This window comes from Proteus mirabilis ATCC 29906 (assembly GCF_000160755.1).
Classification (GTDB): domain Bacteria; phylum Pseudomonadota; class Gammaproteobacteria; order Enterobacterales; family Enterobacteriaceae; genus Proteus; species Proteus mirabilis.
Map to the genome: position 1 here is coordinate 57672 of NZ_GG668577.1, position 57671 is coordinate 115342.

Below are 57671 nucleotides of genomic sequence, written 5' to 3' on the forward strand. Positions count from 1 at the left end.
CGATCAAGATCTCTCAAATCATCAGTTAACCATTAACGTAATTGAAGGAAAGATAAAATCAATCTTTATTGATAATATGACTTCCCCCATGGTTGATATTCTATTTCCTTCATATCAAGATAAACGACTTAATTTACGTGAGTTAGAGCATGGGCTTGAACAACTTAATCGATTAACAACATCACTATATAGATTAGATATTCAACCTAGTGACAGGATAGGATACTCGACTATTTTTATTTATAAGGAAAACGAAACGCATCCTTTCAGAAATCAACTTACTATTGATAATTCAGGTTCAAAAGCAACAGGTGAAATGTTACTGACGAATACCACAGCAATAGATTCGTTATTTGGATTTGGAGAGCAGTGGGAGCTCTCCTTAAATAGTAATACAGATTTATTACATTCACATTATTATAGAGGCTATACAGCGAGTATAAACATTCCCTATGGCTATTGGTTTTATCAATATCAGTTATCTTATAACCGTTCTTCTCATTTTATTAAAAGTTATAGTAATCAATATATCTATAAAAGTATAAATACTAATCAGCAAGTTGATATTAGTCGTTTACTTTATCGGGATAGTAAGAAGAAGATAATATTAAAAGGCATATTAAAGCATAAAAAAGTAAGAACGGAATTAGCCAAACAGCCGATATTAATCAATAGCCCAACATTAACATCACTATCATTAGCGCCTCAATATCATTTTAATCTGACATCAGGTTATTTATCTATTAATCCATCAGCAGAAATTGGGTTGTCTTTTTTTGGGGCATCACCTGATTATATTGCTGAAAACTCACCCCGAAGCCACTATAGAAAATTGAGTCTAAATATACATTATCAATATTTATTTCCTTACTCTGTCTCCTATATTACGTCTTTTTATGGTCAATATACATCTGATAATCTTTATAGTGTGGAAAAAATAACCATAGATGGATTAAATGCGGTTCGTGGTACTAAACAAAATAAGCTTAGTGCCAATAGAGGACTTTATTGGCGTAATGAAATTAATACACCATGGATAAATTCATTTTTAGGTCAATGGCGTTTTATTACGGCTGTTGATTATGGCGTTATCTATTCTGATCAATATGAAACAAAGCAGCAGTCTTTATTAGCTGGCGCTATGGGGCTTTCATTTTATCGTTCCCCTTTTTCTTCACAACTATTGATAAACAAACCATTCATTTATCCAAAGTGGTCAAATGCTAACCAATGGTCTTTATCTTGGTCAATTTCTTTTGCTCTTTAAATAAGGAATTTTTTATGCATAAAAAGGATATTTCGCGAAAACAGCGTTTAATAAGCTATTGTGTTATTTATTTAACCGCTATTTACCCATTGCATCCTGCTTGGGGCTCTGTCATTACTTCATCTGATAAAACGATAACAATAAACCAGCAAAATAATATTCCTATTATTAATATTGCAACACCTAATGACAGTGGTGTTTCTCATAATAGATTTAATGTCTTTAATGTTAATAAACAGGGGGCAGTACTTAATAATTCGCAAGTTGATGCCAATAGTCAATTAGCAAAAAAAATATCTGCTAATAAAAATTTAAAAGGTAATACGGCTAATTTAATTATTAATGAAGTTGTCGGTAATAGTCGTTCACAGTTATTAGGTAAATTAGAAGTTGCAGGACAACAAGCGGATGTTTTAATTGCTAATCCTAATGGAATTAGTTGTGATGGTTGCTCATTTATTAATACTCCATCAATTACTCTCACGACGGGAAAGCCTCAATTTAGCCCTCAAGGTACCTATTCGGCACTAGAAGTAAAAAAAGGCAGTATTGTTATTGGTAAGCAAGGTATGAATGCCGATTTGCAAAATTATGCCGATATTATTAGTCGTAGTATTGAAATAAATGGAAAGATAAATGCTAAAAATCTCTCTTTAATGCAAGGGAATAACCATATTGATTTCGGCAAAGGGACAGTAAATAGCATTAATGGAGAAGGTGTAAAACCGACCGTCGCTATTGATACAAAAGCATTGGGTGGAATGTATGCCAATCAAATACGCTTAGTTAGCACAGAAAAAGGGGTCGGTGTTAATTTAACTGATATTCAAACAAAACAAAATAGTATCAATTTAACAGTTGATGGCAAAATTACCTTTAATGGCAATATTCAATCTGAGCAAGATATTAATGTTAGTAGCAAAGCGCTACAAATGAATAGTAATGCCAGCTTAAAAGCGCAAAGAGATATTACATTAGCAACTAATACGCTAACGAATCATAGTGATATTATCGCAGAAAAGGATATGCGTTTATTCGTAGATAAATTCACTAATAAAGGTGAAAAAGCGCTTATTCAAGCAAAAGATAATTTATGGATACAAAAAAATGCACAGGGTGAACCAAGTAGTTTAATTGAAAATCAATCAGCCACCATAAAAACAGAAAAGGGTGATTTGATTATTAGAACCAAGAAATTGGTTAATGAATCTATTACTCCTTTATTTAAAGAAATAAAGCAAGAGCCTGATTCTACATCGTCTATAAATATAGGTACTCATTTTCTTCATCCTTACAATAGTCCTACGAATAATTTCCTTATAATTATTTTACTTGCTGAATTAAAAGAACTCTCTGATAAAAAGTGGTTTGATATATTAGATTTAAAAAATAATGGAGGTGTTAATGTAGAACGCTCATTATTTGAAAAGAATAAAAAGTATGTTCCTAGTGTTATTTATTCTGGTAAAAATTTATATATACAATCTAACGAGTTTTTTAATACCCAATCTGATATTTTTGCAACTAATGATCTTATCGCAACGGGAAACAATGCAAAAGTATACTATTATCGGTTTGGACACCTTAATAAATGGGATCTTTATTCTCATGATAATGCTCATATTTTTTATCGAGATGATGTAAATAAATATAATATTGATGAAACTAAATTTCAAAAAATAGTTCATTTTATTCCCTTTACTAAAATTGGAAGTCATTATGAATTTATTGTAGATAGTGCTTCTGAATATATGATAAAAGCAGGTAATAATTTAGTTTTAGATTTTAAAGATAGTATAGCGTTAGAACGTAAATTTCCATTTTTAGAAAAAGAAATTAAAAAGTATAGAAGAATATCTGATTTTGAAAGTACTATATTAGCTAAAAATATACTATTAAATGCTAATAATTTAAATATCTCATTAAATTTAAAATCAAGTAACTCTTTATCTGTTATTGCTAATAAAAATATAAATATAAGTAATTCAAATTTATTATCTGGTGATATTATAAATTTAACAGCAATTGATAATGTTAATTCTGAAAATATAGATGTAACGGCAAAGCATTTTTCCATCATAACTAAGAATGGAGATATTAATTATTCATTTAGCCCTATAGCCTCTTATACTCTGAATAGCATTAAGGCACCATTTATTGATGTGTCTGAAAAAATAGACTTTTATTCAGGTAAAAACATTTACATTTCAAATGTAATAATTAATGAATCAAATGAAAAAAGTTTATCAGCATTAGAGAATATTAAAATAAAACGCGATGAGTCTTTATTTTTCAACCTAATGCCAAATTTTAGAGATGAACAATATATTTCAGCGTTTTTATTTAATATGGGGCTTTGGAAAAGTAAGAATAATATAAGCTTGATGGCTGGTAAAGATATTGTTAGTCAGGGAATAAAATATTATAGTAACAAAGAAATAACTTTTAATGCAGGACAAGATATTTTTCTTGCCTCCAAATTAATAAAAGAAGCCGCTCCTTTTTTCAGTGATATTTATTACCCCCAACTACAATCTAAATTATTTTCAGATAATAACCTTATTTTAAATGCCGCGCGTGATATTGATTTAAGTTCAACAGTATTAAATTCAAAAGATAAAATCATTGTATTAGCGGGTAGAAATATAAAACTGGGTGCAAATGCTTATTCCGCCATCAAAGATCCCCACGAAGATGCGCAAGACATTCAATATGCCACCACATCCATTATGGGAAATAAAGGTATTTCTATTGCATCATCAGGCTCACTCACAACAGAAGGAAGTTCACTTAAATCAGAGGGGGATATTGCTATTTCCAGTGGTGGCAATATCCAATTGGGATCAGTAAGAACACATTTTCGTAAAGAGTCGGACTCAGAGTTAGAAGAACTTCGTAAACAAGTCAGTACTGAAATTAATAGCGGTAATCATCTAACACTATTATCTGAGGGCAGTATTTTATTTCAGGCCTCTCAATTGGCTGCTAATAAAAAGATGGATATTGCTGCTAAAGGTGGATTTCTTTATGCACAGGCAATGGAAGAATCCAGTTACTATGAAGAAGAAAAGAAAAAATGTAATTGGTGGACACTGTGTGCGACTAAAAAGAAATATACCAAAACATTTAATAACACAACGAATAAAGTTACCGAGTTTATTGCTAATGACGATATTAATTTAATTGCTAAAGATGATATCACTTTAGAAGCAAGCAAATTAGAGACAGCAAAGAATGCCAAATTAACCAGTAAAACAGGAGGCATTAATTTTAAAGCGGTGAAAGATACTGCTTTTAAACAAGTTATTACTCGTTCAAAAGATATATATATCACTCAACGTAATCAGGGATACACCAAGGGAACATGGCTATTACCTGAACTCTATATTGGCGGAAAGCTGACTATCGATGCGCCAAAAGGCATATCTGCAGATATTAAAGCCAAAAAAGAGCAATCTTTAGAGCAGGCATTAACTGCCTTAAGTAACACACCAGAATATGCTTGGCTTAATGCGCTCCAACGTCAAGAAAATATTAATTGGAATTTAGTGAAAGACACTTATTCCAGTTGGGATGATAAAACCCAGCAGTTAAATCCAGTTGTTGGTGCGGTTATTGCCATCGCGGTAGGGGTTGCAACTTATGGTACGGCAACAGCTGCCTCAATAGGAGGAATGGCAAGTAATGCCACTATTGCTGCAGGAGCCTCTGCGGGGGTTGCGTCAACGGCATCAGTTGCGGCACAAGCCGGTTTTGCTTCTTTAGTTTCGCAAGCTGCGGTCTCTTTAGCTGAAAATCAAGGCAATATTTCTAAAACATTTGGCGCCTTAAGTCGCAGTGATACGGTGAAATCCATTGTCACCAGTATGACCGTTGCAGGCGCCTTGCAAGGTCTTGACCAATTTATGGGTTGGGATCAAGCAATACAGGGGGGAACATTACCGACAACAGGCAAGTTGCTTGCGACGGATAATGCCACATGGACTCAAGTTGCTCAACGCGTTGCCTCACAGTCAGTAGTGAGTTCTACACTGGGCACAGCCATTCAAGGTGGCAGTTTTATTGATAATTTTAAAACTGCGCTATTAAGCCATATCGGCAGTCAATTTCACGCTGAAGGTGCCAATCTCATTGGTGATAACGGTGCGATATTAGGGCATGCAGGAAAGGTTTTAAGCCATTCTGTTGTTGCAGGAGTGAGTGCTGAAATTGCAGGAGGCAGTGTAACAGGTGCAGTAGCCGGCGCCTTGGCAGCAGAAATAGCGGCAATATCGCTACAAAGTAAATTATTTGAGCCTAGTTATTTAAATGAAACTGACAGACAAGTTGCATTAATTCAAGAGGCACTACATGGCAATGAAGGAAAAACACAGCTCACTAAATTAATTGGTGCACTGACAGGCGCTATTGTGACTCGTAAGCCTGAGGGCGTATTTTCTGCGGCTAATTCTGCGGAGTTAGTTTATCGACATAATTACAGCGAACATATGCTTTCAAAGCTAGCACTAGAAAATAATAAGGACATAATTGCAGCGTCAAAAGGTGATGTTGCAGCAGCAGAAAGAGTTGTAAATCGACAAAATGCAGGGATGATTGCGATTGCTCTTGGTTTAGGAGGAAGTGCGAGCATTATTGGTGGTCACACTGTTATTGCAGCAACACCAGAACTTATTGCTATTACGCAAGCTGCATTTAGTACATGTAAAGCTAATTGGGTTTATTGTGCTAATCAGCTAGGTATTAATATCGCTGGGATATCAGCTCCAGAAGCTGCAATCGCTGGTGTCACCGTTGGTACTGGTTATAAAGTATTAGCTAGTTCAGAAGAAAGTGCTAAAGCTTTCTCTAGCATGTTAGCTAATAGTTCAAAGTCTTTAATGACTTCAGGAAAATTAAATATAACTGCTATAAAACCGATAGTAGAACAAGAAAAATTATTAATAACTACCAACAAAAAAGCTATTGAAATAATCAATAACGGGGAGTTTATAATATATTCAGGAGTAACTACGAATGGATATAAAGTATCTAATGGAGCCAAAACCGTAGTTTTTAAAAATGAATTAGAACATCCTATTGTTCAATCTAGGATTAATATTAAAGTGGGAGATGTTGAATCAGGTTGGTTGCATGTACAAAAACGTCATTTTTCAGGAGCGCAAAATGCTAGCCAATTTACGCTTAGTGAACAGGAAATTAAAGATATATTATTAAGTCCTGCTGTCATTAAGATTCCTATTAATAAAACGAGAGAATCATATAATAAAAACACCAATAGTATTGATATTTTGTATGAAAGAGTGATTCAGCTTGATAAAAATATAGGAATTGATAAATTTAGTAAACAGCCAACTAACATAATTACTATGCTCACAGATAAAAATGGAAATTTAATAACTACTACCCCTGGGGAAATAAAGTGATGACAAATGAAGCTTTTTTAAAATTTAAGGATTCAGAAAATAAAATTATCATTCCGTACCTCAAAAAAGTATTTCCATCATTGAAATCAGCATGTTGTTTATATCATATGATAGAACAATTAGAGGATGTTTATACTTACTTAATTAATAGCAAGGATGTTATTTTTATTGAAGTGTCGAGGTTAAATAATTCTATTAACCATACGGATATTTTATCAATTAAAGATTATGCTATTATGAAAAAGGGGAAACAATATCATCGTTATATGAAAGAGATTATTGCTTTATCAAATAGTGAGATAATTAAATGATAGTTTATGGATGGAATATTAGATTAATAAATTATATATAACAATACAATTATAACGTTAAAAATCCATTGTATTGGCAAAGTATTAATTGCATCAATAAAAAAAGCTTTTACACGTTGTATTAGTCGAAAAACCATCACTTAATATAATTTTTAAAATATCAATTAAGTGATGGTGTTATTTTTACTGAAAATCCATCATGCTAATAATTAACATAATGTGGCGATAATCACCTGATCGGCATTAAATAACGCTGTTACGGTATCATTAATATGTAGCTTTTGTTGTGTAACATGCTGGTTAGAACAAGTCGCACACACTTCTAGTCCACCTTCTAACGTTACCACTAATTCACTATTTTCATTGCCCGTTTCAATTTGGGTTAGGGTGCCTGATAGCGCATTGTCATATTGTTGTGCTACAGAGGCGCCTTTTTCTATATTGACCCATGGCGCTTTAATTAAAACGAGTACTTCTTTGCCTTCTTTAAGATTTAGACGATCGGCGCTTTTTTCAGTTAACGCCGCGCGAATAACCGTTTTTTGATCAGCAAGCTGAACATTAACATGTTGTTGTACTTGTAAGTGATCGCGTTCAATAATGGTGCCAAAAAATTGGTTTCTGGCACTGGTCTGTAACGAAAAACGTGAAATAGCCGCTAAAAGGCTGTCTAAAGGTAATGAATCGTCTTTTAATACATCAAAGGCTTTTTGTTGAATTTGTCCTAGTAGATCATAAAGTTGTAGTAAGCGTTCACAATAATGAGTCAGTGTAGCGCCTCCACCCCCTTTACCGCCAGTTGCTCTATCAACCAGGAGTTCGTCAGCCAGTTGATTCATTTCATTGATGGCGTCCCAAGCACTTTTATAACTAATGCCCGCCATTTTCGCCCCTTGGCTAATTGAGCCTGTTGCTTTAATTTGTTTTAACAGCGCAACACGGCGTGGATCAGCAAAGAGCTTATCTTGAAGTTTCAGTGTCAGTAATATTTCTGCTTGCATAATGATAGGCTTCTTCTGGTTTGTCTGTTTATCGCATTTTTTGTGCCGACACAAAACGATAATTCTCTAGAATAGATACAACTATAGCGTTATTATTCGTTATTCGTGAAGAAATGCCAACTCTGGCTTTCCGAATATACCATGATAAAGAGGTTATCATGTTTGAATTATTGAAAAGTTTAGGGTTCGCTCTCTTGATGGTACCTGTTGTGATGGTACTTATCATGGGCATTATTTATGGTTTAGGCGAGATTTTTAACTTAATTTCACCTAGTCAGTCAAAGGCTGATAAAAAAGCATAATTACCCCTCTATTTAGAACAGCCCTTTATTGTGAAGGGCTGTTTTTAATACTCCTAAAATACTCCTCAAATACTCGTCATACTTCAAGTTGTAGCGTTGTTGACTGCGTTCATTCGCACTAGTCACATACTGATGTATGCTCCTAGCGACTCATTCACTTGTCGCCTAGCTACACCTTGAATTATTTAGAGTATTTATCTTTTATCTATTTAACTTCAAGTTGTCGCGGTATTGACTGAATTTCTATCTCCATTGCTATCTCTACTTTTGTCTCCGTATTCCTTGAATTATTTAGAGTATTTATCTTTTAGCTATTTAACTTCAAGCTATCGCGGTATTGACTGCGTTTATTTGCACTAGTCACATACTGATGTATGCTCCTAGCGACTCATTCACTTGTCGCCTAGCTACACCTTGAATTATTTAGAGTATTTATCTTTTATCTATTTAACTTCAAGTTGTCGCGTTGTTGACTGAATTTCTATCTCCATTGCTATTTCTACTTTTGTCTCCCTATACCTTGAATTATTTAGAGTATTTAGCTGTTAGCTATTTAACTTCAAGTTGTAGCGTTGTTGACTGAATTTCTATCTCCATTGCTATCGCCATTTTTGTCTCCCTATTTATCGCTATATTTATTGATATATAACCAATTTTAATCAACTTATCCTTTCATTTTACGTTATATCTTGATATATACAGCGTGGTTATTGTCCTATTTAAGTGGAACTCAACATGAAAAAATTATCAGGTAAGTTACTGGCTGGTGCGATTATCTCTTTTGCTTTAGTGAGCCAAAGCATGGCATCGGAAAAAATAACGGTATTTGCGGCGGCTTCTCTCACTAATGCGCTTAATGAAATTTCGGCACAATATAAACAGGAAAAACAAGCGGATGTCGTTGCTTCTTATGCATCCTCTTCAACACTTGCTCGCCAAATTGAGCAAGGAGCACCTGCAAATCTATTTATTTCTGCCGATCAGCAGTGGATGGATTATGTTATTAATAAGAATTTAATGGTGACTGATTCACGACATACATTATTAGGTAACGACTTAGTGTTAATTGCTCCTAAAGATAGCAAATTAAACAATGTTGTTATTAATAAGGATACTAAATGGAAATCCTTACTTAATGGTGGAAAATTAGCTGTGGGTGATCCAGATCATGTACCTGTTGGTATCTATGCTAAAGAGTCATTAGAATATTTAGGTGCATGGGATGTGGTGAGTCCGGAAATGGCACGCACTAATAATGTTCGCAGCGGCATGGCATTAGTTGAACGAGATGAAGCACCATTAGGTATTGTCTATGGCTCTGATGCTGTTGCCAGTGACAAAGTGAAAGTGGTTGGGGTATTCCCAACTGATAGTCACAAACCTGTTGAGTATCCAATGGCAGTTGTAAAAGGACAGGATAATAAAGCTGTTCGTGATTTTTATGACTATCTAAAAACACCTCAAGCCGCAGAAATATTTAAGAAATACGGCTTTAGCCCACTTTAGGAATTATACTTTTGGAGATGTTAAGTGAATACGAATGGCAAGCGATTCTTTTAAGCCTTAAGGTATCGACAATTGCAGTAATAATTAGTCTTCCTTTTGGTATATTGATGGCTTGGCTATTAGTTAGGGTTCGTTTTCCCGGTAAATCATTGCTTGATAGCATTATTCATTTACCTTTAGTTTTACCTCCCGTTGTTGTTGGTTATCTATTATTAATTAGCATGGGGAGACGCGGATTTATTGGTGAATGGCTATATAATTGGTTTGGATTTAGTTTTACCTTCAGTTGGCGAGGGGCGGCACTTGCCTCAGCTGTTGTGGCATTTCCACTGATGGTAAGAGCAATTAGACTAGCACTAGAAGCTGTCGACCAACGTATGGAACAAGCGGCAAGAACATTAGGCGCATCACCATTACGTGTCTTTTTTACTATAACGTTACCATTATCTATGCCCGGCATTATTGCGGGGATCGTATTGGCCTTTGCTCGCTCATTAGGTGAATTTGGCGCCACAATCACTTTCGTCTCCAATATTCCAGGGGAAACCAGAACGATCCCTTTGGCTATGTATACGTTAATTGAAACACCGGGGGCAGAAATGGATGCCGCCCGTTTATGTGTCATTGCAATTATTTTGGCGCTCGTCTCTTTAATGGCTTCAGAGTGGCTAACTCGTTGGGGTCGTAAAAGATTGGGGGGCGTATGCTAGAGATGAATTTTAAACAGACACTGGGCTCTTTGTGTCTGGAAGTGAATACTCAATTACCAACAGAAAGTATCACGGCGGTATTTGGCTTATCTGGCGCAGGTAAAACGTCGCTCATTAATGTGATTGGTGGTTTAACCAAACCTGATTCAGGACATATTGTGTTAAATAATCACACATTGGTGGATATTGAGAAGAAAATTTATCTGCCACCCGAAAAGCGCAAAGTAGGCTATGTATTTCAAGATGCACGACTATTTCCTCATTATACCGTAAAAGGAAATTTACTTTACGGTATGTCACCAACAATGAAAGTACAGTTTGATAGAATTATTTATCTATTAGGTATCGAACATCTACTTTCGCGTTTTCCTATTACGCTATCTGGTGGTGAAAAACAACGTGTGGCTATTGGACGTGCATTATTAACTGCACCCGATATTATGCTAATGGATGAACCATTGGCCTCTCTTGATTTACCCCGCAAGCGTGAATTATTACCCTATTTAGAAAAACTTTCACAAGATGTACAAATACCTATTTTGTATGTGAGTCATAGTCTAGATGAGATTATTCGACTTGCTGATAATGTGATTGTTATGGATGCCGGAAAAATTAAGGCAATGGGTAAGTTAGAAGATGTTTGGGCCAGTAGCGCATTACGCCCTTGGTTACAAAAAGAGACGTTAAGCAGTGTTGCAAATGTTATGGTCGTTGAACATCATAGCCATTATGCGATGACGGCGACCGCCTTTGGTAATCAAGTACTGTGGTTGCCACAAATCGAGGCAAAAATAGGTCGCGATGTGCGCGTTCGTATTGATGCTTCAGATGTATCGTTAACTACCACTCGCCCATCAAATAGTAGTATCCGTAATATATTACATATGAAAGTGGTCGAAATGATCAAACATGATGATCAGGTAGATGTGAAACTGGTTAATGATGGCAATTATTTATGGGCGCGGATCACCCCTTGGGCGAGAGATGAACTCAATATTCAAGAAGGGCAGTGGCTTTATGCGCAAATAAAAAGTATTTCACTAAGTCGCCATCTTTAATTTATTGATTTATAAAAATAAAGCCTCGTCATAGATGAGGCTTTGTTGTTTGAATAGCAAGTATTTAAGACAAAATATATTTATGAATAGTCTCTGCAATACCGGGCTGATTATTATTTTTAGTCACCAGTTTAGCGCGTGCTTTGACCTCATCTGATGCGTTGCCCATAGCAACACCTAAACCAACGTGCTCTAACATACTTAAGTCATTGAAGTTATCACCAAACGCCATAACATCACTCATCTTCATGCCATTGGCTTCAACCCAACGCTGTAAACGGCGACCTTTGCTATTACCTTTCTTGGTGATATCAACTTGATCGACCCAAGACCATTCACACTCTAAGCCGACTTGTTGTTCTACTTGTTCGATTAAAGCACGTAACTCATCGTGATTGGGGGTTGTGGTCGCTATTTTCCAGATAGAATCAACATGATGCATTGCTTGGTAAAAATCATCTACTTTGACTAAATTAGGGCGTTGTGCCAGAGGAAGAGTATCAGCCCAATTAAGTGTACGTTGTACGGCAGCGGTAAGTTGATCATACATCATTGCATCATCTGCATAGACTAAATGATGCACATCGGTTTGTTTAACCAAGTCGAGTACCGCGCGTGTTTCTTCGGGGGTTAAAGGATCAGATTCAAGCACTTTTTTACCGAGGTAGTCGTAAAGATAAGTACCATTACAACAGATAGCGGGTGTATCAAGATCTAGCGCTTGATAGAATGGATGAATAGCAACATGGTGACGACCTGTTACAATGAGTACTTTAACGCCCGCTTTTCTGGCAAGATTAAGAGCAGTTAAAGATCCCGGTAGGATACGTTTTTGGTCATCAAGCAATGTGCCATCAAGATCCAGTGCAATAACGCGATACGACATAATAAGCCCCTTGATAGTATAAAGATGCAATGATGCTGATGTTACACGTTAACCTAGCAAAGATAAACTAGCTTAATCGTGACAGGTATCAGTTGGTTAAGTTATTATTCTTTATAAATCAATAGGTAATCGATTTTAAGGAGAAAGGATGAAACAGGTAGTCTACGTAGCAAGTCCAGAGAGTCATCAAATCCATGCGTATACATTAAATAGCGCGGGAGAGATGCATCTACTGCAGGTTGTTAAGGTTGCAGGACAAGTTCAACCTATGGTGGCTAGTGCAGATGGAAAACATCTTTATGTTGGCATTCGTCCTCATTTTAGTGTGGTGACCTTTGAAATCGCACCTGATGGCCAGTTAGAACAAAAAGCAATAACGGCAATTCCAAGTGCACCAGTTCATCTGTGCTTGGATAAAACAGAACGTTTTTTGTTTGTTCCTTCTTATCACCAAGGTAACTTAGCGGTATTGCCGATTAATCAACAAGGTATTGCTCAAGCGCCGATACAACTTATTGAAGGATTAAATAAACCACATTCTTCTAATATTGATTGGCATAACAAGCAGCTTATTGTTCCCTGTTTAGGTGAAGATCATATTCGTCTATTTAATCTTTCAGAAGAGGGACATTTAAGTGAAGCGCGTAGCGAAGAGTTAACCACAGCAATAAATGCAGGGCCGCGTCATTTAGCGTTCAATCCTAATGGCGAAGTGTTTTATTGCCTTAATGAATTAGATGCAACAATCAATGTTTATCGTCGTATGGGTGATCTTTATCGTTTAATGCAAACCATCGATATGGTGCCAGAAACTTTCAATAGCACACGTTGGGCCGCTGATATCCATATTACCCCAGACGGTCGTTTCCTCTATGCCAGTGAACGTTCGGAAAGCTTGATTAGTGTAATGGCAGTTTCAGAAGCAGGGGATCATCTACAACCTGTAGGTCATTATACAACACAGACACAACCACGCGGTTTTAATCTTGATAATACAGGAAATTATCTCATTTCTTGCGGTCAGAAATCTGATTTTGTCTCTGTTTCTCGTATTGATAGGCAAACCGGCGCATTAACGGAATTAGCTTGTTATCCAGTCGGAAAAGGGGCGATGTGGGTCACTGTAGTCACCAAATAAGTATTGCTTGCTCTCTAGCGGTAGATGATGCCGCTAGAGATATTAAAACAAAATAATTAATTGGTAAGATTAACTGCTTTCTCAATTGCTTGAGTGAGTTTAGTGAGCTTTTCAGGTGATATAATATAAGGAGGCATAATATAAATCAGTTGACCAAAAGGTCGTATCCAAACCCCTTCATCGACAAAGTATTTCTGTAGTTTAGCCATATTGACTGGCTCAACCATTTCTACGACACCAATAGCACCAAGTACCCGCACATCTTTAACGCTTTTTGCTTGCTTTAAGGGTAACAATTCGGTTTTAAGTTGATCTTCAATTTGAGCGACTTGATTAACCCAGTGACCTTGCTCTAATAGTGATAAACTAGCATTCGCCACCGCACAGGCAAGAGGATTCCCCATATAGGTAGGGCCATGCATAAAGCAACCTGCATCACCTTGGCTGATAGTATCGGCAATATGGCGTGTAGTTAACGTGGCGGATAGCGTCATATAACCACCTGTTAATGCTTTACCTACACACATAATATCGGGGGAGATCCCCGCGTGTTCACAAGCAAATAATTTACCGGTTCTGCCAAATCCAGTGGCGATTTCATCGGCAATTAATAACACATTAAATTCATCACATAACGCTCGAGCTTGTGTTAAATACTCTGGGTGGTATATGCGCATACCACCAGCCCCTTGGACGATTGGCTCTAGCATCACAGCGGCAATATGTTGATGATGTTGCGCTAATGTGGTGCGTAAATCGTCTATATCAGTAGCGTCCCACGGTTGATAAAATCCGGTTTTTGGCGCTTCGACAAACAGATGATTCGGCAGGTAGCCTTTGTAGAGACTATGCATCGAATTGTCAGGATCACACACCGACATCGCGCCAAAAGTATCACCATGATAACCGCGTTTTAATGCCACAATGCGCTGGCGTTTTTCACCTTTTGCCTGCCAATATTGCAATGCCATTTTTATCGCCACTTCAACCGCTACAGAGCCTGAATCAGCGAGGAAAATACACTCTAGTGGTGCGGGAGTGATAGCCAATAGTTTTCGACATAGAGCAACCGCTGAGGGATGGGTGATACCACCAAACATCACATGGGACATTGCTGCTAGTTGTTCTGTTACCGCCGTATTGAGTTCAGGGTGGTTATAGCCGTGGATCGCAGCCCACCATGAAGACATACCATCAATTAATTGTTTGCCATTCGCTAAAGTGAGTTCAACCCCTTTTGCACTTACGATTGGATAAGCCGGTAATGGGTTACTCATTGAGGTATAAGGGTGCCAAATATGGCGTAAATCAAAAGCAATATCATCGGGTGTCATTTTACTTTCCAGTTAATCATGTAAACCTAGCGTGATCAATTTTAGTTGACATGATAACCCTATTATTTAAACTGGCAATCACTTTTGAACAGGAGAATGTATTGTGAGTACGTTAAAACGTTGGACATTAAAAGAAGCTAGGGCACTGTTTGATATGCCATTTTTAGATTTGGTTTTTCAAGCGCAACAAGTGCATCGTCAACATTTTGATCCTTCACAAATTCAAGTCAGCACCTTACTGTCGATAAAAACAGGCGCTTGTCCTGAAGATTGTAAATATTGTGCCCAAAGTGCGCGCTATAAAACAGGGTTAGAAAAAGAGCGCTTAATGGAAGTACAACAAGTGATTGAATCAGCCAAAAAAGCAAAAGCAGCTGGTTCAACCCGTTTTTGTATGGGCGCGGCTTGGCGTAATCCACATGAGCGTGATATGCCTTATCTTGAGCAGATGGTCAAAGAAGTGAAAGCGCTAGGTATGGAAACCTGTATGACATTGGGTAAGCTTGATGATTCACAAGCCTCACGCTTAGCACAAGCCGGACTGGATTTTTATAACCATAATCTTGATACATCACCTGAGTTTTACGGCAGCATTATTACCACCCGGACATATCAAGACCGTTTAGATACCTTAGATAAAGTACGTAATGCTGGCATTAAAGTGTGCTCTGGAGGCATTTTAGGTTTAGGGGAAGAGGTCAAAGATAGAGCCGCTATGTTAGTGCAATTAGCTAACTTACCGCAACCGCCGGAAAGTGTACCTATCAATATGTTAGCCAAAATTAAAGGTACGCCACTGGCTGATAATGAAGATGTCGATCCCTTTGATTTTATTCGGACTATTGCTGTTGCTCGTATTATGATGCCTCGCTCTTATGTGCGACTTTCAGCAGGGCGTGAACAAATGAGTGAACAAACGCAAGCATTCTGTTTTATGGCTGGCGCAAACTCCATTTTTTATGGTTGCAAATTATTAACGACCACGAATCCCACTGAAGATAAAGATCACCAATTATTCCGTAAGCTTGGTTTAAATCCTGAAAGATTATCTGTCTCAATGGGCGATCAGCAACAAGAAGACGTGTTGCTACAAGCTGTTGCTGAAAAAGACACCGAACAATTTTATAACGCGGCACTGTAATGAGTTGGCAAAACTATCTAGATAAGCGACTTAATGAGCGTAGAAATACGCCATTATGGCGAAAAAGACAGGTGATCCAGCATAGTAATGGACGCTATTTAACCACACTGTCTGGTGATAAATATGTTAATTTTTCTGGTAACGATTATTTAGGGATAAGCCAACATCCTGATGTTATTCAAGCATGGCAACGTGGTGCGAATGAATATGGTGTAGGGAGTGGGGGATCGGGTCATATTACCGGTTTTACACAGGCCCATCAGCAGTTAGAGCAACAACTCGCTGACTGGTTAGGGTACGATCATGCGCTATTATTTTCTTCAGGTTATAGTGCTAATCAAGGTGTTATTGCGACATTACTTGAAAAAGAAGATGCCATCATTGCCGATAAACTTTGTCATGCTTCATTAATGGAAGCGGCTATCTTATCACCGGCGAGTTTATGGCGCTTTTTGCATAATTCTGCGCCATCTCTATCTCAGCGACTTCATAAAACCTCTGCGAATAAAAGCTTAGTCGTGACAGAAGGGGTTTTTAGCATGGATGGTGATAAAGCGCCATTAGCGGCTATGGCAGAAATAAGTCAACAGCATCAGGCGTGGTTAATGGTTGATGATGCGCATGGTATTGGCGTGTTAGGTAAAGAAGGTAAAGGGAGTTGCCATGAAGCAGGGATTAAACCTGAGTTATTAATAGCGACTTTTGGTAAAGCCTTTGGCATTAGTGGTGCAGCTGTACTGTGTAATAAGGCGACTGCTGAGTTTTTCGAACAATATTCACGTCACTTAATTTATAGTACCTCAATGCCCCCTGCACAAGCCGTTGCTTTACATGCAGCGTTAAAGGTTATTAAACAAGATGATGAAGGACGAGAATATCTTCAACAACTTATTAGCTTTTTCCGTCAAGGTGTCTCATCACTTCCAGTCACATTATTACCTTCACAAACAGCCATTCAACCGTTAATTATTGGTGATGAACTACGCTGTCAACAACTTTCAGACTATTTACAACGTGAAGGTTTCTGGGTAAAAGCGATCTTTCCACCGACTGTACCCCCTCACAGCGCACGTTTACGCATTACTTTAACGACTCGTCACCAAATTTCCGACATTGCGATGTTAATCGAGCTTCTTCATGGTTTCTTCAATCAAAACAGATAAACAGCAGATAGCCCAGTGTTTTAGTAAAGCGGCTAGCCATTATGATCATCATGCCTCTATTCAACGTTATAGTGGTGATAAATTGATGTATTTAGCTCGCCACCAAGCTGGGGATAGGGTGCTAGATGCGGGGTGTGGCACTGGGTATTTCAGTCAAAAATGGCGACAACAAGGGAGGTTTGTTATCGCACTTGATTTATCTCATGCCATGTTACAAGTGGCGAGACAACAACAACGGGCTAATTGTTATTTACAAAGTGATATTGAGCACTGTGCGCTCACCCCCCACAGCATAGATATCGTTTTTAGCAATTTAGCTATGCAGTGGTGTGATGATCTTACCATTGCGGTAAATAGCTTAATGAGTGTCGTCAATCCACAAGGGGCGCTCTATTTTTCTACGTTAGCAACATCAACGTTACAAGAGGTACGAGACGCTTGGCAGTTTCTTGATAACCACCAACATGTTAACCCGTTCCTCTCTTACCAACAGATTGAACAAGCCTGTAGTGGTTTTCAATATCAATTTGTGACTGAAAAGGTGACAGAACAATATGCATCATTGCCTGAGCTTTTTGCCTCATTAAAAGGGGTAGGCGCGAATTTTGTACAAGGAGAACGGCCAAAAGGATTAATGACACGCCAAAAACTGCGTCAATTAGAGCAAGTTTGGCGCAAAACAGACTCTGGTAAATATTTACTTACTTATGAACTCGTTATAGGAAAGATTTCTCATGGCTAAAACATGGTTTTTAACAGGAACAGATACCGAAGTCGGTAAAACCGTCGTAAGTAGTGCATTATTACAATGCGCTACACAACAAGGATATCAAACTGCGGGTTATAAACCTGTCGCATCTGGTAGCGAATGGTTACCTGAAGGTTTACGTAATAGTGATGCATTAACGTTGCAACAGTTTAGTAGCGTCCCTTTGGCTTATCAGCAAGTGAATCCCTATTGCTTTGAAACCCCCACATCACCTCATATTGTGAGCGAAGAAACAAAACAACCTATTGATTTTCAGGTTATGTCGAAGGGGTTATCTTATCTGCAACAACGCGCAGATTGGGTATTAGTTGAAGGTGCTGGGGGATGGTTTACGCCACTATCAGCAAACCAATTCTTTGCAGATTGGGTGATTGAAGAAAAATTACCGGTTATTTTAACGGTGGGTATTAAATTAGGTTGTATTAATCATGCATTATTAACGCAACAAGCTATTTGGCAATCAGGGTTGACTTTAGCGGGCTGGGTAGCAAATGAAGTAGAGCCTGCCGGGCGGTATCAACAGCAGTATTTAGCTACTTTAATGGCGCATATTAAAGCACCACTTTTAGGTAAAATTCCTTATTTAACACAAGACGTTAAACAACATAATTTTACCTCTTATCTTGATCTCTCTTATCTCAAATCACATTGATACATCATCATTGAGTCAATTTTAACAGCTTATTTTCATGTATAAAAAAATAAAAAAATTATTTTTTTGCTAAATATTAGGGTTATTTTTAATAAGAAAAAAAGCTGTAACCTACCGTGGTATAAGCACTTTGTTCAGTTATCCACTATTCCTGTGGATAACCTTGTGTATTACCATAATAAAAATACGCCAAATATAGAGAATACAAGGCATTGCTAAAGATTGGTGTTATTCTCAACTTTTATTTTTTATTGTTTATTATTAATAAGTTAAATAAAATCAATAGTGCGAAAGCGTCAACTTACTCTCAGTGATTTATCCCTAAAATAAGGGGTTGATTTTTTAAAAAACTTTTTGATTAAAATCTGGGGATAACTTAAATCCGTTATTCAGATTATTTTTTGTAAGATAGAGATTGAAGCTGGATTTTTATCCAGTATCATAAGGAGTGTCTGCGAGGAGATAAGAATATGAGCAAAGTTTTTAAACTGCATTCAGAATTTAAACCCGGTGGTGATCAACCTACTGCTATCGCTTCATTATGTGAAGGGTTAGAAGATGGACTTGCTCACCAAACCTTATTAGGGGTAACCGGATCAGGTAAAACCTTCACTATTGCCAATGTGATAGCTAACCTAAATCGTCCTACTATGGTATTAGCGCCAAACAAAACGCTAGCTGCACAGCTTTATAGTGAAATGAAAGAGTTTTTCCCTGAAAATGCGGTGGAATACTTTGTCTCTTATTATGACTACTATCAACCTGAAGCCTATGTGCCAAGCTCCGATACCTTTATTGAAAAAGACGCCTCTGTTAACGAACATATCGAACAAATGCGTCTATCGGCTACAAAGGCTCTCTTAGAGCGTAAAGACGTTATTGTGGTCTCTTCAGTTTCAGCTATTTATGGTTTGGGTGATCCTGATAGCTATTTAAAAATGATGCTACATTTAAGCAATGGCATGATTATTGACCAACGTGCGATTTTACGCCGACTTGCTGATTTGCAATATACCCGCAATGATCAGGCTTTTCAGCGCGGTACTTTCCGAGTCCGTGGTGAAGTGATCGATATCTTTCCTGCTGAATCTGATGACTACGCTTTACGTGTTGAATTATTTGATGAAGAGGTTGAGCGTTTATCGCTATTTGATCCTCTCACAGGGCAAATTCATTACAATGTGCCACGTTTCACCATCTATCCTAAAACCCACTATGTTACGCCGCGCGAACGTATTCTGGATGCGATGGAAAAAATCAAACAGGAGCTAGCTGAAAGACGTAAGGTGCTATTAGCCAATGATAAATTGGTTGAAGAGCAGCGAGTTACCCAGCGCACTCAATTTGATTTAGAAATGATGAATGAATTGGGGTATTGCTCAGGTATTGAAAACTACTCCCGCTATCTTTCTGGCCGTGGGCCTGGTGAGCCACCACCAACGCTATTTGACTATTTGCCTGCTGATGGGTTATTAGTGATTGACGAATCACACGTTACTATTCCGCAAATTGGCGGCATGTATAAAGGCGACCGCTCACGTAAAGAGACGTTAGTGGAATATGGCTTCCGGTTACCTTCTGCGTTGGATAACCGCCCATTGCGTTTTGAAGAGTTTGAAGCATTAGCACCACAAACCATTTATGTTTCAGCAACACCGGGCAAATATGAGCTAGAAAAATCAGGTAATGACATTGTAGAACAGGTGGTTAGACCTACAGGCTTACTTGATCCGGTGGTTGAAGTTCGCCCTGTTGCCACACAGGTTGATGATTTATTATCAGAAATACGTATACGAGCAGCTAAAAATGAACGTGTATTAGTGACAACATTAACAAAACGTATGGCGGAGGATTTGACCGAATATCTTGAAGAGCATGGTGAACGGGTACGTTATTTGCACTCAGATATTGATACCGTCGAGCGGGTTGAAATTATCCGAGATTTACGTCTAGGTGAATTTGATGTGCTGGTGGGGATAAACTTACTTCGTGAAGGGTTAGATATGCCAGAAGTCTCTCTTGTGGCGATTTTAGATGCAGATAAAGAGGGATTCTTACGTTCAGAACGTTCGCTTATTCAGACGATTGGTCGTGCTGCTCGTAACCTTGAAGGTAAAGCTATTTTATATGGCGATAAAATAACAGATTCTATGGCAAAAGCCATTGGTGAGACAGAACGTCGTCGGGAAAAACAGCAACAATTTAACCTTGAACATGGCATTGTGCCAAAAGGCTTAAATAAGAAAATTGGTGATATTCTTAAGATTGGTCAACCGACTCAAGGCCGTAATAAGAAAGGACATAAAGCGGTTGATACTCATGAAGATTATCCATTACTTTCTACGGCTGAATTAGAAAAAGAAATTCAGCGCTTAGAAACGGAAATGTATCAACATGCTAAAGATCTTGAATTTGAAAAAGCGGCTCAAACACGGGATAAATTACAAACTTTGCGTGCGCAATTTATTGCTAATTCTTAATAAGAAAATGTAAGTAGATAGGCTTACAAAGGGCGTTATAGCTTTTATAGCGCTCTTTTTTTGTTCTCTCTTTGTCAATTATTATCTATTTTGTTATTCCCTTCCTGGCAATCAACTGTTTAAATATTACAACTAACAAACAGTCAATGATTTACAAAGATAAAAAAGACATTAAGGATAGTGAATGAGTGGTTATGTGTATGCAGGGTTTCCAAGCTCTGTAGGAGTCATTATTGGTGGTTTTTTCCTCGTGATACTTTTTAAGTGGTTACGATTTGCATTGCAAGACAATAAATTACCCACTGCTACAATGCCAGCAACAACAGAGCCTGAGCCCGTTTTATCGTCTCCAGCAACAGAAAGCCCAGTAAATCAGTTATTACCCAAAGAATGGGGGTTATATGTCGCAGCCCCTTATGCGGTAATGAATGAGTGGGCATATAACGAATATAATCAAGGTAAAGATGATGGTGGGCTATCAGCGGCTTGGGGAGTTAATGATCGGTGGGATTTAATCTACCAATTATTTTGGTTGCTGACTCAAGGTCATACCAATGACTTTTACCAGTTACGTGACCAGATTTTGAATGGCAAAGAAGAAGATATTCAATCATTAAAAAACGATATTTTATTATCTGATTTAACTGAAAATGATAAAAATGAACGTTTATGGCAAATCGATATGATGAACACCAATCGAATGAATATCCAAAATGTAAAATATCTTATTTGGGATCTTTGTCGTTTTAACAAGCTTTGCTTAGAAGGCTGCCAACAAGGTTATATTACCCAGCAAGAAGCACAAACATGGTCATTAATGAGTGCATCAATGCTACGTCGTATTTATGATGGTTGGGAAGATATGTGGCAAAACTTTATTGCTACTCGTTGGTTATGGGCAAGTGGTGATCAAAATTGGGCATCATCACATCAAACATTTTCCGATGTCGTACAAAATATACTCAAAGCAGAAAATACCTTAGCGACAGAAGAAAACTGGGTAATGGAGCTACCCCCATTAGATTTAATGTCTTTTACACGAGCCGTAGCTGGATTAGGTTTTATGAAAAATGATGTGCCTATGACACTGGCTGAAATAGAAGAAATGATCAGCGAACGCATTACTTTAAAAACACTTAATAGCTAATTGTCTATTTGTAAAACAAAATTACACAGTTAAAGTAAGAAAATAATCTAATAAAAACTAATTAACCGCACTGAGATAGATAATGATTTTAGTGCGGTTTTTTGATTGGTATAACGATTAACTCGCTGTACAAGCGGTATTACGTTGACCTAATTGCTGAAGTGTTAATTCAATAGCTTTACTTAATAGGTGCCTATCATGACGGTAAGGAATATCTTTCGCCTCTAATTGCGCTTGAACAATTAATCGTCCTTTCATTGATTCATATTGTGTTTCTGGACTAATAATCACGGCATCAATAGTTTGTAAGCCAATATAGGTTTCCATCATGGCGATTTTATCTGACATCGTCATACTTGCAGCCGCAGGGCTAAGCTCTTTACCTAAATTACCAATATAAATAGTAGTGGCACTGCTACGACGTAATGCTTTAGCTAAATCAGGTAGCAACAATAAAGGCATCAAACTGGTAAAAAAACTGCCCGGGCCAATTAAAATTAAATCAGCTTGCTCAATGGCTTCAATGGCTTCTCGTGTGGTGGTGACGTCTGGATAGAGTTTTAATTGACGAGGCATCCTCGGTAAATTATCTACATTGACCTCGCCATAGATTTCATTTCCTTCATCATCAATGGCCATTAAATCAACCGCTTGTTCTGACATAGGAATAAGATGAGCATTGACTCTAAGTAGGCCGCGGATAAGATTAATTGCTTCTAATGGACGAACGCTTAAGTTATCTAAGGCCTTTAGCATAAGATTACCTAAGTTGTGTCCAGCAAGCTCTCCTGTGCCTGAGAAACGGTATTCAAACATCGCAGAAGCAACGGAAGGCTCTGTGATTAATTGATTAATACAATTGCGCATATCTCCCCACGCGATACCGCCTTCGTCTTTACGAATACGTCCCGTGGAGCCACCATTATCTGTTGTCGTGACAATCCCCGTAAGGCGAGTTCCTAAATAGGAGAGTGCTGAAAGCACACGTCCAAGGCCATGACCTCCACCAAGGGCTACAACACGATCTAAATCACTTAGCGTGCGATTTCGCATAATTGTCTTACTCACTTTTAAAAATTTGCCGCTAATTTATCACAATTATAATTTAAGCCTATGATCACGGCGTGATTTCATCACATTCTTAATCTTGAATGAGTATCGATTGCTGGTTATTTAGACAAATAAAAGGGAAGAGTAAGGGGAGTGTAAATAGAATAAAAATAAAAAAAGTGTTGTAAGTCGTTGTATTATAAATTATATAACGAAAACAATATTCGCTTTTTATCAAATAAACAGGTAAAATCCACACATAAAATATTGGTATAAGAACCTGTTAAAAACAGGTAAAGATTAACTCCTAGCCTTAACATCTAAGTCAACAAGCTTTATCCAAAGGATATGATGTTCTGGCCGTGACTAACTAAGTCACCAGGGTGCACGGTAGAAATGCCCGCATCTCCCGAATTTGGAAAGGTGTTATTATGCAACAACTTGTTGATGCGTTTTCCCGCAAATTTTTCTATTTACGTCTATCAATCACAGACGTGTGTAATTTCCGTTGCACTTACTGCTTACCTAATGGCTACAAGCCAAATGGTCATAAGTCCTTTCTATCACTAGATGAAATCCGCCGACTGACTCACTCTTTTGCTGAATTAGGCACAGAAAAAATCCGTTTAACGGGTGGTGAGCCTACGATGCGTCGAGATTTTACTGATATTATCGCGACTATTAATGAAAACCCAGCCATTAAAAAGATTGCTGTGACAACAAACGGCTATCGTTTAGCCCGTGATGTTGCACAATGGCGTGATGCGGGGCTAAGTGCGATAAATGTCAGTGTTGATAGCTTAGATCCCCGCCAATTTCATGCCATCACCGGGCAAGATAAATTCCATCAAGTGATGGAAGGAATAGACGCTGCTTTTACGGCAGGTTATGACAAAGTGAAAGTCAATGTTGTGCTAATGCGCAACGTAAATGATAAAAACTTGCCTGATTTTCTCCATTGGATCAAAGACAGACCGATACAACTACGCTTTATTGAACTAATGGAAACTGGTGATGGTAGTGATGTTTTTAATCGCTTTCATTTATCTGGTGAAGTGATCCGCCAACGTTTACTTAACGAAGGTTGGCTACAAATTCCTCGCGCCCGTAGTGATGGGCCAGCTCAAGTCTTTACTCATCCTGATTATCAAGGTGAAATTGGTCTTATCATGCCTTATGAAAAAGACTTTTGTGTCACCTGTAACCGTTTACGCGTTTCTGCGATTGGTAATCTTCATCTTTGCTTATTTGGCGAAAATGGTATTCCTTTACGCGATTTATTGGCTGATGATGCGCAACAACAAGCTCTACAACAGCGTATTCAGGGTGGACTTCTTCATAAAAGAGAAACACATTTTCTTCATCAGGGCGATAGTGGTATTACCCCTAATCTTTCTGTGATTGGTGGATAAGTTTTTTCGCTCTGTTATTTAGTTAATTTCAGGAGTTGTGCATGTCTCAACTAACTCATATTAATGCTGCCGGTGAAGCGCATATGGTGGATGTTAGCGCCAAAGCTGAAACCGTACGTGAAGCACGAGCAGAAGCCTTTGTTGAAATGTCAGCAAAAACCTTAGCAATGATAACCGAAGGTCGACACCATAAGGGAGATGTCTTTGCTACCGCACGTATTGCGGGTATTCAAGCAGCCAAAAGAACATGGGAATTAATTCCTTTATGTCACCCATTGCTGTTAACCAAAGTTGAAGTCCATTTAGAAGCCCTTACAGACTCAAATCGTGTGCGTATTGAATCAGTGTGTCGCTTAACGGGTAAAACGGGTGTTGAAATGGAAGCACTCACTGCCGCATCAGTGGCCGCATTGACTATCTATGATATGTGCAAAGCAGTACAAAAAGATATGGTCATAGGATCTGTGCGTTTATTAGAAAAAACCGGTGGTAAATCGGGACACTTTAAGGTGGATGCATGATTAAGGTTCTTTTTTTCGCCCAAGTGCGTGAATTAGTGGGTGTTGATTCACTGGAATTACAAAATGATTATCCAACAGTGGATGATTTACGCCGTGCTTTAATTAACAAAGGCGATCGTTGGGCATTAGCGCTTGAAGATGGCAAATTGTTATCCGCGGTAAATCAATCCTTTGTTCAAGGCACTTATGCCATTAAAGACGGTGATGAAGTGGCTTTTTTCCCACCTGTAACAGGGGGCTAAGATGAGTACATTGACCCGTATATCAGTCCAAAACGAACATTTTAATGTTGGTGATGAATATCAATGGTTGTCAGAGTGTGAAAGTGATGGTGCGGTCGTCACTTTTACAGGAAAAGTGCGTAATCATAATTTAGGTGATGAAGTTAATACGCTAACTCTAGAGCATTATCCTGGTATGACAGAAAAGGCGTTAAATGACATTGTTGAGCAAGCACGAGCGCGTTGGCCTTTACAAAGAGTCAGCGTCATCCACCGTGTTGGCCAATTAAATATTGGTGAAGAGATCGTGTTTGTTGGTGTGACCAGCGCACATCGCCATAGTGCTTTTGAATCCGCAGAATTTATTATGGATTTTTTAAAAACGCGCGCGCCTTTTTGGAAAAAAGAGGGGCTATCAGCTAACCAAGATAGATGGGTTGATGCTCGCCAAAGTGACTATGATTCAGCTAAGCGTTGGGAATAATTCATCAAGCGAAATCAAAGACAACATCACTTTACTTAAATTTATTTTACGGTGACATTCTATACAGTTTATTTCGTGGAAATGTAACATTAGTGTGATAAAATTAATCACTAATGAGTCCATAATGGGCTCTTTACTGAAATAAACGTTATCGTTAAATTCAACGTTATCACTATGATTAAAGGGTAATCATCATGGATCGATTTTCACGTTCAAATGATTCAATCGTACAGCGCACTGGTACAGGTCTACAAACCTTTATGGCGCAAGTGTATGGCTGGATGACAGTAGGTCTGTTACTTACTGCATTTGTTGCTCTGTATGTTGCATCCAGCGCGACTTTAATTGAGATGATCTTCACTAATAAGATCTTTTTCTTTGGTTTGATTATCGCTCAATTAGCATTAGTTTTTATATTATCCGGTATGGTACATAAAATGAGTGGTGCGCTTGCCACAACCCTCTTTATGCTCTATTCCGCATTAACAGGTGTCACTATTTCGAGTGTGTTAATTGTTTATACTTACTCCTCTGTTGCTAGCACTTTCTTTATCTGTGCGGCAATGTTTGGTGCATTAAGTGTTTATGGTTACACCACTAAACGTAGTTTAACTGGGATGGGTAGCTTCCTGTTTATGGGGCTTATCGGTATTATCATTGCTTCTATTGTTAATATCTTTATGCAAAGCAGCATGATGAGCATGGTTATCTCTTACGCAGGTGTACTGATTTTCGCTGGTTTAACCGCATATGACACACAAAAATTAAAGGATATGGGTAGCGAAATTAATCAAGAAGATAAAGAAAATATGCGCCGTTACTCAATTATGGGTGCATTAACGCTTTATTTAGATTTTATCAACCTGTTCTTAATGTTACTGCGTATTTTAGGCGATCGTCGTTAATCATAAACTGCGTCGTTTAATAACCGCATAGTTAAATCCCATAACCTCTTCAGTTATGGGATTTTTTGTATTTATAAAATACGGGCAGCAAGTCGTTATTTATAGCGTGAGATGTTTATTCTTATCTATCAAGGTACAGATTTTATACTATCTTCCTGCGGAAAAGATAATAGGCAATAGAGCCTGTCCCAATAGCAATAACAATCAGTGCCCATAAACTATGCCATATTACGGTAATATCGGCATTTTTGAGGTAGATTTGTTTGGTAATATCAGTGAAATGACGGATTGGGTTTATCCATGTGGCTTGCTGTAACCAAACTGGCATATTTTCCACTGGAGAAATATAGCCTGATAATAATACTGCGGGCATCATAAATACGAACACACCAATAAATGCTTGTTGTTGTGTTGAACTTAACGCGGAAATCAAAAGCCCAAAACCTACCAGCGATAAACCGTAAATAAGCATGGTAAAGTAAAATAATAGCAGTGAGCCTGAAAAAGGTATTTGATAGCCGAAAATACCGATAATTAATACAATGGTTCCCTGTACTGCCGCAACAACCATCGCAGGAACCGCTTTTCCTACAAAGATTTGCCAAGTTGATAACGGTGAAACTAATAGCTGATCTAGTGTCCCTTGCTCTCGCTCTCTAGCAACAGACAGTGATGTTACTATCATTACCCCGATGGTGATAATTAAGGCCACTAAAGAAGGCACAATAAACCATTTATAGTTTAAATTGGGGTTATACCAATTACGTACTACTAATTCGCTTTTATTCAGTAAAGATGGGGTATCGCCGGCTAATTCTGTTTGATAATTTTGCACAATTTGTTGTACATAATTTGCCGCAATTTGTGCACTATTAGAATTACGCCCATCAAGAATTAATTGTAATTTTACCGGAGTATGACTGGCTAAATTAGCACTAAAATTTTGTGGAAAACGCACTAATAGCAAGGCTTTACGATTATTAATCGTCTCTTTAATTTCATGTTCACTTTTTAATAATAGGGTTTCAGAAAAAGCACTGGCTTTGGCTATGCGTTGGGTTAATTCAATAGATTGTTTACCATTGTCTTCATCAAAAATAGCAACAGAGGCATTGGTAACATCAAGGGTGGCCGCAAAAGGGAATAAGATCATCTGAAAGATAACCGGTAATATTAAGATAATCCGTGTTTGCGGCTCTTGTAATAATGACTGTAGCTCTTTCATTATCAGGGTGAGAAGACGATGAAACATAAAAACTCTCCCTTATTAATCTAAGCGACGACGTGTTGCTAACGCCGTTAAGCCAATAAAAAAGATGGCTGAAACAATTAATAGCCACATATCTAGCATTAAGATCATCGGAATATCTCCCGCTAAGAAGAGTGTCTGTAAGCTACTAACAAAATAACGTGCGGGAATAAAATAGGTCACTACTTGAATAAAAAATGGCATGCTATCAATTTCAAACACAAAGCCTGATAACATCACCGCAGGTAAAAAAGCCGCATTAAGCGAGATCATTGCCGCGTTAAATTGATTGCGAGTTAGGGTGGAGATCAATAGCCCCATACCTAGTGCAGTGGCTAAAAATAGTGAAGTAATACCCGCTAAAATCCATAATGAGCCACGGTAAGGCACGCCTAATATATAGACAGTGACCAACATACATAGCACCATAACAAAACTGCCTAATACTTGATAAGGAATAAGCTTGGAAAGCAGTAATTCTGTGCGTGTAATTTGGGTTGAGAGTAAGGCTTCCATTGTGCCACGCTCCCATTCTCGAGCAATAACCAAAGAGGTTAGAATAGCCCCAACCACGGTGATGATAATAGTGACGGCACCGGGAATAATATAGTGTTGGCTGATGGCTGCAGGGTTAAACCAATACCTTGGCTCAATTTCAATTAATGGTTGCTGTTGAATGCCTTGACTTAAAGCTTGTTGCTGTAACCAGATTTGCCAAACCCCTTTGGTATAGGCTTGTACAAAGTTTGCGGTATTTGGCTCACTACCATCGGTGATCACTTGAATGGGAGCTTTGCTATCTTGTCGGGCTAATAATTGTGCAAAGTCGACAGGAATAACCACAATGCCACGAATTTCTCCGGCTTGCATTTTATCGATAAGCAATTGGCGATTATCGCTGATGGTGGCGTTAATATAGGGAGAGTTGGTAAAAGTATACACTAACTCTTGTGCCGGTTGGCTTTGTTGGTTAGTTAATATACCAATATTTAATTTGCTTGAATCTAAGTTGATACCGTAACCGAAAATAAACAGTAAGGTGAGGGGGATAACAATAGCAATAAGCGCGCTACTGGGATCACGGGTGATTTGTTTAGTCTCTTTTAAACAAAGAGCATATAAACGTCGCCAAGAAAAATGTGCAGGTGATGATTGAGACGAATTACTCATGTTTTTCGCTCCCTTGGTGATTTTCTTGTTCAAGTTTTTTATCGTAATCCAGTACTAAGCCAATAAAAGCATCTTCCATAGAGGGGGTCGGATTTTCTTCTGTTGCTACCATCTGTTTTAATGAATCCGGCTCGCCTGCTGCAATAATTTTTCCGCGATAAACCAAACCGATACGATCACAATATTCAGCTTCATCCATAAAGTGAGTCGTTACCATCACTGTTACACCTTTATCCACCATTCCATTGATATGAAGCCAGAATTCACGGCGTGTTAAAGGGTCAACCCCTGAGGTAGGTTCATCAAGAAAAAGAATATCTGGCTCATGCATCAAAGAGCATGCAAGGGCAAGACGTTGTTTATAGCCAAGAGGTAAGGTATCGGTGATTTGATTAATCATTGGCTGTAAGCCAAATGCGGTTATCATATCATTGATTTTATTGCGCTGTTGCTTACCATATAATCCATAAACCCCAGAAAAAAATTTCAGGTTTTGCCCCACTTTTAAGTTGCTATATAGCGAGAATTTTTGTGCCATATAACCTAAATGTTGGCGAGCTTTACCTGAGCTGACTTTCAGATCCATACCTAACACTAATGCTTTACCACTCGTTGGTACTAATAGCCCGCACATCATCTTAAAGGTTGTCGATTTTCCCGCACCGTTAGGGCCTAATAACCCGAAAATCTCCCCACGTTTAACTTGGAAATCAACATGATCAGTGGCGGCAAATTGACCGAACATTTTCGTTAATTGTTGAGCTTCAATAACGGTTTCATCGGGTGCTGGGGGGATTTGTGGCATGATCTCCGCCAGTTCAGATTTATGAGAAGGGCCACCACCTAATAAATCAATAAAGGCATCTTCAAAGCGCGGTGTCGCCGGGATAAGTTTTGCATCTGGTTTTCCTAAGGCGTTTAACAATGCTGTTTGGTCACTGTGTTTTTTTAAGATCAATCGTACAGATTGCCCTTGGATCACGCCATCGGTCACTTGAGGTTGTATAATGGCTTGTTGCAATACTTTTCGACGCTGATGACCTTCAACATTGAGTAAAAAAGAGCGTCCCGCCATTTTAGCCGTTAAGGTCTGAGGTACACCGCTATAAAGTAATTCACCTTTATTCAGTAGCAGAATATTTTTACATTGTTCTGCTTCATCAAGATAAGAGGTACTCCATAAGATAAGCATGCCATCACCGGCTAAGGTATGAACCATTTGCCAAAGCTCTCGACGGGCAATGGGATCAACACCAACCCCCGGCTCATCTAATAACAGGACTTTGGGACTACCTAATAGAGTACAAGCTAACCCTAATTTTTGTTTCATCCCACCAGAAAGATTACCCGCTAGACGAGAGGTAAAACGTGTTAAGTCAGTAAAAGAGAGTAGCTGTTGATAAACTCTTTTTCTCTCTTCACCGATAACATTTTTTAAATCTGCATAAAGGTTGAGATTCTCTAGCACAGTGAGATCTTCATATAAGCCAAATTTTTGTGGCATATAACCGAGGATAGCCCTAACATCAACACTCTGTTTTTGCGGATCCATTCCTAAAATTTTGATCTCACCAGCATCAGGTTTTAGTAATCCTGCTAGCATGCGGATTAGGGTTGTTTTTCCCGCACCATCAGGGCCGACAAGACCTGTGACTGAACCACCGGTAATGGTGGCGGTGAGTGAAGCAACCGCCGGTTTTTCAAGCCCAACAAAGCGTTTTTCAACACCGCTTAAATTGATGGTGTAATTTGTGTTATCCATATTGATTGCCTCTCCTCAACTTAATGAGTCGGTGCAAATTTCAAGGTCACTGGCATTCCTTGGCGTAATGAATCATCAGCATCGGTGACAACCACTCTTATACGATAAACTAGATCAGTGCGTAGTTCCGGTGTTTCAACGCTTTTAGGTGTAAATTCAGCGGTTGGCGAAACAAAACCTATAGTGCCATGATAAGGCTTATCTTTGCGACTATCGGTATAAAGATACACCTCGCGATTAGGTATCGCTTCACCTAAATGATTTTCACTAATATAAGCTCTAACCCACACAGGGTTAGTTAAAGAAACAGTAAAAACAGGGCTTCCTGCTGATAAAATAGTGCCAGGCTCCACAGCACGAGTCAGTATAGTCCCTTCTGCAGGTGAGGTTAATTTGGTGTCTTGAAGATTAAGCTCTGCTTGGGCAACTGCCGCTTTGGCTTGAAGTACTTGACCTCTTGCCATATCAATATCTTCTTGGCGATAACCATTTTGATATTGATTGAGTTTGTCTTGTGCTGCTTTTAATGCCGCAGCTGCTTGGTTACGATTGTTGCGGGCACTGTCTAAGTCATTGGCTGAAATAACTTTGCGATTAGCAAGATCTTGTTGTCGCTTATAAAAGTTTTCAGCATATTGCCATGCGGCACGTTTTAATGACACATCTGACTGGGCTTGTGCAATTTCTTCACTGCGGTAACCAGCCTCCATTAAGGCTAATGAAGCGATGGCACTATCACGTTCACCATAAGCTTTATTTAATGCATTAATGTAAGGTGCATCATCGAGTTGGCCTAATAATTGACCCTTGGTGACCGGCGCACCTTCATCAACTTGTAGTTCCGCTAACTTGCCTGCAACACGAAAACTTAAGTTAACCGTCCGAATATCAACATTTCCATAGAGTACTAACTCAGGATCTTTGTTCTCTTCATAATAATAGATACCTGCGATAATACCGATAATAATCATTAAGATAATAAAGACACTGATTTTTTTCGTTTTCATAATAACTCTATTTATATTTATGCATGGTTGTTATGAGTGTAGATCTCTCTTAGTCCATCAAGTAGTAAAGTAATATGTACTTTTAAGGTATTAGAAATAATTTCATATTCCTGTTTACCAATTCTATCCCATCCAGTTTGGCGTAAAATGGTTTCTCGTACTAATCGAAATGATAGCACCTCTCCCAAAATAGCGTGAGTATGTAGCATGGTTTTTGGTAAAGTTGGATCTAAGCCAATATAAAGTGCTAATAAACGATTTACACGAGTTAATAGCGGAGATAACGCTTGCTGGTGGATAAGGGAATAGGCTTCTGTGGGAACAAGTTGTTCTCTTGCCATAATGCGACTGATATGTACATTGCTTTTATCAAGTACGAGTCGGGCATATTGCAAAAAACTGTCAATGATCAGTTTTTGTAATAGGGGTAAGTGCTCTGTTGGATTAGGTTTTTCAAGAAAATCATCAAGTTGTGCAACAGTGGGTTCAAAATCAATTCGAATTAAATCGGCAATATACTGTGCAACAGCGAGATATAACCCTTCTTTAGAGCCAAAATAGTAAGCAATAGCCGCGATATTTTGCTTCGCAGCTTGCGCAATCTGGCGAGTTGTGGCGCTATCAGGCCCATTTTTACCAAAGATTTCACAGGCAGCTTCTAATAACTGTCGTTTTGCAAGTTCCCCTCGAGTTTTCTTTTGGTGTGTGTCTGGCATAAGGATACCTTACTTAAGTAAAATGTAACAAAGAAATAACATTAAAATAGTCGTTATTGAAAGTAGTATATTCGATGATATTGAGTAACAGGATAAATTTGTAGTAAATAATGAAATAAAGATGACATGTAATAAAAAAAACATGATTTATTTAAAAATTATTTTTATATTCGCAAGATAGCAAAACTGTTAAAATGACCGCTATTAGGTTAACCTGATAAGGTTCATTCTCTTTCACCTTGAGGTGAAAGCCCGTCATTTTTAATTTCAATCACCGTGTTATACGTTCTGGTTGTAGGAGATTTCTGTTTTGACCGATTTTACATCGCTTGGTTTAAGTGAGGCGCTTCTCCGCGCTATTGATGAACAAGGGTATAAAACCCCAACCCCTATTCAACAACAGGCGATTGAGCCGATTTTGGCGGGTAAGGACGTATTAGCAAGTGCACAAACGGGTACGGGAAAAACGGCCGCATTTACATTACCGATACTGGAAAAACTCGCTACATCAGCAGAGAAAACGAAAGGGCGTAAGCCAGTTAAAGCGCTTATTTTAACCCCTACACGTGAATTAGCTGCACAAATTGCCGATAACGTAAAAGCTTATAGTCGTTATTTACCTATTCGTTCATTGGTGGTTTTTGGTGGCGTTAGTATCAATCCTCAAATGATGAAACTACGAGGTGGCGTCGATGTTTTGATTGCAACACCGGGCCGCTTACTTGATCTTGAACATCAAAATGCTGTCGACTTATCTCGCGTTGAAGTATTGGTGTTAGATGAAGCTGATCGTATGTTAGATATGGGATTTATTCATGATATTCGTCGAGTCATCAATAAGTTACCGAAAAAACGACAAAATTTACTCTTTTCAGCGACTTTTTCAAAAGAGATAACAGGGCTTGCTAACTCACTACTCAACAATCCTATAAGTATTGCTGTTGCCCCCAAAAACTCAGCGGCTGAATCTGTTGATCAATATGTCCATTTAGTGGATAAAAAGCGTAAGACAGAGCTGTTATCACACTTAATTGGTCTAGAAAATTGGCCTCAAGTTCTTATTTTTACTCGAACTAAACATGGTGCGAATAAATTAGCTGAACATCTTAATTTAGATGGCATCAAATCAGCGGCGATCCATGGTAATAAAAGCCAAGGAGCTAGAACACGTGCTTTAGCTGATTTTAAAGACGGTAAATTAAAAGCGTTAGTTGCCACTGATATTGCAGCGCGGGGACTTGATATTGACCAACTTCCTTATGTGGTCAACTTTGAATTACCGCAGGTAGCAGAAGATTACGTTCATCGTATTGGTCGAACAGGGCGTGCGGCGGCAACAGGTAAAGCGATATCTTTAGTTTGTGTTGATGAACATGGCTTATTAGCCGATATTGAACGCTTATTAAAACGTGAAATTCCTCGTTTAGCATTAGAAGGTTATGATCCTGATCCCTCAATAAAAGCGGCACCTTTGCATAAAAAGCCAAAGAATAAAGCACGTAATAATAAAGAAGGCGGACATGGTCGTGCTGATATGCGTGGCAAAGATAATCGCCATACACCACGTAATAAAAATAGTCGTAATCAAAAAGAGAGTGAAACGGGTGAGATAAAACAGAATAAATCTAAACCAGCTAGACGTTCACGCAAACACGATGATGATCGTGATAATCAAAATCCTTGGTCAAAAGCTAGAAAAGAATTTTGAGGCTAAACTGTGCGAGTCCTATTAGCGCCAATGGAGGGGGTGTTAGACCCCCTTGTGAGAGATCTACTGACGGCGATTAATCATTACGATCTCTGTATCACGGAATTTATTCGCGTTGTTGATTCATTATTACCGCCAAAAGCATTTTATCGTTTATGCCCTGAATTACACACCCAAAGCCGCACGCAAAGTGGCACTTTGGTGCGGGTACAATTATTAGGGCAAAATCCACAATGGTTGGCAGAAAACGCTTTTCGAGCCGTCTCTTTAGGTTCATGGGGGGTTGATCTTAATTGTGGTTGTCCTTCTAAAACCGTCAATGGTAATGGTGGTGGTGCCTCGTTATTAAAACAACCAGAAACGATTTATCAAGCAACTAAAGCGATGCGTGGTGCTGTACCTGCGGATTTACCTGTTTCTGTAAAGGTACGATTAGGGTGGGATTGTTCATCTTATTGCCATGAAATTGCCGATGCTGTAGAACAAGGTGGCGCGACAGAAATTACTATCCACGGTAGAACAAAAGAAGATGGTTATCGTGCTGATAAGATAAACTGGCAAGCGATTGGTGAAATTCGCCAAAAATTGACTATTCCCGTTATCGCTAACGGTGAGATTTGGTGTCGAGAAGATGCTATCTCTTGTTTAAAGATAACCGGCTGTGATGCGATTATGATAGGTCGCGGGGCGATGCATACGCCCAATTTAAGTAATGTGATAAAAGGTATTGAAGAAAAAATGCCTTGGTCACAAGTGATCCAATTACTTAAACGCTATATTCGTCTAGAAAAGCAAGGGGATACCACTTATTACCATGCTTCCCGTATAAAACAGTGGTTGGGATATTTAAGAAAAGAGTATCAAGATGCTGATGCACTTTTTAGTCAAATTAGAACGCTAAAAACCTCACCTGAAATAGCCAAAATAATAGAAGCGTTATAATAACCACAATAGGTTATTAATAGCCAAAACCAGCATTAATAATAAGGTGCTGGTTTTTTCTATAAAAAGGTAAAAATATCTGAATATGAAAAAAATAATTGCTGTTTAAGTACAATTATTGGAAAAAATCACTATTTCGTCTTACACTCTTAAAGTGACCATTTTTAATATACTATCTATATTATCACTACATTTAGGGGGAACTATGGGATTTCTTTCTTGGATTGTGTTCGGTCTTATTGCGGGTATCTTAGCCAAATTCTTAATGCCTGGCTCGTATGATATCGGCCTTATCTGGACTTGTATTCTAGGTATTGTGGGTGCTGTAGTTGGTGGTGTAATTAGTAATTTCTTTGGTAAAGGCAAAGTAGATGGTTTCAATTTTGGTAGTTTTGTCGTTGCCGTAATAGGGGCAATCGTTGTGCTTTATTTAGCAAAAATATTTGCCAGTTAATTGGAAATAAAGAGTCTATTAATACTATTAAACCCGCATCTGCGGGTTTACTTTTTTGTGCTAACTTCACTATCGCTTTTATTTTATTCGCATTCACAAGGTAATGCGTTTTCTGCTCCCCACTGCGCCCAAGAGCCATCATACAGTGCGATATTTTGGCAGCCCAATAGAGTTAAAGCCAAAAATAGAATAGCTGCTGTCATACCTGAGCCACAACTGACAATAATTGGTTGAGATAAATCGACACCTGCTTGTTCAAAAATGTGCTGTAATTGCGCTTTATCTTTTAATTGTCCATTAATGACTAAGCTATCCCAAGGAACATTTTTACTATTGGGAATATGGCCCCTACGTAAACCGGGACGAGGCTCTGGTGCTCTACCATAAAATCTATCCGCCGAACGAGCATCAATGATTTGATTTTGTTGCGTAGTCAGATTATCCAGTATTTGTTGTTTATCGACACGGCGTTGAGTGTTGCGTGTGACGATAAAAGGGTGAGTGGTTGGGACGTTGGGCGTTTTTCCTTTCTCAAGGGGGAACCCCGCTTCCTGCCAAGCTTGTAAACCACCGGCCAGAATACGCACCTTGTGACAACCTAAGGTAGTAAAAGTCCACCAGCCACGAGGTGCTGAAAAGAGATTACCGATATCATAGAGGATCACTGTTGTATTATTTGAAATACCTAACTGAGTTAAGGTTTCAGAAAACAGTGTGTCAGATGGCAACATATGTGGTAATGATGTTGTTTTATCGGCGATTTCATCCAGATCAAAAAAATGGGCACCAGGGATATGACGTTCAAGATAGCGCTGATGATAGTCAATATCTTGCGTAGGCATAGGCGCGCTAACATCAACTATCACCAGATCTTGATCGTCGTGATGTTCAAAAAGCCATTGTGGGGTAACAAAATAATCAAATTCCATGGTGCAACCTCTTTATTTCGTCGATGGTGAGCTATCTGGTAGAGCTGGAAATTGCTGTGCTGGTGAGCGATTAGGTTGAGTCTGCTCTGTGTCTACCGGTGTGGTTGAGCGCGTATAAATATTTAGTCCGGCAAGAAAAACGCCTCCAAGGGAGCCAAAAGCCAGTAGTGCGATAACAACAAGAAGTAATTTTTTCATAAGATTTATGTGCAGATGAATGTTACTAAAAAGTATATCTAGATATGCCATTGAAACAAGTGCTGTACCACATAAAGCAGTAAATTGGTTAGTATTAAAATAGGATATCGCTGTTCAAAAAACAAACAAATTTGGAATATAATAATACCTAGTTTTAATTATGGTGATAGTTATTGTTTAGGGTGATGGATAATAACAAAAAGCCCTTAAACTCAGGAGTCACCGAGTTTAAGGGGAAGGGAATACAACTTATTATTTTATTTGATACACAATCGGTGCTGTAAATTATGTGTATAAAAACCAGAATGTCATCGCTAAGTTAACGGTAGCGGCGACAGCCATTGGAATTGCGGTTCTTTTCACTATTTGGAAAGGTGAGACATTGGCAATTCCTGCAATAGCAACAATAGCTGCCGTAATAGGTGAAACTGTGCGACCAAAGCTGGTCATAATTTGCATAGGTAAAATTAAAGTGATGACATCGACTTTTAAGAATGCAGCAATTTTGGGTGTTAATGCGGCAAATGAAAAGAATGCAGCATTACCCGATCCCATTAAAAAGGCTGCTAATGCTAAGATGGCACTCATCACAATAATCATAGCAGCAATACCAAAGCCAGCATCTTGAGCAGAACTAATTAAGGTATCTACCGCGCCACTTTTTAGTAATCCATTAGCAAAAAATTCCCCAGATACAATCAACGATACAACTAAAACAAACTGTTTTCCCATGCCTTCAAAGAACAACATAAAACTGTTCATTACCGCTTTAGCATCGCGCAATCGCACATATTCAAAGACTAGTGCAATAACCGTACTAATAATCATTGCGGTAGTCACTTCTAATTTAATGTAATTATGAAATAACGGACTAAAACCAATAATGAGAATTAAAGGGATCACGGGTAATAAGGCATATGATAATGGCACCTGACTTCCTTCTTCTTTTACATTATCAATGGCTGTTGGGTCGAAAACAAAACCCTCACGTTTATCCCACCAACGTTGAATAAAGAAATGGGTAATAGCAACCGCAATGATAATAGGAATAGTGATAGGCAGTTGGTGTTGAACAAAATAGACTGCAGGTTCAATATCCGCTGTTTTAGCCGCCATAATAACATTTCCAGAGCCGGGTCCATGATCAATAAATTGACAACAACCGATAACAGCTAAAGCAGATAGAGGACTAATACCTGAGCGAATTAAAATAGGGTACATCGTTACCATGAGTAACATTCCTAAACCTGCATGGCTAGGAATAAAAATAACTAAAATTTGTGTGACTAAAAATGAAATAACTAGTAATAAGTAGGGGGATTTAATCGTTTTTAATGGTTTTTCAAAAATAGCAAATAAAGCTCGGCTGGCGCCCACGTGTTCCATATAACGTGAGAAACCAGCAATTGCCATTAAGGTTAAACCTAAACCCGCTAAACGCGAGCTCATAATATCGGTAAAAATTTGGAAAATATCAAAATACTTAAATTGTGTAGATTTATTTTCCGGTAATAAAGGGTTGAGATCGAGAGAAGCTGTAAGGAGCAATAACAGCATGCCTCCGAGTAATAACACAGGTTGAGGTTTATAACCTCGAGCCAGCAAATAAACTACCAACGCAGTAACTAGCGCGGCAATAATTAAACCAGTCATAATTAATTCCCCAGTGTCGTGATGCAGTATTGTTGTTATTGATTTAATGCACTAAATGCTTGGGTGAGATCTGCAATTAAGTCATCAGTAGACTCAAGACCAATATGTAAACGTACAAAAGGACCGTGGCCTTCACGCCAATCTGTTGCTGTTCTGGCACCCATAACATTGGCGGGTAATGCAAGACTTTCAAATCCTCCCCAAGATGCACCAATACCAAATAAGGTTAATGCATCAATAAATTGTTCAGATTGTTTAATGGTATATTTTTGTTTAAATTCAATGGTTAATAATCCATTACTACCTTTACAATCACGTTTCCATAAGTCATGGCGAGGATGTGTGGGTAACTCTGGAAACCAAACTTTGGCCACTTCAGGGCGTGTTTCTAACCACTGAGCGATAGCCAGTGCTGATTTACCATGATTTGTAAGACGTTGAGCAAGAGTCCTCATTCCTCTCAGGACTAAGGCGGCATCATCAGGGCTACTTGCTTGACCAAGAGCTTCTGGTAATGCCCCAATTTGTTTCCATGCGGTTTCATTTGCGATCATAATGCCCATCATGACATCTGAGTGACCGCATAAATATTTAGTTGCAGCAATTACAGAAACATCAGCACCTAATTCCAAAGGGTTATAAAGCCATGCCGAGCCCCAAGTATTATCCACCCCAACAGGAATATTTTTTTCATGAGCGATATGGCAAATTTCTGGTAGATCCAGCATTTCATAAAGTAATGAACCCGGTGATTCAACGAAAATAAGTTGAGTGTTTTCTTGAATTTTTTGCTCGAAATCTGAACCGTCAGTTTTAAAAAAGCTATAAGTGATATTATTAGGCTCTAAAAAAGCAGAGGCTATTTTACGTACGGGTTCATAGACAGAATCAGCAAATAAAACATGCCCACCACTTCGGGCGTAGCCCATAATAGTAAATGCAATTGCGGCTAGCCCTGTAGGAAAGAGCTGTGCTCGATAACCACCTTCTAATTCAGTTACTAATGCTTCAAGTGCAAACGCTGTTTCTGTACCACGAGCACCATAGCTTAATACTCGTTCAGTAATACGACGATCGCGTATTTCACGCCAACTTTTTATTGAATCAAAAACAATAGTACTGGCTCTCATAACAGGAGGGTTAATTGGGCCAGATGTTTTAATTGCTTGACGCCCACTATGTATCAATGTTGTTTGTTTATTCTGTTTCATTATTTATATCTCCGAATATAGAAAATAAGATCTCCCAGTAATTAATTTAGAATTTAATTACTATTTTGAGCTGGAAATTTGTAGTTGCTATTATTTATAACAAAGATATTTATTTTTAAAATATCTATTTTTAAAAAATGATGATCTTGCTCTAATTTTTTATCATTAATTATTCTAATTAAATCTTAAAGATTGTTTAAGATTTAAAAGGTATAAATAATAAATTAATTTTATTTTGCAACTTATTGAATTTTAGTCAATTTTCAATTGATTAGAAATTCTTTAAATTAGATTAAAATTATCAAAGTGTTTTTATTAAAATTCTATTGCATAAATAAAGTAACAAGCTAACAACTCGTTTTATTTTAAAAACGATTTTTTATTATTCTTTTAACAGGGGAAATAATTATGGGAACTAGTGTGTTTGATTCTGTTTTATTAAAAAACTTATGGTCAACAGAAGAAATGAGAACTATTTTTTCTGACAAAACTAGAATGCAAAATTGGCTTGATTATGAAGCAGCATTAGCAATAGAACAAGCTGAGCTTGGTTTAATTCCTCAAAAGGCGGCTGAGGTTATTGTACAGAGTGCAAAACTTGAAAAATTAGATATGGATTATGTATTAGAACAAGTTCGTCTTACTCGACATCCATTAGTACCTACTATTCGAGGCTTAGAATATGCTTGTTCTGAACATTATGGAGAATATGTTCATTTTGGGCCGACAACACAAGATGTTATTGATACAGGCTTAGTGCTACAACTTAAAGCTGCTCATCAAACTTTTTTACGTGATATTAAAATATTAGGTCGTTCATTACTTTCTTTAAGTGAAAAACACCGCAATACACCTATGGTTGGACGCACTTTAGCGTTACAAGCGTTACCAATCACATTTGGGCATAAAACAGCAATTTGGTTGACAGAGTTAGCGCGTCATTATCAACGACTTAAAGAGGTGGAACCTCGTCTATTTGTTGGCAGTGTAGTCGGTGCTGTCGGGACTAAAGCTTCTTTAAGCGATAAAGCTGATGAATTAGAAAAACGCGTATTAAAACGCTTAGGATTAGGTATACCGGAAATCTCATGGCAACCAGCACGTGATAGATTTAGTGAATATGGTATGTTAATTGGATTAATTAGTGGAACGTTAGGGAAAATAGCTAACGAGATCTTAATATTAGCACACAATGAAATTGATGAGCTTTCAGAGCCTTTTGGTAAAGGGCAAGTTGGCTCTTCAACTATGCCACATAAACGCAATCCAGCTATTGTTGAAAATGCCGCCTGTGTAAGTAATACCTTAAAAGCTAATCTTTCTGTATTAACGGATATGATGAAACATCAACATGAACGTGATGGTGCTATCTGGAAGATGGAGTGGAAGATTATGCCAGAAATGTGTCTGATGTTATCTGTTATCTTGGATAATATGAAAACAGTACTAGGTGGGCTAAATGTTCATGTTGAAAAAATGCGTAACAACATGGATATCTTAGGTGGGTTTATGTTAGCAGAACGTGTGATGTTTGCTCTGTCCGATAAAGCAGGCAAACAAACTGCTCACGAAATTGTGTATGAAGCGTCAATGTCTGGACAAGAAGAGGGGATTACTTTCGTAGAAGCTATTAATCGTGATACTCGTATTCGTGACCATATTTCACAAGAAGAGTTAAATGCTTTGCTAGATCCAACTACCTATGTTGGTAATGCTCCTGAGCAAGTTGATCGTGTAGTCGCTCAAACAAAAGCTTCCGGCTGGTTAAATGATTAATTGATGGAATGAAATCTCATAAAAAGCCAGTGATAACTGGCTTTGTTATTATCAGCATTGAGGTATTTATATGACATTGAGTCAGCATGTAGCTAATTTTATTACTACAACGACATTTTCACAGCTTCCAACGCAACTGATAGCTCGAGCCAAATTACATTTATTAGATACATTAGGTGTAGCACTTGCAGGGAGTACACAATCTAGCTCGAAACAAGGACGTCATGGGATTACTCTTTTACCCGATAGCCAAGGTAAGATCCCCATTTGGGGAAGTATGCAGACAGCTAATACCACTGCAGCAGCCTTAGCCAATGGTATTGCTGCACATGCATTAGATTTCGATGATACACATACTGATTCTATTACTCACGGTAGTGCTGTATTAACACCGATAGCTTTTGCGTTAGGGGAAACATTAAACGCCTCAAATAAAGAAATATTAACGGCTTGGGTTATTGGTTGGGAAGTTGCTGCACGGGTTGGTTTAGCGAGTCACAGTGGTTTCCATCAACGTGGATTTCATGCAACGGCGATTGCTGGGATCTTCGGTGCAACAGCATGTGCGGCTTCATTATTAAAACTTACGTCACAGCAGGCGGTAAATGCGTTAGGACTAACGGCAAGTCAAGCAGCGGGTATCGCTGAATATCTGACTAATAGCTCATCGGCAAAATGTTTTCATGCCGGATGGGCCGCTCAATCCGGTATTATTGCAGCCTCGTTAGCTAAAGGGGGAATGACTGGGCCTGAGACAATATTTGAAGGGCGATACAGTATTTATCATACTCATGGGATCAGCGAGCAAGCGATCCCTGAACAAGTTGCACAAGGATTAGGTGAACAATGGGAGTTTTTAAATGTTTCAATAAAACCTTATCCGGTTTGCCATTTTGCTCATGCTACTGTTGATTGTGGACGTCGTTTACTTAAAAGAGGGATCAGTGCGGAAGAAATTGAACAAGTAGAATGTGTGATTGATCCAGTTGCTGCTGCATTAATTTGTGAGCCACTCGAAACAAAATGGGCGCCAAAAACAGCTTATGGGGCAAAATTTAGCTTACCTTGGTTATTTGCTATTGGTTTTTTGGATAATGCGTTAACTTTATCATCGCTTTCAGCGGAAAACTTACAGCGTAACGATATCCAACTATTGGCGAAAAAAGTGAGCTATCGTTATCCATCAGAAAATGAAATTCCCTTTCCGAGCTATTTTCCTGGATTAATCTTTGTTAGATTGAAAAATGGGCAACAATTAACTGAAAGGATCGATATTCAGTATGGTAACCCTGAAAATCCGATGGTTGATACGGATGTAATAGCGAAGTTTTATGATAATGCCAAGTGTGTAATGAAAAAGACACAAGCTGATCAACTGATTGAAAATATAATGAATTTTGAAAATATACCTATTTCATTACTTACACAATTATTACGGGTAGAGGCATAACTCTTTTATCTGCATCCACAGGGACAAGATAATGAATCTGATACCTTTTGTTTAAATGAGTTGCACCTGATAAATGGCACTGACAATTTATTGTAGTGCCATTTTTGTTTCCTTAATGAGTTAGTGGTTTTGAAGGGTAATATCTGCGTGATTAATGACTTCATTCTGCTCATTTTTTAATGAATCAAATAGTATCTGAGCTGCTTTACTCGGGCTATTAGCATTAAGATAAAGGTTATAACGAATAGCAGGTAATGGCGGTAATCCCTCTTTTTCACCCAAAATACGTAAATCATCACCAGAAAGCTCGATAGAGCGTGCCATTATACCTAAACCAGCACGAACGGCCGCTCTGGCACCAGATAAGGTGGTGGCAATATAGGCAATGCGCCAGCGAATATTTTGTTGATCAAGGTGATTTATCATCATATCACGGTAAGTACTTGGTTCATCAAGAACCACTAAAGGTAACGGTTCGTCAAGATCAAATCTAAAATGTTTACCGCAATACCATAACGAAGGCGATACGCGTAAGACAATTTTAGGGTAACCGACATGCTCTTCTGTAGAAATGGCTAAATCGACCTCATTATTTTCCAACATTGACATTAAAAAAGGGCTACGTTTAACAATAATCTCCATAATTAAACGAGGATAAGCACCTGAAAAACGAGCAAGTAGATCGGGTAAGATTGTGTTTGCTGTATCATCGGGAGAGCCAATCTTTAATATTCCATCAATTTCTTCATGCAATAAAGATAAACATGCTTCATCATTAATGCGCAAAATCCGCCGAGCATAATTAAGCAGTTGAGTGCCTGCTTCGGTTAATGTTTTATTTCTCCCTTGTCGAGCAAAAAGCTCTTTACCTATTAATGACTCAAGGCGTTGCATTTGTTGGCTGACTGCAGATTGTGTTCGGCAAACTGATTCAGCGGCTGCGGCAAAGGTGGAACCATCGGCAACAGCAACAAAAGTTCTGAGTAGGTCTAACTCTAAATTAAAAATAGGGCGCTTTGCAGAAGTCATTTTATTATCTCTTAATTGGTGTTGTGGTGCGAAATAAAACGCAAGAGGTATTATTTTTATAAAGGTTAATAAAGTTCTTTTTAATTTGCATACCGCTCTCTTTCATACTATGAAGAGTTGGATCAATAATCTATAACACCGCTCAATAAATTCGTAGGGTTACGCAGTATTTGATGAAAAAGGCGAGTAAGTGCAGCTGACTACTGATTTTTATACAGTGTTATGCGACAATAACGCTTATTTTAATGACGAATAGAGTAGTTATGTCCCTTTCTCAATCTGTAAAAATGCAAATCAGCCAATGGTATAAAGCATTACCTGAGCATATTGAAGGCTTTATTCCACGAGCGCCTCAGCGCGAAATGATTGCTGAAGTTGCGAAGACATTTTCTGATGAAACGGGGCGACATCTAATTATTGAAGCGCCTACCGGAGTAGGTAAAACACTCTCTTATCTTATTCCTGGTATTGCTATCAGTCGGGAAGAGAAAAAACCACTGATTATCAGTACGGCGAATGTGGCGCTACAAGATCAAATTTACAGCAAAGATCTGCCTTTACTAAAAAAAATTATTCCAGACCTGACTTTTACTGGGGCTTTTGGGCGAGGTCGTTATTTATGTCCCCGTAATTTAGAGGCAATTTGTGCAACAGAAGGCGAGCAAATTGATTTAATGTTCTTGCTGGAAGATAAAGTTGATGTCGCAACCAGTGCGGAAAGGGAGATTTGCCAAGAGTTAAAGCACGATTTTACCAGCTTTGGTTGGGATGGTTTGCGTGATCACCATAAACGAGCATTAACGGATAGTTTATGGCGCAAGATTAGCACAGATAAAATGAATTGCTTAGGTCGTAATTGCCAATACTATCATCGCTGTCCTTTTTTTCTGGCCCGTCGAGAAATAGACGAAGTTGATGTGGTTATCACCAATCATGCTCTTGTGATGGCTGCGATGGAAAGTGAATCGGTGTTACCTGATGCAAAAAATATTTTATTAGTATTGGATGAAGGGCATCATATTCCTGATGTTGCTAGAGATGCGCTTGAAGTTGAAGGGGAAATAACCTTATCGGCATTAAATATGCAACTTGATAATATGACTCGTCATGTCAGCCAATATTTAGCACAATTTATCCCAGTCAAACCACCCAAATTAGCCGATCCCATTCGTTTTGATGCTCATATTGCAAAAATGCGCGAAGCCTATCAAGACGTTGAACATTTTACCCGCGCGTTATTGCCTGAGCGCAGTGAAAATGATGAATATTTATTTCCATTAGGTCAATTACCTGAACAATTACTATTATGTTGCCAAGACTTATTTAAGCTAACCGATGGTTTAAAAATGTTAGGTGAGTCGATTCTTAACGACTTAACTGAGCGAACAGCAAAAGAAGATGTTGTACGTTTACATCGCGCGATTTTAACCACCAGCAGAATGGTTGGTTATCTGGAAAATATGGCAAAACTATGGCGACTTGCGACATTAGAGCAGACATCAAAAGCACCCGTTTCGAAATGGCTTACTCGTCGTTATGATAAAAAGCAGTCACATCTCTATTTACATTGTGCTGGTATTCGCGTTAGTGAACAGTTAACACAATTATTATGGAAAAATATTCCTCATGTGGTGATCACTTCTGCCACACTACGTTCATTAAACAGTTTTTCGCGTATTCAAGAGCTTACAGGACTAAGCGAACACTTTGATGATCGTTTTATTACCTTGTCATCGCCTTTTACACATGAAAGGCAAGGGAAACTTGTTATCCCTAAAATGCGTTATGAACCGACAATGGCGAATGAAAAAGCGCATTTAAAAGAGATGGCACGCTATTTTCGTCAAGGAATGGTAGAAAACCACCATCGAGGGCAATTAGTATTATTTAGTAGTCAACGGGCGATGGAAGGTTTTTTAGAGGAAGTTAAAGATCTACGTTTGAGTCTTTTAGTCCAAGGAGATCAACCGCGCTATCGTTTAGTGGAGACACATTGTAAGCGTATTGATGCGGGTGATAATAGTGTATTAATTGGGTTACAATCTTTTGCTGAAGGATTAGATTTAAAAGGTGACTATTTAACGCAAGTACATATTCATAAAATTGCTTTTCCACCTGTTACTGATCCGGTTATTGTGACGGAAGGGGAATGGCTAAAATCACTGAAACGTTATCCTTTTGAAGTGCAAAGCTTACCAAGTGCATCATTTTATTTGATCCAGCAAGTTGGGCGTCTTATTCGTAGCCATCATTGCCATGGTGAAGTTGTTATTTATGATAGACGTTTATTAACGAAAAACTACGGTTCACGGCTATTAACCGCGCTACCTGTCTTTCCTATTTATCAGCCAGATATACCTAAAACAGAATAATAAAAAGGCTACCTATATTGGTAGCCCTTTTCAGTAAGAAGCATGTGATTAAGTAAGCAATTAGTTTTCAATATTTGCTTCAATAAACCATAAGAATTTATCTAGATCACGGGATGCTGCGGTAAACATATCAGCAGTATCTTCATCTTCAACTTCATCAATCGCTTTACGAATATCATTAGCGACTACCGCATAGCGATCAGCCAATGCTTTAAGGTGATCTTGCACATCATGAATATCGAGTGGATAGGCTTTTAAAGGTGTTTTTTTACTGACAGTTTGAGGTGTACCAAGGACTGTGCCACCTAATTGTACTAAACGCTCAGCAAACTCATCAGTATGTTCATTGATGGTATCACGGAAACCATCTACCATTTCGTGTACGGCAATAAAGTTTCTACCGCGCATATTCCAGTGTGCTTGTTTGGTAATGAGAGACAAATCGATAAACTGAGTCACCATTTGCTGCAGTAGTTCGATAGTATGCAGTTTAACACTGTCATCAACATTATTACGGGTATAAAGCAGGGCTGAAGGTGTGGATTTGACTAATTTAGCAGTACTCATAATCGTTCTCCCTAAATAATTAATAACTCAATATCTTAATTTCTGTTAATTATGATAGTGGATTATTAATGGTTAGTCTTATCGCTTGCTACTATTAAATTGATAGGGCATTACTAATAAAAATGTCATCTATCGAAATAGCCTATTTAGAATAAGACAATATGCTTAAAATAGCAATGTTAGGGAAGTAAAGTTATTATTTAATAAGTAAAAAGAGATCAACTGATCTCTTTTCATTTAATATTTTATTTATTAATAAGTTAAACTGTATAAATATTTATTCTACTTTTTCAATTTTGGTTTTTCTTTTCATGGTTGCAGTGGAACCAATTGACGCTAACACAATAAATGCCAACGCAACCCATTGTATTAACGTTAAATGTTCATGTAAGAAAATAATACCAATAAAAGCCCCCATACAAGGCTCTAAACTCATCAATGTCCCAAAGGTTTTTGCCGGTAAACGGGTAAGTGCAATCATTTCCAAAGTATAAGGAAAAGCGGTAGATAAAATCGCAATAGCTAATCCAATAGGTAATATAGACCAACTAAAAACTAGCTCAGGGCTACTTTGTAGCATACCAATAGGGAAAAAGATAAAGGCGGCAATAAGTGAGCCAATAGAAACTGTCGCTGCGCCATAGCCTTTTCCTGCACGTTGTCCGAAAACAATATACAGTGCCCAACCGACACCCGCACCTAATGCATATAAAATGCCTAGGGGATCGAGTCCGTGAATATTATCCCCAATCGGCAGTAATAACCCTAATCCAGCAATCACTAAGATTATCCATAAAAAATCGATTGCTCTGCGTGAAGAAAACATCGCTACCGCAAGCGGTCCCGTAAACTCAAGTGCTACTGCAATACCTAATGGAATAGTTTCAAGAGCCAAGTAGAATAAGTAGTTCATTGCCCCTAATGATAAACCATATAAAAATAGTGGCATTATGGCACTACGAGAAAAGCTTAGACGCCATGGTTTAAAAATAAAAAACAGGATCAGAGTACCTAGAAAAAGGCGTAATGCTGTGACTGCGGGGGCGCCAATAACAGGAAACAGGCTTTTTGCCAATGATGCGCCACTTTGTATTGATAGCATAGAAAGAAGCAAAAGAAGCACAGGGTAGAACACCTGTAATTTAGCTGAGTGTCTGGCTGACAACATCCTGAAAAACCTCGTCAAAAGTAAAGCGTTGAGTACTCTGTTATCCTATATAACAAAGGATCACATAATATAAAGTAAATTTGTGATTTTTAATATAGTTATTTATTAATTATTTATTAATAATACAACTTAAATTATTTTAGTTTAGGGATAGTTTAATAATATTAAAATATATTTGGAAAATACAGTAAGGATGAATAAAAACAATCAAATTAAATGTGTATTATTAATAAAACAAACAGAGAGATATATTATAAAAGCGATAAAATAATTTTTTTTGACCTTTTTTATAACTGAGGGGTTCAGTATAATTTTTCACTCGTTTTAACTAGCTAAAGAGAATTAAAAATGAATAAAATAAAGTCTATTGCCGTGTATTGTGGTTCAAGTTTAGGCGCTTCACCAATTTATAAACAACAAGCGATTCTTTTTGCTAAAGAGCTGGTTAAACGTAATATCACTTTAGTTTATGGTGGTGCCAGTGTAGGAATTATGGGCACGCTCGCGGATACCGTTTTACAGGAAGGGGGGAAAGTTATTGGTGTGATCCCAACGCTATTAGAAGGGCGTGAAATCTCACATAAAAATCTGACAGAGCTCCATGTCGTTGAAACTATGCACCAACGTAAAAGTAAAATGATTGAACTCGCGGACGGCTTTGTGGCACTGCCGGGGGGTTTTGGCACATTAGAAGAGTTCAGTGAAGTGTTTACTTGGAGCCAAATTGGCCTTCATCAAAAGCCATTAGGTATATTTAATATTAATGATTTTTATCAGCCATTACTGGCTATGATAGATAAAATGGTAGATGAAAAATTCTTACATGAAAAATATCGTCATATGGCGATTGTTGAGCAATCACCTATCCAGTTATTAGATAAATTTGAAAGTTATATTGCCCCTTCGATTAAAACCTACGATAAATAAAGGTAGAGCATGATAACCATAAGAAAAGCTGTACTTTCTGATGTTGAGCAGATTAATACCCTGTATGGCTATTTATTTGCTGAGATGGCGAAATTACAGCCAGAAAGATTAAAACCGGGTAAACAAGATGAAGCATTTATTATTAATGGCATTAAAAATGATAAATTTCATCTGTTAGTGGCTGAGTTAGAACAGAAAATTGTCGGTTTTACTATTGCCCAAATACAAGAGACACCGCTATTTAACTGTTTAGTACAGCGTAAATATGCCTATATTTTTGATATTGTTGTTGACCCTTCTGTTCGTGGACAAGGGGCAGGGGCATTGTTGCTAAATGCCATGAAGGCGTGGGCAAAACAACAAAAAATGACCCACCTAGAGCTTTCAGTATTGGCTGAAAATGCCGATGCTAAACGTTTTTATCAGCGAGAAGGGTTAAAAGAAGTCAGTACCGTGATGGGTATTGCTTTGTAAGTTTCGCTTAATCATGGCAAAAATAAACCCGCTGAGTGCGGGTTTATTAATTATGTTATTCAGCTAAATTGTGGGTTTCCCCGCAATTATCGTACACAATACCCTGACATTTTCAATATCTTCTGCCGATATTTCAAACAAGTTTCTATCTAAGACAATAAAATCGGCGAATTTTCCTACTTCTAATGAACCAATCTGTTTATCCATATCTAGTGCATAAGCGGCATTGATGGTGGCAGCTCGTAATACTTCGATTAAGGTGAGATTGCGATCATTATCTAAACGTGGCTGAGAGGGATCTTTTTGTCGAGTCATGGCAACTTTAAAGTCATACCACTCATTTAATGGATCAATCGGCCAATCACTGCCAAATGCGACAGTCACTCCCGCATCAATAAATTTACCGGCGGTTTCTAGATATTGGCAACGTGCTTTGCCTAACATTTCAAGATCTTTATCAATATTATGTTGCTCTACGCCAGCCCATTGAAAGGAGAGAAAAGGGTAGGTATTTAATTGGGCAAAGCGCGCATAATCTTTTTCACACATTAATTCATTATGCGCAAGGCCGGGGCGAATATCTTTTTCTGGCAAGGCGTTGCGCATTTCACTAATGGCGTCAAGTGCGACACTAATAGCCCCTTCAGCGACGGTATGAATATGAGGATGATAACCTGCACGGCTAATCTCAGTGACTAATGGCGTCAAGATTTCAGGTGAAAAATAGAGATCGCCAACATGCTCTGAATCTTGCCAATGAGGCGTTTCATCCGTACCGACATTAATACGATAAGGGGCGTGTAAACGTGCTGTCATAATCGGCGCTTGTAATACACCATCAAGAAAAAGCTTAATATGGCGAATAGCGACACTGGGTTGCGCGCCTTGGCTGATTTGATGCCAGTGAGAGAATCGTGTTATTGCTTGTTGTACAGCATGAGGAATAGCTGCAATATCAGCCACATCATCAGGGGTAATTTCAACCGCATTCTCAACACGAACCGTTAATTCACCCGCTTCTCGCAAGGTATTAAAGGCACGTAATTGTGGCTCACCAACACGTGCATCCATGATAGTCGTTACCCCTTGTTGATTGAGCAACTTTTGTACATGGCGTGCGATTTGTAGATTTTGCTCTGCCGTTAAAGGCGGTAGACTATCAATAGCCTGCATAGCTGGTGCATCTTCAAGAATACCAATAGGTGTTCTATCACCATCACGTTCAATATTGCCATCAGGGGGATCGGGGGTTTCAGCCGTAATATTTAATAATTCTAGTGCGCGGGAATTTGCTAATACGCTATGACAATCACTAGAAAAAAGTAAGATAGGGCGAGACGTATTTAAGCTATCAAGGTGATAACGCGTCATTTGTATCCCTTCCGGTTGCATCCCTTCACGATACCATGCTGACACTTTCAACCAAGCTGTATCACTATCGATGGGATCAGCATCAAGATAGCGTTGGATACGCGATAGAATTTCATCGATTGTTAAGGAGAGGTAATCAAGGTGACAACCTGCTAATGTGGCTCCCCCCCAAAATGGATGCATATGAGCATCAATAATGCCGGGCATCACCATTTTCTTCTGTAAATCGATATGCTGTGTTTTTTCATTACAGTAAGCAAGTAAATTCGATTTTGTGCCTGTTGCAATAATAATGCCTTGGGAAACAGCGATAGCTTCGACGAAATTGTTACTATTATCAGCGGTATAGATTAGGCCGTTATAATAGAGTGTGTCTGCAATTTGAAATGTCATTCTTCTACCTTGTATAGCTTTTTTGGCGATGATGGCTAATTTTCGGTACTGATTGGGCATCCTATGAAGTTTTGATGCGGGCGGTCATATTAGAATTAAATGACGCTCAATACTACCTGCGTGTTACATTGATTTAACTAACTGTTTTATCAACGGGCGAAAATAATAGGATAAACCGCATAGAATACCACTATATGGAAGATAATAAGGTAAGCAGAACCGATAGCTACTTACCCTATTAAAATATTAGAGGGGGTCAATTATCGGGCAAATTAGCCGCACATACATCACAGTGTGGATTTTTAGGTAACTTAAATTCACGAAATTGCATCCGCATAGCGTCAAATATTAATACTTTGCCATGTAAAGTTTCACCATAACCAGTGAGTAATTTGATGGCTTCAATGGCCTGTAAAGTGCCAATAGTACCCACAACAGGGGCCATAATACCCGCTTCAACACAAGTGAGTGCATTATCACCAAAAAGATGACTTAAACAGCGATAGCAAGGTTCATCATCTTGATAGGTAAAGACGCTAATTTGGCCTTCCATACGAATTGCTGCACCAGATACTAAGGGTTTTTTCTGCACAAAACACAGTCGATTTAGTTGTTCGCGGATAGTGACATTATCTGTGCAATCCATTACCAGATGATGTTGGCTGATTAATTCAGCCAGTGCTTTATCTTCAAGTAGTGCATCAACCGTATCTATCTGTACATGGGGATTAATCGCGTTTAATGTTGTTTTAGCTGATAAAACTTTCGGCTGACCAATGGTGCTATCGCGATGCAGGATCTGGCGTTGAAGATTGGACAGTGAAACGGTATCAAAATCTAATAGTGTCAGTTTGCCAACACCTGCTGCAGTGAGATATTGCGATACACTACAGCCTAATCCCCCAACACCGACAATCAATACAGAAGCACTTTTCAGTGCTTCTTGACCGTCAAAATCAAAGCCTCTTAACACAATTTGGCGATTATAACGCAGCGTTTCTTCATCGGTTAATTCTATACTCATAAACACTATTCGCTTTTTAGCAGAGGATTAAATAGCTCAATAGTGACGGTTTCACCCGCTGCAACTTTACCACGCTCTCGCTCTAAGACGATAAAACAGTTTGCCACACTAAAGGAGCTATATACGTGAGAGCCTTGATGTCCCGATGTTGTTACTTGCCATTCACCATTTTCATTAATACTGGCGATACCGCGTTGGAAATCCAGACGACCGGCAGATTTTTTTAATGGTGAACAGGTTTTAGCATGGAAACGCTGTGGTGATCGCCACTGACTAAAACCAGATAAACGGGCAATTAAAGGCTGTACTAATTGGTAGAATGTCACTGTTGCTGAGACAGGATTACCCGGTAATCCGCAGAACCAAGCATTATGTAAGCGACCAAAAGCAAAAGGTTTACCTGGCTTAATGGCTAATTTCCAAAAACCAATTTCGCCTATTTCATCTAAAATTTGTTTAGTATAGTCCGCTTCACCCACAGAAACTCCGCCACTGCTAATCACTAAATCCGCTTGTGCATCAGCGGTTTTAAAAGTTTCTCGCAGTTTTTCTGGCGAATCTGGAATAACGCCTAAATCAAGCACATCACAATCTAATTTTTCCAACATTAAGCGTACGGCAAAGCGGTTAGTATCATAGATTTGCCCCGCTTTTAATGGTTGGCCAATAGTTTGCAACTCATCACCCGTTGAAAATACGGCCACTTTTAATTTGCGGTAAACATTAATATTGGCAATACCGAGTGAAGCAATAAGAGGTAACTGTGCTGTAGAAAGTTTTGTTCCTGCGGCTAAGACGATATCATTTTGTTTTATATCCTCACCAATACGACGAATATTTTGTCCAAGTTTGGCCGGATGTGGAAAAAGAATACCGTTGTCAGTCACTTGTGTTTCTTCTTGCATAATAACGGTATCGACACCTGCGGGTATCATGGCTCCGGTCATGATACGAACACATTGTCCTTGTGGTAATTCACCTTCAAAAGGGACTCCAGCAAACGCTTTGCCTGCAATAGGTAAAGGAGATTGAGTGTTTAGATCCGTATAACGTACACCGTAACCATCCATGGCAGAATTATCGAAAGGAGGTACATTGAGTGGTGAAGTGATGTGCTCACTTAAGATATAACCTGCTGCCTTATGCAAAGGGATACTAAGGGTATCTGTGATTGCCACCGGTTTTTCAAGTAATTTTTCTAGCGCCTCATCAAGGGATAACAAACCGCTAACCTGACATTGACTCATTGTATACTCCAAAATCTATCGAAATGTTCTGTTTTATTTCATGATACTAATCTATCACGATGAAGCACATCATGTTAGCGATCATCTCATCAGCAAAAAAAGAAAATATTACTCAACATAAAATGTTAACTATTTAAAACAAAACTGTTAGTTAATGTGTTAATAATATTGTTGTATTTTAAATGTAATAAATAACATCAATACAATGGAGCCTTATGAATACCTCAACCCACCCAAGCCATTCAGCACAAGCCTTTCATATCGCTTTTAGTGGTTTCCTTGCTTTAGTTGTTGCTATGGGGATAGGACGTTTTACTTTTACGCCTCAAGTACCGCTAATGATTGCGGACACACAACTGACATTAACCAGTGCCAGTATTGTTGCTGCATTTAATTATCTAGGATATTTAGCTGGTTCATATGATGCGATGAAAGCAACTAAAGGTGTGGGCTATCGGCTTTGGGGGGGATTATGGGGAGCGGTGATCATTACACTGCTTAGTGCGGTACTTAATGATGCTTTAACTCATAGTATTGCCCGTTTTTTTATTGGTTGGGCAAGCGGTTGGACATTAGTGCTTGTTGCTTCGTGGGCAAATGAAGTATTAGCCCGTTTAAATCGCCCGGCATTAAGTGTGGCAGTCTATGCAGGAACAGGGGCGGGGATCTTTATTAGTGGCCTTCTTGCGGTATTCATTCTCAAGTGGCAGATGAGTGCGACAACAGGTTGGTTGATTTACGGTGTGTTGGCATTTATTTGTGCAATTTATGTGAGCTATCATTTACCCAAGCCTTGGTCAATTAATCGTGAGCAAGTCAAAGTAGAGCCACTTATCTTAACGCCGGCGATGAAAAAATTGATTTGGGGTTATACCTTTGCGGGCTTTGGTTATATTTTACCTGCGACCTTTTTATCTCAAATGGCGACAGAACGTTTTCCCGGTAGCTTAGTAGCTCAATTTGTCTGGCCTATTTTTGGTGCTTCCGCAGCTTTATGTATTGGGATCGCGATACTGACACGTAATGTCCTTAATACACAATTACGATTGGCGATAACACTATGGTTGCAAGCACTGGGGATCATCATTGCCGAATGGCTACCCACAATTACAGGTCTTGCTATTGGCGCATTTTTAGTGGGGGGAGGGTTAATGTGTGCGGTGCAATTGGCATTTTTACGTGGTAAAGAGTTGGCACCTGATCATGCTCGTTATATGGCAGGATTATTAACAACATTTTATGCTATTGGACAGCTAGTTGGGCCTCTGGTTTCCTTCCTTTCAACGGCGTTAACGGGAAGACTAGAGCCGGCATTATATGTCGCCTTTGTGATATTGATCATCGGCGGTATTTTGGTTTGTATGAAAGAAAACAATAAAGGGTAAAACAATAAAAAATGACAAAAAAGCAATAATTTCATAACCAAAAATGCAGTATTGCTGGATAATGTGATTCAGCTCATCTAAAGTGTAACGGTTATCGTTGAATTAGGTAACAGAGACTTAATTAATGTGTTTATCGGAGAGTCCAATGTCATCAACATTAAGTAAAGAGGCGCAATGGGTACATGCCGCGTTAGTGGAGCGTGGTTTGGAAACGCCTCTTCGTGAGCCAAAACTTTCACCCAGTGAGAGTAAACAACAAATTAAACATCACATGACGGAAGTGATGAAATTGTTAAACCTAGATTTGAGTGATGACAGTTTAGCGGAAACGCCACATCGCATTGCGAAAATGTATGTTGATGAAATTTTTTCAGGCTTGGATTATCACAACTTTCCTAAAATCACCCTGATTGAAAATAAAATGCAGGTTGATGAAATGGTCACTGTTCGTGACATCACATTAACCAGTACTTGTGAGCACCATTTTGTCACTATTGATGGTAAAGCAACGGTTGCTTATATTCCTAAAGATAAAGTGATTGGTTTATCAAAAATTAACCGTATTGTGCAGTTCTTCGCACAACGCCCTCAAGTGCAAGAGCGTTTAACGCAACAAATATTGATTGCCTTACAAACGCTATTGGGGACGAAAAACGTTGCTGTCTCTATTGATGCCGTTCACTATTGTGTAAAAGCAAGAGGCATTCGTGATGCAACCAGTGCAACCACCACAACCTCATTAGGTGGACTATTTAAATCTAGCCAAAATACTCGCCAAGAGTTTTTGCGTGCTGTACGCCATCTTTGAGATGAATAAATGGAACAAAGTTCACGTCAACGCATCGACGCTTTAGATGCGTTGAGAGGAATAGCGATCCTTGGCATCTTATTACTCAATATCTCAGGTTTTGCCTTATTAAGAGTTGCCTCATTTAATCCTATGCATTCAGGAGAGGCGACTTTTGCGGACAAACTTACTTGGATGGGGCTAAATTTATTTACCCAAGGAAAGTTTCTGTTTATTTTTGCGCTGTTATTTGGCGGAACACTTTATTTATTATCACAACGCTCTGTTGCTTGGAACGTCTCTCGCCTAATTATTCTGGCATTAATCGGTATTATTCATACCCTATTACTATGGGAAGGGGATATCTTATTTCCTTATAGTATTTGCGGATTATTTGTTCTCTTTTTTATTAAAGCATTACCTATTAAGCGGCAATTTATCCTTGGGCTGGTGCTCTATTTATTTGGCGCGATTATTTTAGCTTTTTTATTTTATTACTATCGTGATTTTGTTGAAATAGTTTGGTATAGCTCTGACTATTCCGCCATGATAGAGACTAATTGGAAAACCGGAAGCTATATAAATAGTATCTACTGGCGATTAGATGAACTGAGTGATTTTATTTTTAATTTAGTTCGTCAATATAGTTGGTTTTTAATTGGCGCCATGTTAATGGGGGCGGCGTTAATGGCATCCGGTTGGTTACAACGACGCTATTCACAGTCTCATTATGGTTTGATAGCGGTTTGTTTTTTAGTCATAAGTTTACTTTTCCAAGGGACGCTTGTTATTACCGATTATTATTTAGATTGGCATTATATGTGGTCTGCGGTAGTGGCTCAGCCTATCACCATGGTGATCCAAATTATTCAAAGCTTAGGTTATATTGCTTTACTCTATTGGGCATGGCCTTATATTCAACACAGTTTTATCGCCTATGCTTTACGTTGTGTGGGGAAAATGGCGCTTACCACCTATTTACTACAGAGTATTATTGGCACGACGCTTTTCCAGCGGATGGGGTTATTTAACCAATTTACCTTATTGCAGCTTATGCTATTTGTGATGGCTATTTGGGTGATAAATATTATCTTTGCCGTAACGTGGTTACGCTATTTTTCTCAAGGACCAATCGAGTGGCTGTGGCGCCACTCGTCAACAGGGTTAGCAAAACGCTTTTAACTGTTTTTGCCATTGTTTAATGGCAACGCTTCTACCTCTTGTGGTGAAACCGCCGGATAGCCCTTAATATCATCAGGAATATTTTGTACAGCAGGTATCGCTTCTGGTGGACCTAGAAAACGCGGTTCGCGTTTTAATATATAGAGATCGACAACTGCACCTGCTCTGGCTAAAACTTCACGTACACGCACCTTAAACATACTCTTCGGCGAAGCAACAGCAAAACACTGGGCATCAATGCCTTTTTCAAGGGCAATAAATACGGCTCGTTCGCAATGGAAACGCTGAGTGATAATAGTAAAGCCATCTGTTCCAAACACTTCTTTTGTGCGTACTACCGAATCTAAAGTTCTAAATCCAGCAAAATCCATAACGATACGCGATGCCGGTATGCCTGCTTTAATTAAATCTTTACGCATCGTATTGGGTTCATTATAGCTATGCTGTGCATTATCTCCACTGAGTAACAGATATTGCACTTTACCGCTGTTATAGGCATTAACAGCACCTTGAATACGATATTGATAAAATTGGTTAAGATAGCCTGTGGTGTAATATTTAGCAGTACCTAATACCATGCCTACTTTTTTGGCGGGTAGTTTATCTATATCTTCAAATATATAGGGGCTAGTTTTTACA

The 57671-nt window shown here is 38.5% G+C and carries 50 protein-coding genes and 1 riboswitch (2 of these 51 cut by a window edge); of the genes, 30 read left to right on the plus strand and 20 right to left on the minus strand.

The features are described 5' to 3' along the window. The 3 genes in view from HMPREF0693_RS06845 to HMPREF0693_RS06855 are tightly spaced (at most 14 nt apart) and all read left to right on the plus strand, a layout consistent with a single transcriptional unit that may run on beyond the window. Window positions 1-1267, plus strand: partial view of a ShlB/FhaC/HecB family hemolysin secretion/activation protein gene (locus HMPREF0693_RS06845; RefSeq protein WP_004244446.1) — the 3' portion only. Its footprint begins 293 nt before the window's first position; only the last 1267 of its 1560 coding nucleotides appear in the window; the start codon falls outside the window, past its left edge; its stop codon occupies window positions 1265-1267. Between the two features lie 14 nt (window positions 1268-1281). Next, the gene (locus tag HMPREF0693_RS06850) at window positions 1282-6690 is read left to right on the plus strand and encodes a two-partner secretion domain-containing protein (RefSeq protein WP_036932257.1); all 5409 of its coding nucleotides are present in this window, start codon (window positions 1282-1284) and stop codon (window positions 6688-6690) included. Beyond that, a complete protein-coding gene (locus tag HMPREF0693_RS06855) occupies window positions 6690-7001 on the plus strand; it encodes a hypothetical protein (protein WP_004244448.1) in 312 nt (103 codons plus the stop codon). The genes HMPREF0693_RS06850 and HMPREF0693_RS06855 overlap by 1 nt, the downstream gene beginning before the upstream one ends. Window positions 7002-7210: 209 nt before the next feature. Here HMPREF0693_RS06855 and modE read toward each other — a convergent pair whose 3' ends face one another. Continuing rightward, window positions 7211-8002 carry a molybdenum-dependent transcriptional regulator gene (gene modE, locus HMPREF0693_RS06860; protein ID WP_004244449.1) on the minus strand — a complete coding sequence of 264 codons (792 nt, stop codon included), beginning with the start codon at window positions 8000-8002 and terminating at the stop codon, window positions 7211-7213. A 158-nt stretch (window positions 8003-8160) separates the two neighbouring features. On the opposite strand from modE, the gene HMPREF0693_RS18540 reads away from it, so the two are divergent. From HMPREF0693_RS18540 to modC, 4 genes are all read left to right on the plus strand, one after another. Beyond that, a complete protein-coding gene (locus HMPREF0693_RS18540; RefSeq protein WP_004247559.1) occupies window positions 8161-8304 on the plus strand; it encodes an AcrZ family multidrug efflux pump-associated protein in 144 nt (47 codons plus the stop codon). A 735-nt stretch (window positions 8305-9039) separates the two neighbouring features. Continuing rightward, window positions 9040-9810 carry a molybdate ABC transporter substrate-binding protein gene (modA, locus tag HMPREF0693_RS06865; protein ID WP_004244452.1) on the plus strand — a complete coding sequence of 257 codons (771 nt, stop codon included), beginning with the start codon at window positions 9040-9042 and terminating at the stop codon, window positions 9808-9810. Window positions 9811-9827: 17 nt separating this feature from the next. Further along, window positions 9828-10520, plus strand: a complete 693-nt coding sequence (modB, locus tag HMPREF0693_RS06870) for a molybdate ABC transporter permease subunit (protein WP_004244453.1) — start codon at window positions 9828-9830, stop codon at window positions 10518-10520. Further along, complete coding sequence (modC, locus tag HMPREF0693_RS06875) at window positions 10514-11578, plus strand: molybdenum ABC transporter ATP-binding protein ModC (RefSeq protein ID WP_004244454.1); 1065 nt, start codon at window positions 10514-10516, stop codon at window positions 11576-11578. The genes modB and modC overlap by 7 nt, the downstream gene beginning before the upstream one ends. Before the next feature lie 64 nt (window positions 11579-11642). On the opposite strand, the gene HMPREF0693_RS06880 is transcribed toward modC, so the two are convergent. Then, window positions 11643-12464 (minus strand): pyridoxal phosphatase, encoded by an 822-nt coding sequence (locus tag HMPREF0693_RS06880; RefSeq protein ID WP_004244456.1) that lies wholly within the window; start codon window positions 12462-12464, stop codon window positions 11643-11645. 148 nt (window positions 12465-12612) lie between these two features. Here HMPREF0693_RS06880 and pgl point away from each other — a divergent pair, with 148 nt between their 5' ends. Continuing rightward, the gene (gene pgl, locus HMPREF0693_RS06885; protein WP_004244457.1) at window positions 12613-13602 is read left to right on the plus strand and encodes a 6-phosphogluconolactonase; all 990 of its coding nucleotides are present in this window, start codon (window positions 12613-12615) and stop codon (window positions 13600-13602) included. A gap of 56 nt (window positions 13603-13658) precedes the next feature. Here pgl and bioA read toward each other — a convergent pair whose 3' ends face one another. Continuing rightward, on the minus strand, window positions 13659-14936 hold the full coding sequence (bioA, locus tag HMPREF0693_RS06890; RefSeq protein WP_004244458.1) for an adenosylmethionine--8-amino-7-oxononanoate transaminase: 1278 nt from the start codon (window positions 14934-14936) through the stop codon (window positions 13659-13661). Between the two features lie 103 nt (window positions 14937-15039). Here bioA and bioB point away from each other — a divergent pair, with 103 nt between their 5' ends. The 6 genes from bioB (at window position 15040) to HMPREF0693_RS06920 (ending at window position 22288) form a co-directional block, all read left to right on the plus strand. After that, window positions 15040-16077 (plus strand): biotin synthase BioB, encoded by a 1038-nt coding sequence (gene bioB / locus HMPREF0693_RS06895; RefSeq protein WP_004244460.1) that lies wholly within the window; start codon window positions 15040-15042, stop codon window positions 16075-16077. Further along, window positions 16077-17240, plus strand: coding sequence for an 8-amino-7-oxononanoate synthase (gene bioF, locus HMPREF0693_RS06900; protein ID WP_004244461.1), 1164 nt, complete (start codon window positions 16077-16079; stop codon window positions 17238-17240). The genes bioB and bioF overlap by 1 nt, the downstream gene beginning before the upstream one ends. Next, a complete protein-coding gene (bioC, locus tag HMPREF0693_RS06905) occupies window positions 17215-17982 on the plus strand; it encodes a malonyl-ACP O-methyltransferase BioC (RefSeq protein ID WP_004244462.1) in 768 nt (255 codons plus the stop codon). The genes bioF and bioC overlap by 26 nt, the downstream gene beginning before the upstream one ends. After that, window positions 17975-18661, plus strand: coding sequence for a dethiobiotin synthase (gene bioD, locus HMPREF0693_RS06910; protein ID WP_004244465.1), 687 nt, complete (start codon window positions 17975-17977; stop codon window positions 18659-18661). The genes bioC and bioD overlap by 8 nt, the downstream gene beginning before the upstream one ends. Window positions 18662-19131: 470 nt before the next feature. Further along, entirely contained in the window at window positions 19132-21141 is a 2010-nt protein-coding gene (gene uvrB, locus HMPREF0693_RS06915) for an excinuclease ABC subunit UvrB (RefSeq protein ID WP_004244467.1), read from the plus strand. A 184-nt stretch (window positions 21142-21325) separates the two neighbouring features. After that, entirely contained in the window at window positions 21326-22288 is a 963-nt protein-coding gene (locus tag HMPREF0693_RS06920) for a DUF1266 domain-containing protein (protein ID WP_004244470.1), read from the plus strand. 117 nt (window positions 22289-22405) lie between these two features. Here HMPREF0693_RS06920 and HMPREF0693_RS06925 read toward each other — a convergent pair whose 3' ends face one another. Continuing rightward, window positions 22406-23341, minus strand: coding sequence for a gluconeogenesis factor YvcK family protein (locus tag HMPREF0693_RS06925; RefSeq protein ID WP_004244471.1), 936 nt, complete (start codon window positions 23339-23341; stop codon window positions 22406-22408). 289 nt (window positions 23342-23630) lie between these two features. Further along, window positions 23631-23780: riboswitch (molybdenum cofactor riboswitch) on the plus strand. Between HMPREF0693_RS06925 and moaA the strand changes: the two genes are divergently transcribed. From moaA to HMPREF0693_RS06950, 5 genes are all read left to right on the plus strand, one after another. Then, window positions 23770-24750: a GTP 3',8-cyclase MoaA gene (gene moaA, locus HMPREF0693_RS06930; protein WP_004244473.1), complete on the plus strand. Its 981-nt coding sequence runs from the start codon at window positions 23770-23772 to the stop codon at window positions 24748-24750. It overlaps the preceding riboswitch by 11 nt. Before the next feature lie 41 nt (window positions 24751-24791). After that, a complete protein-coding gene (gene moaC / locus HMPREF0693_RS06935; protein ID WP_004244474.1) occupies window positions 24792-25271 on the plus strand; it encodes a cyclic pyranopterin monophosphate synthase MoaC in 480 nt (159 codons plus the stop codon). Continuing rightward, window positions 25268-25513 carry a molybdopterin synthase sulfur carrier subunit gene (moaD, locus tag HMPREF0693_RS06940; RefSeq protein WP_004244475.1) on the plus strand — a complete coding sequence of 82 codons (246 nt, stop codon included), beginning with the start codon at window positions 25268-25270 and terminating at the stop codon, window positions 25511-25513. The genes moaC and moaD overlap by 4 nt, the downstream gene beginning before the upstream one ends. A 1-nt stretch (window position 25514) precedes the next feature. Next, a complete protein-coding gene (gene moaE, locus HMPREF0693_RS06945; protein WP_004244476.1) occupies window positions 25515-25976 on the plus strand; it encodes a molybdopterin synthase catalytic subunit MoaE in 462 nt (153 codons plus the stop codon). Between the two features lie 194 nt (window positions 25977-26170). Beyond that, on the plus strand, window positions 26171-26881 hold the full coding sequence (locus HMPREF0693_RS06950; RefSeq protein WP_004244477.1) for a Bax inhibitor-1/YccA family protein: 711 nt from the start codon (window positions 26171-26173) through the stop codon (window positions 26879-26881). Window positions 26882-27023: 142 nt separating this feature from the next. On the opposite strand, the gene HMPREF0693_RS06955 is transcribed toward HMPREF0693_RS06950, so the two are convergent. The 5 genes from HMPREF0693_RS06955 to HMPREF0693_RS06975 are packed head-to-tail and all read right to left on the minus strand — an operon-like array spanning window position 27024 to window position 32785. Continuing rightward, complete coding sequence (locus HMPREF0693_RS06955; RefSeq protein WP_004244478.1) at window positions 27024-28133, minus strand: ABC transporter permease; 1110 nt, start codon at window positions 28131-28133, stop codon at window positions 27024-27026. A 15-nt stretch (window positions 28134-28148) separates the two neighbouring features. After that, entirely contained in the window at window positions 28149-29300 is a 1152-nt protein-coding gene (locus tag HMPREF0693_RS06960; protein WP_004244479.1) for an ABC transporter permease, read from the minus strand. Continuing rightward, the gene (locus tag HMPREF0693_RS06965; RefSeq protein WP_004244480.1) at window positions 29293-31062 is read right to left on the minus strand and encodes an ATP-binding cassette domain-containing protein; all 1770 of its coding nucleotides are present in this window, start codon (window positions 31060-31062) and stop codon (window positions 29293-29295) included. Before HMPREF0693_RS06965 ends, HMPREF0693_RS06960 begins: the two co-directional genes overlap by 8 nt. 20 nt (window positions 31063-31082) lie before the next feature. Then, on the minus strand, window positions 31083-32069 hold the full coding sequence (gene hlyD, locus HMPREF0693_RS06970) for a secretion protein HlyD (RefSeq protein WP_004244481.1): 987 nt from the start codon (window positions 32067-32069) through the stop codon (window positions 31083-31085). 17 nt (window positions 32070-32086) lie between these two features. After that, window positions 32087-32785 (minus strand): transcriptional regulator, encoded by a 699-nt coding sequence (locus HMPREF0693_RS06975; RefSeq protein WP_004244482.1) that lies wholly within the window; start codon window positions 32783-32785, stop codon window positions 32087-32089. A 310-nt stretch (window positions 32786-33095) separates the two neighbouring features. Between HMPREF0693_RS06975 and rhlE the strand changes: the two genes are divergently transcribed. The 3 genes from rhlE to HMPREF0693_RS06990 all read left to right on the plus strand — a co-directional run bounded on the left by rhlE (window position 33096) and on the right by HMPREF0693_RS06990 (window position 35889). Continuing rightward, window positions 33096-34493, plus strand: coding sequence for an ATP-dependent RNA helicase RhlE (rhlE, locus tag HMPREF0693_RS06980; RefSeq protein WP_004244484.1), 1398 nt, complete (start codon window positions 33096-33098; stop codon window positions 34491-34493). Window positions 34494-34502: 9 nt separating this feature from the next. Continuing rightward, entirely contained in the window at window positions 34503-35435 is a 933-nt protein-coding gene (gene dusC / locus HMPREF0693_RS06985) for a tRNA dihydrouridine(16) synthase DusC (protein ID WP_004247575.1), read from the plus strand. Window positions 35436-35640: 205 nt separating this feature from the next. Continuing rightward, a complete protein-coding gene (locus tag HMPREF0693_RS06990) occupies window positions 35641-35889 on the plus strand; it encodes a GlsB/YeaQ/YmgE family stress response membrane protein (RefSeq protein ID WP_004244486.1) in 249 nt (82 codons plus the stop codon). Window positions 35890-35972: 83 nt separating this feature from the next. Here the strand turns inward: HMPREF0693_RS06990 and sseA are convergent, their stop codons facing one another. The 4 genes from sseA to metC form a co-directional block, all read right to left on the minus strand. After that, window positions 35973-36818 carry a 3-mercaptopyruvate sulfurtransferase gene (gene sseA / locus HMPREF0693_RS06995; RefSeq protein ID WP_004244488.1) on the minus strand — a complete coding sequence of 282 codons (846 nt, stop codon included), beginning with the start codon at window positions 36816-36818 and terminating at the stop codon, window positions 35973-35975. 12 nt (window positions 36819-36830) lie between these two features. After that, window positions 36831-37016, minus strand: coding sequence for a hypothetical protein (locus HMPREF0693_RS07000; RefSeq protein WP_012367682.1), 186 nt, complete (start codon window positions 37014-37016; stop codon window positions 36831-36833). A 285-nt stretch (window positions 37017-37301) separates the two neighbouring features. Further along, a complete protein-coding gene (gene dcuC, locus HMPREF0693_RS07005; RefSeq protein ID WP_004244490.1) occupies window positions 37302-38669 on the minus strand; it encodes a C4-dicarboxylate transporter DcuC in 1368 nt (455 codons plus the stop codon). Window positions 38670-38704: 35 nt separating this feature from the next. Beyond that, a complete protein-coding gene (metC, locus tag HMPREF0693_RS07010; protein WP_004244491.1) occupies window positions 38705-39880 on the minus strand; it encodes a cystathionine beta-lyase in 1176 nt (391 codons plus the stop codon). Window positions 39881-40288: 408 nt separating this feature from the next. Between metC and purB the strand changes: the two genes are divergently transcribed. Together purB and HMPREF0693_RS07020 are read left to right on the plus strand one after the other, a co-directional pair. Then, window positions 40289-41656, plus strand: a complete 1368-nt coding sequence (purB, locus tag HMPREF0693_RS07015) for an adenylosuccinate lyase (protein WP_004244492.1) — start codon at window positions 40289-40291, stop codon at window positions 41654-41656. A 70-nt stretch (window positions 41657-41726) separates the two neighbouring features. Beyond that, on the plus strand, window positions 41727-43106 hold the full coding sequence (locus HMPREF0693_RS07020; protein WP_004244493.1) for an MmgE/PrpD family protein: 1380 nt from the start codon (window positions 41727-41729) through the stop codon (window positions 43104-43106). Between the two features lie 120 nt (window positions 43107-43226). Here the strand turns inward: HMPREF0693_RS07020 and HMPREF0693_RS07025 are convergent, their stop codons facing one another. Then, a complete protein-coding gene (locus HMPREF0693_RS07025) occupies window positions 43227-44135 on the minus strand; it encodes a LysR family transcriptional regulator (protein WP_004244494.1) in 909 nt (302 codons plus the stop codon). A gap of 263 nt (window positions 44136-44398) precedes the next feature. Here HMPREF0693_RS07025 and dinG point away from each other — a divergent pair, with 263 nt between their 5' ends. Continuing rightward, on the plus strand, window positions 44399-46507 hold the full coding sequence (dinG, locus tag HMPREF0693_RS07030; protein ID WP_036932260.1) for an ATP-dependent DNA helicase DinG: 2109 nt from the start codon (window positions 44399-44401) through the stop codon (window positions 46505-46507). 60 nt (window positions 46508-46567) lie between these two features. Here the strand turns inward: dinG and dps are convergent, their stop codons facing one another. Then, window positions 46568-47074 (minus strand): DNA starvation/stationary phase protection protein Dps, encoded by a 507-nt coding sequence (dps, locus tag HMPREF0693_RS07035; protein ID WP_004244496.1) that lies wholly within the window; start codon window positions 47072-47074, stop codon window positions 46568-46570. A gap of 277 nt (window positions 47075-47351) precedes the next feature. Then, complete coding sequence (rhtA, locus tag HMPREF0693_RS07040) at window positions 47352-48242, minus strand: threonine/homoserine exporter RhtA (protein WP_004244497.1); 891 nt, start codon at window positions 48240-48242, stop codon at window positions 47352-47354. Window positions 48243-48590: 348 nt separating this feature from the next. On the opposite strand from rhtA, the gene HMPREF0693_RS07045 reads away from it, so the two are divergent. Together HMPREF0693_RS07045 and HMPREF0693_RS07050 are read left to right on the plus strand one after the other, a co-directional pair. Beyond that, window positions 48591-49169: an LOG family protein gene (locus HMPREF0693_RS07045; protein ID WP_004244498.1), complete on the plus strand. Its 579-nt coding sequence runs from the start codon at window positions 48591-48593 to the stop codon at window positions 49167-49169. 9 nt (window positions 49170-49178) lie between these two features. After that, entirely contained in the window at window positions 49179-49643 is a 465-nt protein-coding gene (locus HMPREF0693_RS07050) for a GNAT family N-acetyltransferase (RefSeq protein ID WP_004244499.1), read from the plus strand. 63 nt (window positions 49644-49706) lie between these two features. Here HMPREF0693_RS07050 and HMPREF0693_RS07055 read toward each other — a convergent pair whose 3' ends face one another. From HMPREF0693_RS07055 to moeA, 3 genes are all read right to left on the minus strand, one after another. After that, window positions 49707-51407 carry an amidohydrolase gene (locus HMPREF0693_RS07055; protein WP_036932263.1) on the minus strand — a complete coding sequence of 567 codons (1701 nt, stop codon included), beginning with the start codon at window positions 51405-51407 and terminating at the stop codon, window positions 49707-49709. A gap of 256 nt (window positions 51408-51663) precedes the next feature. After that, a complete protein-coding gene (gene moeB / locus HMPREF0693_RS07060; protein WP_004244501.1) occupies window positions 51664-52431 on the minus strand; it encodes a molybdopterin-synthase adenylyltransferase MoeB in 768 nt (255 codons plus the stop codon). A 5-nt stretch (window positions 52432-52436) separates the two neighbouring features. After that, window positions 52437-53678 (minus strand): molybdopterin molybdotransferase MoeA, encoded by a 1242-nt coding sequence (gene moeA / locus HMPREF0693_RS07065; RefSeq protein WP_004244502.1) that lies wholly within the window; start codon window positions 53676-53678, stop codon window positions 52437-52439. A 215-nt stretch (window positions 53679-53893) separates the two neighbouring features. Between moeA and HMPREF0693_RS07070 the strand changes: the two genes are divergently transcribed. The 3 genes from HMPREF0693_RS07070 to yeiB all read left to right on the plus strand — a co-directional run bounded on the left by HMPREF0693_RS07070 (window position 53894) and on the right by yeiB (window position 57032). After that, window positions 53894-55063 carry a YbfB/YjiJ family MFS transporter gene (locus HMPREF0693_RS07070; protein WP_004244503.1) on the plus strand — a complete coding sequence of 390 codons (1170 nt, stop codon included), beginning with the start codon at window positions 53894-53896 and terminating at the stop codon, window positions 55061-55063. Window positions 55064-55208: 145 nt separating this feature from the next. Further along, window positions 55209-55871, plus strand: coding sequence for a GTP cyclohydrolase I FolE (gene folE, locus HMPREF0693_RS07075; RefSeq protein ID WP_004244504.1), 663 nt, complete (start codon window positions 55209-55211; stop codon window positions 55869-55871). 9 nt (window positions 55872-55880) lie between these two features. After that, window positions 55881-57032 (plus strand): DUF418 domain-containing protein YeiB, encoded by a 1152-nt coding sequence (yeiB, locus tag HMPREF0693_RS07080; RefSeq protein WP_004244505.1) that lies wholly within the window; start codon window positions 55881-55883, stop codon window positions 57030-57032. Here the strand turns inward: yeiB and sanA are convergent. Further along, window positions 57029-57671: the 3' portion of an outer membrane permeability protein SanA gene (gene sanA / locus HMPREF0693_RS07085; RefSeq protein WP_004244506.1), read on the minus strand. The gene runs 83 nt beyond the window's last position; 643 of the gene's 726 nt are visible here — the last part of the coding sequence; its start codon lies beyond the right edge, outside the window; the stop codon is at window positions 57029-57031. The genes yeiB and sanA overlap by 4 nt on opposite strands.

Excerpts from the sequence above, each read along its gene's own strand:
- HMPREF0693_RS06850 (WP_036932257.1), top strand. The coding sequence starts at position 1,282 with ATGCATAAAAAGGATATTTCGCGAAAACAGCGTTTAATAAGCTATTGT.
- HMPREF0693_RS06855 (WP_004244448.1), top strand. The coding sequence starts at position 6,690 with ATGACAAATGAAGCTTTTTTAAAATTTAAGGATTCAGAAAATAAAATT.
- modE (WP_004244449.1), bottom strand. The coding sequence starts at position 8,002 with ATGCAAGCAGAAATATTACTGACACTGAAACTTCAAGATAAGCTCTTT.
- HMPREF0693_RS18540 (WP_004247559.1), top strand. The coding sequence starts at position 8,161 with ATGTTTGAATTATTGAAAAGTTTAGGGTTCGCTCTCTTGATGGTACCT.
- modA (WP_004244452.1), top strand. The coding sequence starts at position 9,040 with ATGAAAAAATTATCAGGTAAGTTACTGGCTGGTGCGATTATCTCTTTT.
- modB (WP_004244453.1), top strand. The coding sequence starts at position 9,828 with ATGTTAAGTGAATACGAATGGCAAGCGATTCTTTTAAGCCTTAAGGTA.
- modC (WP_004244454.1), top strand. The coding sequence starts at position 10,514 with ATGCTAGAGATGAATTTTAAACAGACACTGGGCTCTTTGTGTCTGGAA.
- HMPREF0693_RS06880 (WP_004244456.1), bottom strand. The coding sequence starts at position 12,464 with ATGTCGTATCGCGTTATTGCACTGGATCTTGATGGCACATTGCTTGAT.
- pgl (WP_004244457.1), top strand. The coding sequence starts at position 12,613 with ATGAAACAGGTAGTCTACGTAGCAAGTCCAGAGAGTCATCAAATCCAT.
- bioA (WP_004244458.1), bottom strand. The coding sequence starts at position 14,936 with ATGACACCCGATGATATTGCTTTTGATTTACGCCATATTTGGCACCCT.
- bioF (WP_004244461.1), top strand. The coding sequence starts at position 16,077 with ATGAGTTGGCAAAACTATCTAGATAAGCGACTTAATGAGCGTAGAAAT.
- bioC (WP_004244462.1), top strand. The coding sequence starts at position 17,215 with ATGGTTTCTTCAATCAAAACAGATAAACAGCAGATAGCCCAGTGTTTT.
- bioD (WP_004244465.1), top strand. The coding sequence starts at position 17,975 with ATGGCTAAAACATGGTTTTTAACAGGAACAGATACCGAAGTCGGTAAA.
- uvrB (WP_004244467.1), top strand. The coding sequence starts at position 19,132 with ATGAGCAAAGTTTTTAAACTGCATTCAGAATTTAAACCCGGTGGTGAT.
- HMPREF0693_RS06920 (WP_004244470.1), top strand. The coding sequence starts at position 21,326 with ATGAGTGGTTATGTGTATGCAGGGTTTCCAAGCTCTGTAGGAGTCATT.
- HMPREF0693_RS06925 (WP_004244471.1), bottom strand. The coding sequence starts at position 23,341 with ATGCGAAATCGCACGCTAAGTGATTTAGATCGTGTTGTAGCCCTTGGT.
- moaA (WP_004244473.1), top strand. The coding sequence starts at position 23,770 with ATGCAACAACTTGTTGATGCGTTTTCCCGCAAATTTTTCTATTTACGT.
- moaC (WP_004244474.1), top strand. The coding sequence starts at position 24,792 with ATGTCTCAACTAACTCATATTAATGCTGCCGGTGAAGCGCATATGGTG.
- moaD (WP_004244475.1), top strand. The coding sequence starts at position 25,268 with ATGATTAAGGTTCTTTTTTTCGCCCAAGTGCGTGAATTAGTGGGTGTT.
- moaE (WP_004244476.1), top strand. The coding sequence starts at position 25,515 with ATGAGTACATTGACCCGTATATCAGTCCAAAACGAACATTTTAATGTT.
- HMPREF0693_RS06950 (WP_004244477.1), top strand. The coding sequence starts at position 26,171 with ATGGATCGATTTTCACGTTCAAATGATTCAATCGTACAGCGCACTGGT.
- HMPREF0693_RS06955 (WP_004244478.1), bottom strand. The coding sequence starts at position 28,133 with ATGTTTCATCGTCTTCTCACCCTGATAATGAAAGAGCTACAGTCATTA.
- HMPREF0693_RS06960 (WP_004244479.1), bottom strand. The coding sequence starts at position 29,300 with ATGAGTAATTCGTCTCAATCATCACCTGCACATTTTTCTTGGCGACGT.
- HMPREF0693_RS06965 (WP_004244480.1), bottom strand. The coding sequence starts at position 31,062 with ATGGATAACACAAATTACACCATCAATTTAAGCGGTGTTGAAAAACGC.
- hlyD (WP_004244481.1), bottom strand. The coding sequence starts at position 32,069 with ATGAAAACGAAAAAAATCAGTGTCTTTATTATCTTAATGATTATTATC.
- HMPREF0693_RS06975 (WP_004244482.1), bottom strand. The coding sequence starts at position 32,785 with ATGCCAGACACACACCAAAAGAAAACTCGAGGGGAACTTGCAAAACGA.
- HMPREF0693_RS06990 (WP_004244486.1), top strand. The coding sequence starts at position 35,641 with ATGGGATTTCTTTCTTGGATTGTGTTCGGTCTTATTGCGGGTATCTTA.
- sseA (WP_004244488.1), bottom strand. The coding sequence starts at position 36,818 with ATGGAATTTGATTATTTTGTTACCCCACAATGGCTTTTTGAACATCAC.
- HMPREF0693_RS07000 (WP_012367682.1), bottom strand. The coding sequence starts at position 37,016 with ATGAAAAAATTACTTCTTGTTGTTATCGCACTACTGGCTTTTGGCTCC.
- dcuC (WP_004244490.1), bottom strand. The coding sequence starts at position 38,669 with ATGACTGGTTTAATTATTGCCGCGCTAGTTACTGCGTTGGTAGTTTAT.
- metC (WP_004244491.1), bottom strand. The coding sequence starts at position 39,880 with ATGAAACAGAATAAACAAACAACATTGATACATAGTGGGCGTCAAGCA.
- purB (WP_004244492.1), top strand. The coding sequence starts at position 40,289 with ATGGGAACTAGTGTGTTTGATTCTGTTTTATTAAAAAACTTATGGTCA.
- HMPREF0693_RS07020 (WP_004244493.1), top strand. The coding sequence starts at position 41,727 with ATGACATTGAGTCAGCATGTAGCTAATTTTATTACTACAACGACATTT.
- HMPREF0693_RS07025 (WP_004244494.1), bottom strand. The coding sequence starts at position 44,135 with ATGACTTCTGCAAAGCGCCCTATTTTTAATTTAGAGTTAGACCTACTC.
- dinG (WP_036932260.1), top strand. The coding sequence starts at position 44,399 with ATGTCCCTTTCTCAATCTGTAAAAATGCAAATCAGCCAATGGTATAAA.
- dps (WP_004244496.1), bottom strand. The coding sequence starts at position 47,074 with ATGAGTACTGCTAAATTAGTCAAATCCACACCTTCAGCCCTGCTTTAT.
- rhtA (WP_004244497.1), bottom strand. The coding sequence starts at position 48,242 with ATGTTGTCAGCCAGACACTCAGCTAAATTACAGGTGTTCTACCCTGTG.
- HMPREF0693_RS07045 (WP_004244498.1), top strand. The coding sequence starts at position 48,591 with ATGAATAAAATAAAGTCTATTGCCGTGTATTGTGGTTCAAGTTTAGGC.
- HMPREF0693_RS07050 (WP_004244499.1), top strand. The coding sequence starts at position 49,179 with ATGATAACCATAAGAAAAGCTGTACTTTCTGATGTTGAGCAGATTAAT.
- HMPREF0693_RS07055 (WP_036932263.1), bottom strand. The coding sequence starts at position 51,407 with ATGACATTTCAAATTGCAGACACACTCTATTATAACGGCCTAATCTAT.
- moeB (WP_004244501.1), bottom strand. The coding sequence starts at position 52,431 with ATGAGTATAGAATTAACCGATGAAGAAACGCTGCGTTATAATCGCCAA.
- moeA (WP_004244502.1), bottom strand. The coding sequence starts at position 53,678 with ATGAGTCAATGTCAGGTTAGCGGTTTGTTATCCCTTGATGAGGCGCTA.
- HMPREF0693_RS07070 (WP_004244503.1), top strand. The coding sequence starts at position 53,894 with ATGAATACCTCAACCCACCCAAGCCATTCAGCACAAGCCTTTCATATC.
- folE (WP_004244504.1), top strand. The coding sequence starts at position 55,209 with ATGTCATCAACATTAAGTAAAGAGGCGCAATGGGTACATGCCGCGTTA.
- yeiB (WP_004244505.1), top strand. The coding sequence starts at position 55,881 with ATGGAACAAAGTTCACGTCAACGCATCGACGCTTTAGATGCGTTGAGA.